Source organism: Streptomyces mangrovisoli, assembly GCF_000974985.2.
GTDB lineage: Bacteria > Actinomycetota > Actinomycetes > Streptomycetales > Streptomycetaceae > Streptomyces > Streptomyces mangrovisoli.
The window spans coordinates 1-57,027 of record NZ_LAVA02000042.1; the positions used below are offsets into that span (position 1 = coordinate 1).

The 57,027-nt window shown below is 73.4% G+C and carries 50 protein-coding genes; 24 read left to right on the forward strand and 26 right to left on the reverse strand.

Annotation, left to right across the window (positions count from 1 at the left end):
* The 3 genes from WN71_RS18905 to WN71_RS18915 all read right to left on the reverse strand — a co-directional run.
* Positions 1-1,301, reverse strand: a 1,301-nt coding sequence (locus tag WN71_RS18905; protein WP_071369862.1) for a nickel transporter, incomplete at its 3' end; no start/stop codon positions are given.
* Positions 1,298-3,160 (reverse strand): tetratricopeptide repeat protein, encoded by a 1,863-nt coding sequence (locus tag WN71_RS18910; RefSeq protein ID WP_046584144.1) that lies wholly within the window; start codon positions 3,158-3,160, stop codon positions 1,298-1,300. The genes WN71_RS18910 and WN71_RS18905, both read right to left, overlap by 4 nt.
* A gap of 107 nt (positions 3,161-3,267) precedes the next feature.
* Positions 3,268-4,809: a DUF4331 domain-containing protein gene (locus WN71_RS18915; protein ID WP_046584143.1), complete on the reverse strand. Its 1,542-nt coding sequence runs from the start codon at positions 4,807-4,809 to the stop codon at positions 3,268-3,270.
* A 208-nt stretch (positions 4,810-5,017) separates the two neighbouring features.
* On the opposite strand from WN71_RS18915, the gene WN71_RS18920 reads away from it, so the two are divergent.
* The 3 genes from WN71_RS18920 (at position 5,018) to WN71_RS18930 (ending at position 6,758) form a co-directional block, all read left to right on the forward strand.
* The gene (locus WN71_RS18920; RefSeq protein ID WP_046584142.1) at positions 5,018-5,560 is read left to right on the forward strand and encodes a sigma-70 family RNA polymerase sigma factor; all 543 of its coding nucleotides are present in this window, start codon (positions 5,018-5,020) and stop codon (positions 5,558-5,560) included.
* Positions 5,557-6,375: an anti-sigma factor gene (locus WN71_RS18925; RefSeq protein ID WP_046584141.1), complete on the forward strand. Its 819-nt coding sequence runs from the start codon at positions 5,557-5,559 to the stop codon at positions 6,373-6,375. The genes WN71_RS18920 and WN71_RS18925 overlap by 4 nt, the downstream gene beginning before the upstream one ends.
* Positions 6,376-6,491: 116 nt before the next feature.
* Positions 6,492-6,758 carry a hypothetical protein gene (locus tag WN71_RS18930; RefSeq protein WP_046584140.1) on the forward strand — a complete coding sequence of 89 codons (267 nt, stop codon included), beginning with the start codon at positions 6,492-6,494 and terminating at the stop codon, positions 6,756-6,758.
* A 49-nt stretch (positions 6,759-6,807) separates the two neighbouring features.
* Here WN71_RS18930 and WN71_RS18935 read toward each other — a convergent pair whose 3' ends face one another.
* The 4 genes from WN71_RS18935 to hmgA form a co-directional block, all read right to left on the reverse strand.
* Positions 6,808-8,004 carry a CaiB/BaiF CoA transferase family protein gene (locus tag WN71_RS18935; RefSeq protein WP_046584208.1) on the reverse strand — a complete coding sequence of 399 codons (1,197 nt, stop codon included), beginning with the start codon at positions 8,002-8,004 and terminating at the stop codon, positions 6,808-6,810.
* A 92-nt stretch (positions 8,005-8,096) separates the two neighbouring features.
* Positions 8,097-9,302 (reverse strand): type ISP restriction/modification enzyme, encoded by a 1,206-nt coding sequence (locus WN71_RS18940; RefSeq protein ID WP_046584139.1) that lies wholly within the window; start codon positions 9,300-9,302, stop codon positions 8,097-8,099.
* Between the two features lie 258 nt (positions 9,303-9,560).
* On the reverse strand, positions 9,561-10,310 hold the full coding sequence (locus WN71_RS18945; RefSeq protein ID WP_046593050.1) for a GntR family transcriptional regulator: 750 nt from the start codon (positions 10,308-10,310) through the stop codon (positions 9,561-9,563).
* An 80-nt stretch (positions 10,311-10,390) separates the two neighbouring features.
* Positions 10,391-11,731 (reverse strand): homogentisate 1,2-dioxygenase, encoded by a 1,341-nt coding sequence (gene hmgA, locus WN71_RS18950; protein WP_046590420.1) that lies wholly within the window; start codon positions 11,729-11,731, stop codon positions 10,391-10,393.
* Positions 11,732-11,901: 170 nt separating this feature from the next.
* Between hmgA and WN71_RS18955 the strand changes: the two genes are divergently transcribed.
* The 8 genes from WN71_RS18955 to WN71_RS18990 all read left to right on the forward strand — a co-directional run bounded on the left by WN71_RS18955 (position 11,902) and on the right by WN71_RS18990 (position 21,814).
* A complete protein-coding gene (locus tag WN71_RS18955) occupies positions 11,902-12,516 on the forward strand; it encodes a hypothetical protein (protein ID WP_046590419.1) in 615 nt (204 codons plus the stop codon).
* A 172-nt stretch (positions 12,517-12,688) separates the two neighbouring features.
* Positions 12,689-13,306: a TetR/AcrR family transcriptional regulator gene (locus WN71_RS18960; RefSeq protein WP_046590418.1), complete on the forward strand. Its 618-nt coding sequence runs from the start codon at positions 12,689-12,691 to the stop codon at positions 13,304-13,306.
* Positions 13,307-13,421: 115 nt separating this feature from the next.
* Positions 13,422-15,653, forward strand: a complete 2,232-nt coding sequence (locus WN71_RS18965) for a molybdopterin oxidoreductase family protein (protein ID WP_046590417.1) — start codon at positions 13,422-13,424, stop codon at positions 15,651-15,653.
* Between the two features lie 205 nt (positions 15,654-15,858).
* The gene (locus WN71_RS18970) at positions 15,859-16,539 is read left to right on the forward strand and encodes a hypothetical protein (protein ID WP_046590416.1); all 681 of its coding nucleotides are present in this window, start codon (positions 15,859-15,861) and stop codon (positions 16,537-16,539) included.
* Positions 16,526-17,401, forward strand: coding sequence for a class F sortase (locus WN71_RS18975; RefSeq protein WP_046590415.1), 876 nt, complete (start codon positions 16,526-16,528; stop codon positions 17,399-17,401). The genes WN71_RS18970 and WN71_RS18975 overlap by 14 nt, the downstream gene beginning before the upstream one ends.
* 396 nt (positions 17,402-17,797) lie before the next feature.
* Positions 17,798-19,141, forward strand: a complete 1,344-nt coding sequence (locus WN71_RS18980; protein ID WP_046590414.1) for an ABC transporter ATP-binding protein — start codon at positions 17,798-17,800, stop codon at positions 19,139-19,141.
* Between the two features lie 167 nt (positions 19,142-19,308).
* On the forward strand, positions 19,309-20,697 hold the full coding sequence (locus WN71_RS18985; RefSeq protein WP_046590413.1) for an aldehyde dehydrogenase family protein: 1,389 nt from the start codon (positions 19,309-19,311) through the stop codon (positions 20,695-20,697).
* 34 nt (positions 20,698-20,731) lie between these two features.
* The gene (locus tag WN71_RS18990) at positions 20,732-21,814 is read left to right on the forward strand and encodes a Zn-dependent alcohol dehydrogenase (protein ID WP_046590410.1); all 1,083 of its coding nucleotides are present in this window, start codon (positions 20,732-20,734) and stop codon (positions 21,812-21,814) included.
* Between the two features lie 56 nt (positions 21,815-21,870).
* Here WN71_RS18990 and WN71_RS18995 read toward each other — a convergent pair whose 3' ends face one another.
* The 3 genes from WN71_RS18995 to WN71_RS19005 form a co-directional block, all read right to left on the reverse strand.
* Positions 21,871-22,836, reverse strand: a complete 966-nt coding sequence (locus WN71_RS18995) for a DMT family transporter (protein WP_046590408.1) — start codon at positions 22,834-22,836, stop codon at positions 21,871-21,873.
* Between the two features lie 208 nt (positions 22,837-23,044).
* The gene (locus WN71_RS19000) at positions 23,045-23,764 is read right to left on the reverse strand and encodes an ArsR/SmtB family transcription factor (protein WP_046590406.1); all 720 of its coding nucleotides are present in this window, start codon (positions 23,762-23,764) and stop codon (positions 23,045-23,047) included.
* A gap of 46 nt (positions 23,765-23,810) precedes the next feature.
* A complete protein-coding gene (locus WN71_RS19005) occupies positions 23,811-24,452 on the reverse strand; it encodes a TetR/AcrR family transcriptional regulator (RefSeq protein ID WP_046590401.1) in 642 nt (213 codons plus the stop codon).
* A gap of 162 nt (positions 24,453-24,614) precedes the next feature.
* Between WN71_RS19005 and WN71_RS19010 the strand changes: the two genes are divergently transcribed.
* The 3 genes from WN71_RS19010 (at position 24,615) to WN71_RS19020 (ending at position 26,884) form a co-directional block, all read left to right on the forward strand.
* Complete coding sequence (locus tag WN71_RS19010; RefSeq protein ID WP_046590400.1) at positions 24,615-25,766, forward strand: acyl-CoA dehydrogenase family protein; 1,152 nt, start codon at positions 24,615-24,617, stop codon at positions 25,764-25,766.
* An 88-nt stretch (positions 25,767-25,854) separates the two neighbouring features.
* Positions 25,855-26,142, forward strand: coding sequence for a YiaA/YiaB family inner membrane protein (locus WN71_RS19015; RefSeq protein WP_046590399.1), 288 nt, complete (start codon positions 25,855-25,857; stop codon positions 26,140-26,142).
* 118 nt (positions 26,143-26,260) lie between these two features.
* Entirely contained in the window at positions 26,261-26,884 is a 624-nt protein-coding gene (locus tag WN71_RS19020) for a TetR/AcrR family transcriptional regulator (RefSeq protein ID WP_046590398.1), read from the forward strand.
* Between the two features lie 57 nt (positions 26,885-26,941).
* Here WN71_RS19020 and WN71_RS19025 read toward each other — a convergent pair whose 3' ends face one another.
* A complete protein-coding gene (locus tag WN71_RS19025) occupies positions 26,942-27,403 on the reverse strand; it encodes a MaoC family dehydratase (protein WP_046590397.1) in 462 nt (153 codons plus the stop codon).
* Between the two features lie 146 nt (positions 27,404-27,549).
* Here WN71_RS19025 and soxR point away from each other — a divergent pair, with 146 nt between their 5' ends.
* On the forward strand, positions 27,550-28,074 hold the full coding sequence (gene soxR / locus WN71_RS19030; protein WP_046590395.1) for a redox-sensitive transcriptional activator SoxR: 525 nt from the start codon (positions 27,550-27,552) through the stop codon (positions 28,072-28,074).
* Positions 28,075-28,241: 167 nt separating this feature from the next.
* Here the strand turns inward: soxR and WN71_RS19035 are convergent, their stop codons facing one another.
* Positions 28,242-29,309 carry an RNA ligase (ATP) gene (locus WN71_RS19035; RefSeq protein ID WP_046590393.1) on the reverse strand — a complete coding sequence of 356 codons (1,068 nt, stop codon included), beginning with the start codon at positions 29,307-29,309 and terminating at the stop codon, positions 28,242-28,244.
* A gap of 237 nt (positions 29,310-29,546) precedes the next feature.
* Positions 29,547-30,149: a hypothetical protein gene (locus WN71_RS19040; RefSeq protein WP_046590391.1), complete on the reverse strand. Its 603-nt coding sequence runs from the start codon at positions 30,147-30,149 to the stop codon at positions 29,547-29,549.
* Positions 30,150-30,395: 246 nt separating this feature from the next.
* Here WN71_RS19040 and WN71_RS19045 point away from each other — a divergent pair, with 246 nt between their 5' ends.
* Positions 30,396-33,179 carry a penicillin acylase family protein gene (locus WN71_RS19045; protein ID WP_046590389.1) on the forward strand — a complete coding sequence of 928 codons (2,784 nt, stop codon included), beginning with the start codon at positions 30,396-30,398 and terminating at the stop codon, positions 33,177-33,179.
* A gap of 24 nt (positions 33,180-33,203) precedes the next feature.
* Here WN71_RS19045 and WN71_RS19050 read toward each other — a convergent pair whose 3' ends face one another.
* Both WN71_RS19050 and WN71_RS19055 read right to left on the reverse strand, forming a co-directional pair.
* Complete coding sequence (locus WN71_RS19050) at positions 33,204-34,640, reverse strand: serine/threonine protein kinase (protein ID WP_046590387.1); 1,437 nt, start codon at positions 34,638-34,640, stop codon at positions 33,204-33,206.
* A gap of 85 nt (positions 34,641-34,725) precedes the next feature.
* Positions 34,726-35,973 (reverse strand): exo-beta-N-acetylmuramidase NamZ family protein, encoded by a 1,248-nt coding sequence (locus tag WN71_RS19055; RefSeq protein ID WP_046590381.1) that lies wholly within the window; start codon positions 35,971-35,973, stop codon positions 34,726-34,728.
* Positions 35,974-36,109: 136 nt separating this feature from the next.
* Here WN71_RS19055 and WN71_RS19060 point away from each other — a divergent pair, with 136 nt between their 5' ends.
* From WN71_RS19060 to WN71_RS19070, 3 genes are read left to right on the forward strand one after another with little or no spacing between them, the layout of a single operon-like run.
* Positions 36,110-36,874, forward strand: coding sequence for an SDR family oxidoreductase (locus tag WN71_RS19060; RefSeq protein WP_046590379.1), 765 nt, complete (start codon positions 36,110-36,112; stop codon positions 36,872-36,874).
* Positions 36,871-38,538, forward strand: coding sequence for a class I adenylate-forming enzyme family protein (locus WN71_RS19065; protein ID WP_046590377.1), 1,668 nt, complete (start codon positions 36,871-36,873; stop codon positions 38,536-38,538). The genes WN71_RS19060 and WN71_RS19065 overlap by 4 nt, the downstream gene beginning before the upstream one ends.
* Positions 38,539-38,564: 26 nt before the next feature.
* Positions 38,565-39,158 (forward strand): TetR/AcrR family transcriptional regulator, encoded by a 594-nt coding sequence (locus WN71_RS19070; protein ID WP_046590375.1) that lies wholly within the window; start codon positions 38,565-38,567, stop codon positions 39,156-39,158.
* A 54-nt stretch (positions 39,159-39,212) separates the two neighbouring features.
* On the opposite strand, the gene WN71_RS19075 is transcribed toward WN71_RS19070, so the two are convergent.
* Positions 39,213-40,463: an acyl-CoA dehydrogenase family protein gene (locus WN71_RS19075; protein WP_046590373.1), complete on the reverse strand. Its 1,251-nt coding sequence runs from the start codon at positions 40,461-40,463 to the stop codon at positions 39,213-39,215.
* Between the two features lie 5 nt (positions 40,464-40,468).
* Positions 40,469-41,491, reverse strand: coding sequence for a phosphotransferase family protein (locus WN71_RS19080; RefSeq protein WP_046590371.1), 1,023 nt, complete (start codon positions 41,489-41,491; stop codon positions 40,469-40,471).
* Positions 41,492-41,713: 222 nt separating this feature from the next.
* On the opposite strand from WN71_RS19080, the gene WN71_RS19085 reads away from it, so the two are divergent.
* Positions 41,714-42,667: an NADP-dependent oxidoreductase gene (locus WN71_RS19085; RefSeq protein WP_046590369.1), complete on the forward strand. Its 954-nt coding sequence runs from the start codon at positions 41,714-41,716 to the stop codon at positions 42,665-42,667.
* A 71-nt stretch (positions 42,668-42,738) separates the two neighbouring features.
* Here the strand turns inward: WN71_RS19085 and WN71_RS19090 are convergent, their stop codons facing one another.
* From WN71_RS19090 to WN71_RS19105, 4 genes are read right to left on the reverse strand one after another with little or no spacing between them, the layout of a single operon-like run.
* Positions 42,739-43,062, reverse strand: coding sequence for a DUF202 domain-containing protein (locus WN71_RS19090; RefSeq protein ID WP_046590367.1), 324 nt, complete (start codon positions 43,060-43,062; stop codon positions 42,739-42,741).
* Entirely contained in the window at positions 43,059-43,451 is a 393-nt protein-coding gene (locus WN71_RS19095; protein ID WP_046590365.1) for a YidH family protein, read from the reverse strand. Before WN71_RS19095 ends, WN71_RS19090 begins: the two co-directional genes overlap by 4 nt.
* 10 nt (positions 43,452-43,461) lie before the next feature.
* Complete coding sequence (locus WN71_RS19100; protein WP_046590364.1) at positions 43,462-43,983, reverse strand: NUDIX hydrolase; 522 nt, start codon at positions 43,981-43,983, stop codon at positions 43,462-43,464.
* Positions 43,984-44,029: 46 nt separating this feature from the next.
* Positions 44,030-44,923 (reverse strand): DMT family transporter, encoded by an 894-nt coding sequence (locus WN71_RS19105; protein WP_046590363.1) that lies wholly within the window; start codon positions 44,921-44,923, stop codon positions 44,030-44,032.
* A 400-nt stretch (positions 44,924-45,323) separates the two neighbouring features.
* On the opposite strand from WN71_RS19105, the gene WN71_RS19110 reads away from it, so the two are divergent.
* From WN71_RS19110 to WN71_RS19120, 3 genes are all read left to right on the forward strand, one after another.
* Positions 45,324-46,310, forward strand: coding sequence for a hypothetical protein (locus WN71_RS19110; RefSeq protein WP_046590361.1), 987 nt, complete (start codon positions 45,324-45,326; stop codon positions 46,308-46,310).
* A gap of 273 nt (positions 46,311-46,583) precedes the next feature.
* Positions 46,584-47,261 carry a molybdopterin-dependent oxidoreductase gene (locus WN71_RS19115; RefSeq protein ID WP_046590422.1) on the forward strand — a complete coding sequence of 226 codons (678 nt, stop codon included), beginning with the start codon at positions 46,584-46,586 and terminating at the stop codon, positions 47,259-47,261.
* A complete protein-coding gene (locus WN71_RS19120; protein ID WP_046590359.1) occupies positions 47,245-47,871 on the forward strand; it encodes a cytochrome b/b6 domain-containing protein in 627 nt (208 codons plus the stop codon). Before WN71_RS19115 ends, WN71_RS19120 begins: the two co-directional genes overlap by 17 nt.
* A gap of 139 nt (positions 47,872-48,010) precedes the next feature.
* On the opposite strand, the gene WN71_RS19125 is transcribed toward WN71_RS19120, so the two are convergent.
* Both WN71_RS19125 and WN71_RS19130 read right to left on the reverse strand, forming a co-directional pair.
* Positions 48,011-49,408, reverse strand: a complete 1,398-nt coding sequence (locus WN71_RS19125; protein WP_046590356.1) for a GntP family permease — start codon at positions 49,406-49,408, stop codon at positions 48,011-48,013.
* 82 nt (positions 49,409-49,490) lie between these two features.
* A complete protein-coding gene (locus WN71_RS19130; RefSeq protein ID WP_046590354.1) occupies positions 49,491-50,009 on the reverse strand; it encodes a gluconokinase in 519 nt (172 codons plus the stop codon).
* Between the two features lie 130 nt (positions 50,010-50,139).
* Here WN71_RS19130 and WN71_RS19135 point away from each other — a divergent pair, with 130 nt between their 5' ends.
* Entirely contained in the window at positions 50,140-50,841 is a 702-nt protein-coding gene (locus tag WN71_RS19135) for a FadR/GntR family transcriptional regulator (RefSeq protein WP_046590352.1), read from the forward strand.
* Positions 50,842-50,920: 79 nt separating this feature from the next.
* Here WN71_RS19135 and WN71_RS19140 read toward each other — a convergent pair whose 3' ends face one another.
* From WN71_RS19140 to WN71_RS19150, 3 genes are all read right to left on the reverse strand, one after another.
* A complete protein-coding gene (locus WN71_RS19140) occupies positions 50,921-51,295 on the reverse strand; it encodes a YchJ family protein (protein ID WP_079177956.1) in 375 nt (124 codons plus the stop codon).
* 4 nt (positions 51,296-51,299) lie between these two features.
* Positions 51,300-52,775, reverse strand: coding sequence for a M1 family metallopeptidase (locus WN71_RS19145; RefSeq protein ID WP_079177957.1), 1,476 nt, complete (start codon positions 52,773-52,775; stop codon positions 51,300-51,302).
* 70 nt (positions 52,776-52,845) lie between these two features.
* Positions 52,846-56,718 (reverse strand): Pls/PosA family non-ribosomal peptide synthetase, encoded by a 3,873-nt coding sequence (locus WN71_RS19150; RefSeq protein ID WP_046590347.1) that lies wholly within the window; start codon positions 56,716-56,718, stop codon positions 52,846-52,848.
* Positions 56,719-57,027 lie beyond the last annotated feature (309 nt).

The window sequence follows — 57,027 nt, forward strand, 5'->3', positions numbered from 1 at the left end:
CTGTGGGGGTGCGCGTGGTCGTGGTCGTGGGGGTGGTCGGCGGCGTGGCGGTGGCCGTGCTCCTGGTCGTCGGCGGCGTGGACGTGGACGTGGGCGTGGTCGTCCGCGGGGCCGTGAGCCGCGTGGGCGAGTTCGAGTTCGCGGGCGTGCGCGGGCTCGTGGTCGTGGTCGTGGTCGTGGTCGTGATGACGGTCGTGCGGGTGCGGGTGCGGGTGCGGGTGCGCGTGTGCGTGTGCGTGTGGGGCGGGCGCCGTGGGCGCGTGTGCGCGGTTGCGCAGCGCACGGCGTACGAGGCTCGCGCCCGCGAAGGTGACCAGGAGGCCGCTGCCGATGCCCAGCCAGGCGATCACCGAGGGCGCCGCGGCCGAGCCGGCGCTGACCAGCAGGCCGAGGGCGACCACCCCCAGGGTGTGGGTGACCGTCACCGAGGCGGCCAGCGGCATGACGTCACGGAGCCGGGCCCGCCCGCCCCGGGCCGCCGCCGCGGCGGCCATCAGGGTCTTGCCGTGGCCGGGCGCGAGCGCGTGCAGCGCGCCGAGACCGATCGCGATGACCAGGCTGAGCGCGGCGAAGCCGACGGTGAGGTGGTGGCGGGAGACCAGCCCGTCCAGGGCCCGGGTCCAACGGTCGGCGCCGCGCGGCAGCACGGACGCGGCGGGCGCGGCGGCGTGGTCCTCGACGAGCGCGGGCCCGCCCGGACGCGCGCGCACCGACGCGGTCACGGTGTCGGCGGGGGAGGAGAGCAACGCCTTGGGGTAGCTGGTGAGTTCGTGCGAGACGGAGGTCTTCGGCACGTTCGACCCGGTCAGCGTCATCCGGTCGCCGCGCGCGGTGATCTCGCGCCAGCCGGGGCCCGTGGTGACGCCCGCGCTGTGGAAGCTCAGGGCGACCGAGGAGCCCTTGGGCAGCGGGGCCGACAGCCCGCACTCCACACGCAGGGTGTGCAGCCCGGCCTGGCCGGGGCGCAGCTCGGCGTGGCTGCTGGTGACGGTCAGGGTGACCGGCCGCCCGTCCACGGCGACCTGGCTGCCCTCGGCGGCGGCCGCGCAGCGCCGCTCGGCCCAGCGGGCCGTGCCGAGCCGCTTCAGGTCGGGTCCGGCCTGGGTCGCCGGGATCTCGGCCAGGTCCTCGACATGGTCGACCCGCAGCCGGCCGGGGGCGGCCACCAGGCCGTCGTAGCGGTTGACGGTGAAGTTGCCGAGCGGGTGAGCGCTCGCGGCCGCGGTGGGCAGCAGGGTGAGCGCGCCGAGGGCGCCGAGTACGGCGGCGCAGCGCGCCAACAGGCGGCGGCGGGGCCTCACTTCGAGTCCTTCAGGGCCGCGCGGGCGGTGCTCGCGCCGAGCGGCGAGAAGCCGGGATTGAGCTTCAGGGCCGCCGTGAGCGAGGCCCGGCCCTCCGCGGTGTGGTGCGTGGCCAGTTCGATCATGCCGCGGTGGTAGAGGAATGAGGCGTTGTGGTAGCCGGTCGCGGTGGCGCGGCGGGCGTAGCCGAGGGCCTCGGTGTCGTGGCCGTTCACGTGCAGCGCCCAGGCGAGGGCGTCCGCGGTGTGCACGGTGTGCCGACGGGCCCACTCGGCGCGGGCGGCGCGCAGGGCCGCGGCCTTGTCGCCGTGGTCGGCCGCGGCGAGCGCGGTGTCGAGGTCGGCGTTGACGCCGTTGGCCCGGGCCAGCGCGATCCAGGCGTCGACCAGGGCGTACTGGTCGCGGGCGCGGGCCGGGTCGCCCGAGGCGTCGCGGCTCTCGTACATCTCGCCGAGTTCGACGAGCGGGCCGGGCAACGGGTAGCGGGAGACGACCAGTTCCATGCCCTTGATCCCGGCCGCGTGGTCGCCGCTCGCGAACTGGGCCCGGGCGCGGCCCTCCAGGGCGGGCAGGTAGTTGTCGTCGGCGGCGAGGGCGCGCGCGTAGTAGCTGAGCGCCGTCTTGTAGTCGCCCTGGTTCCAGGCGAGTTGACCGAGCTGCGCGGCGACGTAGGCGACGTCGCCGGTGGAGGTGGCGCTGTCGAGGGCCTGGCGCAGCACGCGGCGGGCGGTGGTGACGTCGCCGCTCAGTTCGTGGACGTAGGCGTAGCGGGTGAAGACGGGGACGCCGGGGCGCCGGGTGTCGGCGAGGTCGGCGGCCTTCGACGCCTCGGCGTACCGGCCGAGTTCGACGAGTGCGTCGACCCGGGAGGACAGGGCGCGCTCGCTGTACGGGTCCTGCGCGAGTGCCCGGTCCGCGTAGCCGAGGGCGTCCGCGAACTGGTGCCGGGCGGCGGCGAGGGCGGCCTGTCCGGCGAGCGCCTGGTCGTTGTCCGGCGCGAGCTTCAGGGACTGCTTCAGCGCCTTGGCGGCCTGCGGGTAGCGGGACGGGTCGCCCTTGGTGCGGGCCTGCTCGACGTAGGCGAGGCCGAGGGTCGCCCAGTTGCCGAAGTCCTTGGGCTGAGTGCGCAGATGGGCCTGGATCGCGGCGATGCTCGCGTCGAGGTTCCCGGCCGCGAGCAGTCCGGGCGAGACGGCGTCGGAGGAGGCGGCGACGGTGGCGGCTCCGGGGTCCTGCGCGGCCCCCACGGCGATGGCCCCGCCGGTCAGCGCGACCGCCAGCAGCAGCGCACACCCGGCCAGCTGCGCGGCCCGCCCGGCCCGCCACCGCCGCCCGGCAGCGGAGAACCGCCGCACGGCGACGACGCGTTCGTCTTGGGCCGGGGCTGGGGCTGGGTCCGGGACGACAGGTCCGTCGCCGACCGCGGGGGCGCCGACCGGTCCGCCCTCGGCGGCGACCGGTCCGCCGTCGGCGGGGGCTGCGGCGACCGGTCCGTCCTCGACCGGGGCCGCGGTGGCCGACTGGTCCTCGGCCGGGGCCGCGATGGCCGGCTGGTCCTCCGCCGGGGGCGCGATGGCCGGTCCGTCCCCTGCCGGGACGGCGGCCACCGCTTCGTCTTCGGCGGGTGTCGCGGCGACCGAACCGTCCTCGGCCGGGCTCGTGACGGCCGGTCCGCCCCCGGCCGGGGACGCCACCGTCGGCTCGTCTTCCGTCGGGGTGGCCGCGGCCGGGCCGTGATCGGTCGGGGCGTCCGAGGCCGGGCCGACCTCGGGCCGGGCGTCGGTGGGGGCCCCCTCCCCGGCCGGGGTGGGGGCGATGCGCTCGTCCTCGGGCTCGCTGTCGTTCGTACGCGGGGACATGCCCTCTCCTCGGTCGCCTTGACGGTCGTGCGGGTGGTGCGGAAGGGGTGGCGCGGCCCGCACCGTGGGGGTGGTCGTGCGGGCCGCGCCAGTCGGGTGGGCGCCCGTCAGTACGGACGCGACATGCGCCGGCGCCACCAGGCGAAGGCGACGCCGATCAGCAGGATCCCGGCCGCGCCCGAGGCCGCCGAGGCGGCGATGAGCGTGGTGTTCGAGGTGCCGGAGCCCGACCCGGCGGGCTGGAGCGCGTCGCCGAGCTGGTTGCGCACGTCGGCCCCGCTGGTCGTGCCCTTGGCGAGCGCGCCCCGCGAGCCGGACGTCGGCTCCGACACGTACGGGAAGGACTTCTCGAACGACTTGTCGTTCTTGTCGACCGCGTCACCGAGGTCGTTCTTCGACCCGACGAGCTCGCCCTCCATGACCTGGAGCGCCTCGTCGATGACGTCGTCGGTGAGCCGGCGCCCGTTCGGGAAGCCCGCGTTGTCGCCGTCCAGGACACCGAGTCGCTTGGGCTTGGCCGTCGGCTTGATGGACGTGTTCAGACGGAGCATCTCGGACGGCTTCGCCTGCGGCTGCAGCGTGTTGAGACCCTTGACGCCCGTGAGGAACGCGCTGACGAGGTCGTCGCGGGGCTCGGAGGGCGCCTTGATGTGGTAGATCGCCTCGATGAGCTTGGGCAGTTCCGGGTTGGTGACGTTCTTCAGGAACTGTGCGTCGTCCTTGGGCTGGGACGCGTTGAACTTGTCCTTGTCCTTCTGCGGGTTGACGACCTCGTTGACGAGCGGGTTGCCGAGGCGCGAGACCTGCGCGTAGTAGCCCTGGGCGTTCCTGCGCTGGGTCGTCGCGTAGATGCCGACGGTCGGACGCGAGGCCGACTGCCGGATCAGGTCGTTGGGCACCTGGAGGGCGATCGTGTTGACGTTGTAGCCCTTGAGGGTGTCCCGGCCGACCTCGGAGAGGTTGCCGCCGTACAGCAGGTCGAAGACGCGCAGGTCGGCGAAGAACGGGTCGTCGGCCTGGCCGGCGAAGGTGGTGCTGCCGCCCGCGGTCTTGTAGACGGCCTGGGAACGCAGCTTCGCGTAGTCCGGCATCGATGCCTTGCCGACGTCCGACGGGGCCGCCGGGATGTCGCTGGCGATCCTCGTCGTGTGCTGCTGCTTGCCGTTCTTCAGCTTGATCAGATCGAGGTTGTAGGACTGGGTGACGTTCAGGTCGGGGTCGGTCAGGTTGTCGACCACGCCCGTGTTGTAGAGGAACGTCTTCTTGTTCTTGATCTGGGTCTTGAAGGTGTAGCGGAAGATCAGGTCGTCCAGCGCGTCACCGTTGTTGTCGACGTGGATGTCGTACTGGGCGTCGTCCGCGAACTGGTAGAAGTTCGGGCCGCCGGCCGGTTCCTCGAAGGGGATGTAGTCCGACACGATCGTCGTGGTGTCGGGCTTGTCCGGGCTGACGAACGCGTACAGGTCGGTGTTGTCGTACTGCGGGGTGCCCGAGATGAGCGGGGCCTCCCGGTGACTGGAGGCGGACGCCGCCTCCGGCTGCAACGCGGCCACGCCGGCGGCTGTGAGCCCTCCGGCGGCCAGCGCACCACAGACGAGGGTCACGAGACTGCGCCGTCCCGCGCCGCCCTTGGAGAAGAGAGGTGTCATGCCGTCCGTCCTCAGAGCCAACTTGCTTGACGGTCGGGTCTTCGGAGCCGCCGGCCGGGGCGGATTGGTCGGACCGAAAAAAATCTTTCCGGGGCCTCGCGACCCGCGTTTCGGGTCTTCCGATCCGTAACCCCATCCGGAGGTGGGTGCGTTGCGAATGCCTGGTGTGACGGGACGAGGCCCATGCGGGCACGGAGAGGGGGACCGAGTGGAGGCGGACGAGCTGCTGGTGCTCGTGGCCGGCGGTGACCAGAAGGCTTTTGAACGGCTCTACGCACTGGTGTCCGGGCCGGTGTTCGGGCTGGTGCGGCGGGTGGTGCGCGACCCCGCGCAGACCGAGGAGGTCGCGCAGGAGGTACTGCTCGAACTCTGGCGCTCCGCACCGAGGTTCGACCCCGGCCGGGGCAGCGCCCTGTCCTGGGTGCTCACCCTCGCGCACCGCCGCGCCGTCGACCGGGTGCGCAGCGTCCGGGCCGCGGGCGAGCGCGAGCAGCGTGAGGCCCGGCGCGCCCACAACCCGGCCTTCGACCAGGTGACCGAGGAGGTCGAGGCCGGTCTGGAACGCGAGTGGGTGCGCCGCTGCCTGGACCGCCTGACCGCGCTCCAACGGCAGTCCGTCACCCTCGCCTACTACGACGGCTACACGTACCGTGAGGTGGCCGAACGGCTCTCGCTGCCGCTCGGCACCGTCAAGACCCGGATGCGCGACGGACTCACGCGGCTGCGGGAATGCCTGGGAGGTGCCGTATGAGTCTCCTCGACCGGCTGTTCGGTCGCGAGGACCTGCACTCGCTGGCCGCGCCCTATGCCCTCGACGCCCTGGAGCCGGCCGAACGCGCCCGCTTCGAGAGGCACTTGAAGGACTGCGACAGCTGCGCCGCCGAGGTGCGCGCGCTGTCCGAGGACGCCGTACGGCTCGCCTGGTCCACGGCCGCCCCGGCGCCGGCCGCGCTGCGCGACCGGGTGCTGGCCGCCGTGGCCACCACCGCGCAGGAGTCCGCCAGGACCGACCCGGCGCGCGGCCCCGCCCGCCCGCTGCCGCCGCACGTGTGGGGCGCGCAGCCGCCGCCACGCACCCGTGCCCCGCGCCGGATGCCCGTGTTCGCGCCGTTCGCCACCCTCACGGCCGCGGCCGCGCTCGTGGTCGCCGCGCTCTTCGGCGTGCAGGCCGGCCGGACCCAGGACCGGCTCGACGCCGAACGGGATCACTCCCGTGAGATCGCCCACGTTCTGGCCGCTTCGGACGCACGCGCCAGTACCGGACAGGACGCTGCGGGGCACACGATCGGAGTGATCGCCTCCGCATCGGAGGGCCGCGCCGTCGTCACGCTCAGCGGATACGACGCCCCGCCCAGCGGCCGGGTGCGCCAGTTGTGGCTCATGCGCCCCGGCGCACGACCGCGCTCACTGGGGCTCTTCAGCGACGACACGCCCTTGGTCACCTCCGGGCTTCAGAAGTCGGCCACGTCACTCGCTGTGACGGTGGAACCCGACGGGGGGTCAGCGCAGCCCACTACGCAGCCGATTGTCCAACTCGCCTTGAAATCGGTCGGATTCGGAGAGTAATCATCAACCCCCTTGCGGGGAAGGTGAATCCTGTGGTCGCGATACACGAGTGCCCCTTGGTAGCGATAGGGTTACTCTGCCCGGGGCCGGGTGGACTCGTACGGGTGGGGAGTGACATGGAACAGATAGCAGTGCGCAGGGCTAGGGTCCCTGCCATCACCTGCGGGAGCAGCGCGACCAGTTCGCGCCTCGACCGCCACCTCTCGGTACTGGCGGGCCCCGCCGTGCCGCAGCGGGAAGCGGCCGAGGCGACGTCGCTGATCGTGGAGCTCACCGCTCGGGACACCGCGCTCGACCGCAATGGACGGGTCGCACGCGTGCGCCGACTCTCGCTGTTCGCGCCGCTGCGCCGGCTGCGCCGCTCGCTGTTCGGCGGCAACTGACCCACCGCCGCCACCGGCACAAGGCAACCGACCGTCCCGAGGCCCGCGTTCAGGCAGCCACACCGTCCTGGCGCAACGCTGCGATCCCGTCGTCCGTCATCCCCACGGCACGCAGCAGCGCATCGGTGTGCTGTCCGAGCGCGGGCACGTCCCCCATCCTTGCCGTGTCCCCGCCCGGCAACGTGATCGGGGGCAGCAGTGCCCTGAGCGGCCCCACCGGCGACCCCACCTCACGCCACCGCTCCCGGGCCGCGAGCTGCGGGTGCTCCGCCACCTCCCGTACGTCCCGCAGGCGTGCGCACGCGATGCCCGCGCCCTCCAGCAGCGCCACCGCCTCGTCGCAGCCGAGCGCGCCCAGCGCCTGTGCCACCGCCGCGTCGGTGCGCTCCCGGTTCGCCACCCGCGCCGGGTTTGTGGCGAAGTCCGGATCGGTGCACAACTCCGGCCGCCCGATGACCTGTTCGGCCAGTCGGCGCCACTCCCGGTCGTTCTGCACCGACACCAGCACCCGGCCGCCGTCCGCCGTCGGATAGGCGTCGTACGGCGCGATGACGGCGTGCGCCAGACCGGTGCGCGCCGGGGGAGTGCCCCCGTGCATCGCATGGTGCAGGGGATGGCCCATCCACTCGGCGAGCGCGTCGAGGAGCGACACCTCGACCGGCCCGCCCCGCCCGGTGGCGCCCCGCCGCACCAGCGCCGCCAGCACCCCCGAGAAGGCGTACATGGCCGCCGCGATGTCCGCCGCCGGGATGCCCGCCTTGACCGGCTGTTCCTGCGTCCCGGTCACCGACACCAGGCCCGTCTCGCACTGCACGAGCATGTCGTAGGCCCGCTTGTCCGCGTACGGCCCCGACGGGCCGTATCCCGAGATGTCGACCGCGATCAGGCGCGGGTGCGCGGCGCAGAGCGTGGCCGCGTCGAGGCCGAGCCGGGCGGCCGCCCCCTGCGCGAGGTTCTGCACGAACACGTCCGCACCGGCGATCAGCGCCCGTACGGCGGCCAGGCCGCGCGGGTCCTTCAGGTCCAGGGCGAGGGACTCCTTGCCGCGGTTGCACCACACGAAGTGCGAGGCGAGCCCGGCCGCCGCGGTGTCGTAACCGCGCGCGAAGTCACCGCCGTCGGGCCGCTCGACCTTGATCACCCGGGCGCCGAGGTCGGCCAGCTGCCGGGTGGCGAAGGGCGCCGCGACCGCCTGCTCGACGGCGACGACGGTGATGCCCTCCAGCGGCAGCGGCAGTCGGTCCATGATCGGGATCATGGACCCTGGGTCAGGGCTTTGTCAGCATGTCGACACCGTGCCGTACGCCACGTTCGGATGACGCGAGCCCGCCACGCGGTTCAGAGCAGGGCGAACTGCCCGTCCGGGCCCTCCTCGTGGTGGTCCAGGACCGACGCGGGCCCGCGGCTCGCGGTCGGCGGCGGCAGTATTCCGGCCTCCCGCAGCTCGGCGGCGGTGACGGGATCCGTCGGTTCGTCGGGCGGCTCGGCGGCGGTGGCGCGGGCCGCCGGTTCCCCGTCCTCGTGTCCCTCTCCCGCCTCCGCGAGCAGCGCGAGGACGGTGATCAGTTCGAGCAGCTCCGAGGTCCACGCCTGCGGCCAGGACGCCGGGCGGATCGCCGCCAGCGTGCCCGGCTCCACCGGGCCGGTGCGGGCCGCGAACCACTGCTCCAGCACCCGGACCCCGGCCACCTCGAAGTCCCACGCCCCGGGCGGGACGGGCGAGACACGGCCCTCGTCGAGATGCAGGGCCTCCTCGTCGCGGTCGTAGCGCACGTCGACGGGGCGGGCGGGCAGCGGTGCGCGGACGTAGGGGCGGCGGCCGCCCGGCAGCTTCGGGCGCTCCCCGTCGCGGCGCATCAGCCACAGGACGCGGCGGCCCCGTTCGACCCCCCGCGCCCAGCGGGCCGGGTCCCCGGTGAGCGGCACGGTCAGGTCCGGGCGCACCGCGGCCATCGTCCAGGCCAGGAAGTCCAGCGGCTCCGGGGTGGTGCCGAGCCGGGCGCCGAGGTGGTCGAGCAGGCCCGGCGCCAGATTGGGCTCGGCGCCGCCCGGGCGGCGGAACAGCGGGCGGATGCGGCCGGGCCGCAGCACGGGCGGCAGCGAGGTCGCCAGCAGCGGCGGGCCGCCGGTGCCGGGCGCGGCCGCCGACTCCACGACGAACACCTGGTGTTCGTCCGCCACCCGCCACAACTCCGGCCGCGCGGCGTCGATCAGCCGCTGGTCCGGGATCAGCCACTGCTCGTCGAACGGCGCGTGCAGCACCCGGACCGGCTCCGGGCAGGGGCCGTCGGCGCGGATCAGCCGCTCGGTGCCGGCCGCGCGGCCGGGCAGCTGGCCCACCGCCGAGTGCAGGGTGCGCGCCCGCGTCGGCTCGAACAGGGCTGCGCGGTCCGGGCCCTCGGCCTTCACCAGGGCGTCCCAACGGGCCCTGAGCGATGCGGCGTCGGGCGCCGTCGGCCACCCCCGGCCGAGCCGCGGCGGTGCGACGGACCACGGCATGAGGTCCGCCAGCGGCGGAGCGTCGTCGGGCGTCACGCTGGGCATCGTACGACCTGCCGCCGACAGGACGGCCACGCACGCACGCGTCGGCACAGCGCGCGGGGCGCGGTCCGCACCGTCCGCGTGCGGCCCGGTGGGTGGCTTCCGCGCAGTTCCCCGCGCCCCTTGAGGGGGTGGCGGTCGGTGTCCCGTCTGGGGCGCGGGGAACCGCGCGAGCGTCCACGGCGGGCCCGCGGGAGTCATGGGCGCTCGCCGCCCGTGTGCGGGACGGGGCCCCCGGGGTCCCGGGGGCCGATGCCCGGGTCAGACCGCGTCGAGGGTGACCGTGAAGGCGAAACGGTCGCCCCGGTAGTGGATGACGGCCACGTCCAGTGGTCTGCCGTCCTCGTCGTAGGTGATCCCCGTGTAGTGCAGGATCGGGCTGAGCAGCGGGACTTCGAGCAGCCGCGCCGTCTCCGGGTCGGCGAGCCGGGCCTCCACCGTGTCCGTGATGCGGCTGATGTCCACGCCGACGACATCCCGCAGCACCTTGGTCATCGGCCACCGCACCAGGTCGTCGAGGTCGACCCGCTCGGCGACCTCGGGCCGTACGAAGTTGCGGGCGTGGTTGGTGGGTTCGCCGGTCTTCTCGTCGCTGCGCAGCCGGTGGTAGGCCGCGACCTCGGCGAGGTCCGGGAAGTGCTCGGCGAGTTCGGCCGGCACGGGCACCGGGCCGTGCTCCAGCAGCCGGGTCGTCATGCCGGACTGCTGGGCGACGATCGCGTCCACCGAGCCCAGCAGCCGCACCGGAGTGCCCCGGTGCACGCTCGGCTCGATGAACGTGCCCCGGCGGCGGTGCCGGGTGATGAGCCCCTCCTCCTCCAGCTCCTTCAGCGCCTGCCGCATGGTCAGCACGCTCACGCCGTAGTGCTCCGCGAGCCGCTCCTCGGTCGGCAGCCGCAGCGGGTCGTGCGGCGAGCGGCCCAGTATCGAGGCGCGCAGCGACTGCGAGACCTGGTACCAGAGCGGCAGCTTGCGGTTCAGGACGATCGAGTCAGGTGCGAAGGAGGTCACGGGGCAATCCGTACCTGTCGGGCTTCCATCAGTGCAAGAGGGGCGGGGCGGGGGCGCGGCGCGGGGGCGCCGGCCGCCGTTCAGGGAGCCGGGCGGAAGTGGCGCTCCAGGCCGCGCCAGACGTCGTCGTAGTGGCGCTGGAGATGGTCCGCGCCCGCCGCGTGCTGGGTGAGCGTCACCGGCCAGCGCGTCTCGAACATGAACGCCAGGCCGTCGTCGATCTTCTGCGGCCTCAGCTCCGCCGCGCTGGCCCGGTCGAACGTCTCCTGGTCCGGCCCGTGCGCCGACATCATGTTGTGGAGCGAGCCGCCGCCCGGCACGAAGCCCTCGGCCTTGGCGTCGTACGCGCCCTCGATCAGGCCCATGTACTCGCTCATCACGTTCCGGTGGAAGTACGGCGGCCGGAAGGTGTCCTCGCCCACCAGCCAGCGCGGCGCGAACACCACGAAGTCGACGCCCGCGAGGCCCGGGGTGTCGGAGGGCGCGGTGAGCACCGTGAAGATCGACGGGTCGGGGTGGTCGTACGAGATCGAGCCGATGACGTTGAAGCGGCGCAGGTCGTAGACGTAGGGCACGTGGTTGCCGTGCCAGGCGACCACGTCGAGCGGCGAGTGGTCGTACGTCGCCGTCCAGAGGTTGCCGCAGAACTTGTTCACCACCTCGACCGGTCCCTCGACGTCCTCGTAGGCGGCGACCGGCGCGCGGAAGTCGCGGGCGTTCGCGAGGCCGTTGGCGCCGATCGGGCCGAGGTCGGGGAGGCGGAACGGCGCGCCGTAGTTCTCGCAGACGTAGCCGCGGGCGCTCGGGGCGGCGGTGCCGTCCGGGGCGGCGTCGAGCAGCTCCACCCGGAACCGCACCCCGCGCGGGATCAGGGCGACCTCGCCCGGCTCCACGCCGAGCAGCCCGAACTCCGTGCGCAGCAGGAGCCCGCCGCGCTCGGGCACGATCAGCAGCTCGCCGTCCGCGTCGCTGAAGACCCGGTCCATGGAGGCGTTGGCGTGGTAGAGGTGCACGGCCATGCCGCTGCGCTGGGCGGCGTCGCCGTTGCCGCCGAGGGTCCACAGGCCGGCGAGGAAGTCGGTGCCGTCCGTGGGCTCCGGCAGCGGGTTCCAGCGCAGCCGGTTGGGGTCCGGCACGGACTCGGCGAACGGGGCCGTACGGATCCAGCCGTTGTGCGTGTGCGTGAACGCCGGGTGCGCCGCCGAGGGGCGGATCCGGTACAGCCAGGAGCGGCGGTTGTGGGCGCGCGGCTCGGTGAACGCCGAACCGCTCAGCTGCTCCGCGTAGAGCCCGAGGGGCGCGCGCTGCGGGGCGTTCCGTCCCTCGGGCAGGGCTCCGGGCACCGCCTCCGAGGCGTGCTCATTGCCGAAACCGGACAAATAGGCCAGTCCCTCGGCGGTCTTCCGTGCGTCCCCGGTCATGATCGCTCCCTTGCCATCCGATTCCTATGTATCACCGTAGGATTGCGGTTTCGCGGGCGCAAGAGGGCGATGCGGGGCGCGGCGCGGGACGCGGTACGGGCGCGGTGAGCGTGGGGGAACCCGGCCTCGGGGGGATCCCGTTGTCGGACCGTTGTTCTACGCTCCCGGGCATGTCGTGGACGCGTGGGGGTCTCGCCGCGCTCGCCGCCTGTGTCCTGCTGCTGGCCGGACCGACGGGCTGCGGCTCCGGCGAGGCGCACGGGAGGAACGAGCCGGACGGTGCCTCGCCCTCGCCGGTGGGCAGGCTCCTGGACCGCACCGACGAGGAGGGGCGGCACTACCGCGAGGTCGCCGCGAAGGGCGCGCCCGAGGTGCGGGTCGAGGTGGAGCCCGACGCGGAGGACAGCTGGGACGTCCGGCTCGCGGTGCGCAACTTCCGCTTCTCGCCCACGGGCACACCCGCGCGGGCCGTCGCCGGTCGCGGCCTCGCCTACCTCTACGTCGACGGCGCCCCGGTCGACGTACTGCGCGGGCCCGCCCACCGGCTGCCGGCCGGGCTGGTCCCGCGCGGCACCCACCACGTCACCGCCCGCCTCTACGCCGACGACGGCACGGTGTGGGCGGTGCACGGCAGGCCGATCGAGAGCACGGCGGACATCACGGAATCGCCTGCGGTGGGGCTCACGGGGCCGGCGGTCTCCCCTGCGGCGGGGCTCGGACGACTGTGCGGTTGTCCGGCTGCGGGTACGTCGTGGCTGATCGCGCAGTTCCCCGCGCCCCTTTGAGGGCGCGGGGAACTGCGCGATCAGCCCCACCGGCCCGCAGAGGTCCAGGCGCCGGCGCCGGTACGGTGGACACCATCCGTATCACGCACGTGACGGCCCGTGCGGTGAGTGTGTCGGCCCGGCTTCCCCGTACCGAAGGGCACAGTTCACCGGACGGCGCCGGAAAGGCATCATGAAGCCCGTGTCCCATGCGACCTCGCTCCGACGCGCGCCCGTGCAGCGGCGCAGCGCCGAACGACTCACCCGCATCCTCGACGCGTGCGCCGAACTCCTCGACGAGGTCGGCTACGACGCCCTGAGCACGCGGGCGGTCGCGCTGCGCGCAGGCGTGCCCATCGGATCGGTCTACCGCTTCTTCGGCAACAAGCGGGCGATGGCCGACGCCCTCGCGCAGCGCAACCTGGAGCGCTACTCCGAGCGCGTCGTACAGCGGCTCGGCGGGGCGCGGCCCGGCGACTGGCGGGCCGCGATGGCCGCCGTGCTCGACGAGTACATCGCGATGAAGCGCACCGCGCCCGGCTTCTCCCTCGTCGACTTCGGCAACCAGATCCCCGTCGGCGCCCGGGACAGCGAGCCCAACACCCGCGTCGCCGACCGGCTCACCGACCTGCTCTCCGGGCATCTCGACCGCACGCCCGACGACGATCTGCGGCGCGTGTTCCTGGTCGCCGTGGAGACCGCCGACACCCTCGTCCACCTGGCCTTCCGGATGTCACCCGAGGGCGACCCGAAGATCATCGAGGAGACGCGGGAGATCCTCCAGGCGTATCTGGCGCGCGTGCTGGACTGATCCCCCTCCGGCAGGTTCGCGACCTCACCCCCGGGAGACCTCCCCTCCCTGCATACCGGTCGGTATGCTCTCTCGCGCCAGGAGCGCCACCGCCGCCGCCCACCGTGGAGGACCCGTGTCCCGCACCGCATTGCGTATCTGCCCCTTGTGCGAGGCCACCTGCGGCCTGACCCTGACCATCGACGGCACCCGCGTCACCGGAGCGCGCGGCGACCGCGACGACGTCTTCAGCAAGGGCTTCATCTGCCCCAAGGGCGCCTCCTTCGGCGCCGTCGACGCCGACCCCGACCGGCTGCGCACCCCGCTCGTGCGCCGCGACGGCGAACTGCGCGAGGCCACCTGGGAGGATGCCTTCGACGCGGTCGCGGCCGGACTGCGGCCGGTCGTCGAGCGGCACGGCCCGCACGCCGTGGGTGTCGTGCTCGGCAACCCCACCGTGCACACCATGGCCGGCGGCCTCTACCCGCCCGTGCTGCTCGCCGGTCTCGGCACCCGCTCGGTCTTCACCGCCTCCACCGTGGACCAGATGCCCAAGCACGTCTCCAGCGGACTGCTCTTCGGCGACGCCTACGCGATCCCCGTGCCGGACCTGGACCGCACCGACCATCTGCTGCTGATCGGCGCCAACCCCCTGGAGTCCAACGGGAGTCTGTGCACCGCCCCGGACTTCCCGGGCCGACTCAAGGCGCTGCGCGCCCGCGGCGGCACCCTCACCGTCATCGACCCGCGCCGCACCCGCACCGCCAAGCTCGCCGACCGGCACATCGCGATCCGGCCCGGCGCCGACGCGCTGCTGCTCGCGGCGACCGCCCAGGTCCTGTTCGAGGAAGGGCTGGTCGCCCTGGGCGAGTTGACCCCGCACGTCGAGGGAATCGACGAACTGCGGCACGCCGTACGGGACTTCACCCCCGAAGCGGTGGCGCAGGCGTGCGACGTGGACGCCGGCACGATCCGGGCACTCGCCCGCGAGCTGGCCGCCGCCCGCACCGCCGCCGTCTACGCCCGCATCGGCACCTGCACGGTCCCGCACGGCACCCTCGCCAGCTGGCTGGTGGACGTCCTCAACGTCCTCACCGGGAACCTCGACCGGCCGGGCGGCGCGCTCTTCCCGCAGGCCGCCACCGACCGGACCCCCCGCCCGGCCGGACCCGGGCGGGGCTTCACGCTCGGCCGCTGGCACTCGCGGGTCGGCAACCACCCCGAGGCGAAGGGCGAGTTGCCGCTCTCCGCGCTCGCCGAGGAGATCGACACCGCGACGCCGGAGGGCGAACCGGTCCGCGCGCTGATCGCGATCGCCGCCAACCCCGTGCTGTCCGCGCCGGACGGCGCCCGCCTCGACAAGGCCCTGGACGGCCTGGACTTCATGGTCAGCGTCGACCCGTACCTGAACGAGACCGCGCGCCACGCGGACGTCGTACTGCCGCCGCCCCCGCCCGCCCAGTCCCCGCACCACGACTTCGCGTTCAACACCCTCGCCGTGCGCAACCAGGTCCGCTACACCCGCCCCGCGATCCCGCTGGAGCCCGGCCGGATGGCCGAGACGGAGATCCACGCCCGGCTGATCCTGGCCGCGACCGGGATGCACGGCGCCGACCCGTCGGCCGTCGACGACCTGGTGATCGGCCAGACCCTCGGCAAGGCGGTGAAGGAGGCCCACTCGCCCGTGCACGGCCGGGACCCCCGCGAGCTGGCCGCGCTCCTCACCGGCGACAACGGCCCCGAGCGGCGGCTCGACCTGATGCTGCGCCTCGGCCCCTACGGCGACGGCTTCGGCGCCCGCCCGGACGGACTGAGCCTCGCCCGCCTCCTGGACCACCCGCACGGCATCGACCTGGGACCGCTCGGCCCGCGGCTGCCGCAGCCGCTGAGGACCCCGAGCGGCAGGATCGAACTGCTGCCGGGGCCGATCGCCGACGATCTGCCGCGGCTGCGCGCGGCCCTCGCCGAGCCGCCCGCCGAACTCGTCCTGGTCGGCCGCCGCCATCTGCGCTCCAACAACAGCTGGATGCACAACGTGCCCGCCCTGACCGGCGGTTCGAACCGTTGCACCCTGCACATCCACCCGGAGGACGCCGAGCGCCTCGGGGTGAGCGACGGCGCGCCGGTGCGGGTGCGGGGCGCCGGGGGAGAGGTCACCGCGCCGGCCGAGGTCACCGACGGCGTGCGCCGGGGCGTGGTGAGCCTCCCGCACGGCTGGGGCCACGACCGGCCCGGCACCCGGCTCCGGCACGCCGGCACCGACCCGGGCGTCAACGTGAACCAACTCCTCGACGGCAGCCTGCTGGACCCGCTGTCGGGCAACGCGGTCCTCAACGGGGTGCCGGTGGACGTCGCGGCCGTCTCCTGAACGGGTTTCGGGGGAACCGTTCCTGACGGGATGGCGGGCCCGCTCCTGGGAGCGGCCCCGGTCCCGCCCCTGAGCTGCGCCGTTGGTCCGGTCGGGGGACACCGGAGGATCTTACGGCGTCGCCTGCGTGCTTCCCGGCACGGTCATGACACAGAGTCAGAGAAGTGAGATTTGTATGAAAATCATCTGACTCGGAGGGAAGCGCATGCTCATTCCATCCCGTCCACGCCGCGCCGGGGCGCGGATCGCGGCCGCGGCGGTCCTGACCGCCGCCGCGTCCAGCGCCCTGGCCGGGGCGCCCGCCGCGGTCGCCGCCCCGGGCGACAACGGGGACGTCAAGATCCACGAGGTGGGCACGCCTTTCACCGACGAGCGGAACCAGCCGAAGGTCTGTCACTTCTATCTGGACGCCTTCGCCTTCGACACCGTCCAGCGGATCACCTGGACCATCGAGACCCAGCCCACGGTCCCCGGCGGCCCCACCCGGAACGGCGGGATCACCCTCGTCGGCGGCGTGGGCCACACCGAGCCCGTCGCGGACCTGCCCGACGGCATGTACAAGCTGACCTGGCAGATCGTGGGCGGCACCGGCGCGGGCAAGCACAAGGTGTTCCAGGTGGACTGCCAGCCGTCCTCCGCCTCGCCGAGTCCGTCCGGCTCGGCCGGCTCCCCGGGCCCGAGCGCCTCCCCGGTCTCGACCGGCCGTCCCACCGGCCGCCCGACCGGCCCGGTGATCGCGCCCAACGGCGGCCCGCCGGCGGGCGGTGGCGGCCTGGCCCGCTCCGAGGCGTTCAGCCCGGTCGCCGGTGCCGCGGCCGTGGGCCTCGCGACGGTCGCGGGAGTGGTCTGGTACCGGCTCCGCCGACGCACGCATGGCGCGTCGTAGGCGCCGCAGGCCCTGGTACCGCACGCGGCTCTACCGCCTGACGAGGACGGCCGTCCTGGCCGCCTCGCTGGTGGCGGGCGGCGTCTGGTGGGCCGACGACGGGGACTCCGGCGCGGCGACAGCCGCGCCGGGCCCCGCCCGGCCCGCGGGCGCCCCCCTGGCCACCGGGTCCCGTACGGGATCGGGCGCCGCCTCCGGTACGGCACCGGATGCCGCGTCCGACGGCCGGCATCCCGGGGCCGGACCGCACGCCGACGGGCACCATGCCCGGCGCACCGGGGCCGGACCGCACGCCGAGGGGCGGGGTGCCCGGCGCGCCGGGTCCGGTGTCCGGCAGGCCCCGCCCCGCCGCACCGCGGCCCCCTCCCGGGCGCCCGCCCCGCCGCGCCCGCTGCCGCGCTCCCGGGCCGTCCGGCTGGGCGTGCCCCACCTCGGCATCGACGCCCCGGTCATCGACCTCGGCCTCGACGCGCACCACCGGATGACCGCGCCGCCGGACGACGACCCGGACTCCGTCGGCTGGTTCGCGGGCGGACCGAGCCCCGGCGAGCCGGGCACCGTCGTCCTGGTCGGCCACCGCGACACGACGACCGGGCCCGCGGTCTTCGCGGCCCTCGCGCAGTTGGGTCCCGGCCGGCTGATCGAGGCCCGGCGCGCCGACGGTCGTACCGCCGTCTACACCGTCGACGCCGTACGCACCTTCGACAAGGCGCACTTCCCGAGCGCCGAGGTCTACGGCGCCCGCACGCGGCCCGAGTTGCGGCTGATCACCTGCGGCGGCGTCTACGAGCGTCGGACGGGCTACTCCGGCAACATCGTCGTCTTCGCCCACCTCACCGCGATCCGCGGCCCACGGCATTGAGCGTCACCTGCGGGCCGGTGGTGCCCGTTCGCGCAGTTCCCCGCGCCCCTTCAGGGCGTGCGTGCCCCGGCATTGAGGTTCACCTGCGGGCCGGTGGCCCCCGCTCGCGCAGTTCCCCGCGCCCCTTCGGGGGCTGCGTCGGTAGCTTTTCAGGGGCGCGGGGAACTGCGCGAACGGCCCCCACCGGCCCGCAGCCGAGCGACGACCCCTCCCGCACCCCGGCGGACGCCGAAACGTGAGCCTCCGTTTCCGCGCGCAGCGGACCGCGCGTCCGATCCCGTCACAGGCCTTCCCCCGAGCGCACACATTCCGTTAGCTTCCGTGACTCACAGGCCCCGTGCGTCCACGGGGCATCCGCAGCGGCAAGCGCCCAGTGAGCCCCCGGGGGCACCGGTCATGACACGCGCCATCTCCCTGCACGACGTGAGCAAGACCTACACGCGAGGCGCCCGCGTGGTGGACCGGCTGTCGCTGGACATCGCGCCGGGCGAGTTCCTCGTGCTGCTCGGCCCGTCCGGATGCGGCAAGTCGACCGTGCTGCGCATGATCGCCGGACTGGAGGAGATCACCGAGGGACAGCTCCTGCTCGACGGGGAGCCGGCCAACGACTGGGCGCCGTCCGGCCGCGACATGGCGATGGTCTTCCAGAACTTCGCCCTCTACCCGACCATGACCAGCCGCGACAACATCGGCTTCCCGCTGCGCATCGAGACGCCCGGCGCCGATCCGCGCGACCGGGTCGACGCGACCGCGCGGATGCTCGGCATCGAGGACCTCCTCGACCGCTTCCCGAGCCAGCTCTCCGGCGGCGAACGGCAGCGCGTGGCCATGGGCCGGGCCATCGCCCGCCACCCGTCCGCGTTCCTGATGGACGAGCCGCTGTCCAACCTCGACGCCAAGCTCCGCAACCGGCTGCGCGCCGAAATAGCCAAGCTCACCCAGGAGTTGGGTGTCACCACGGTGTACGTCACCCACGACCAGGCCGAGGCCATGTCGCTCGGCGACCGGGTCGCCGTGCTGCGCGGCGGGCTGCTCCAGCAGATCGGCAGTCCCCGCGAGGTCTACGCCCTGCCCCGCAACGTCTTCGTCGCCGCCTTCATCGGGACCCCGCGGATCAACCTGCTGCGCGGCCTGGTACGCGCGCCGCTCGACGGGGCGATGACCATCAGCCTGGGCAAGCAGTATCTGCGGCTTCCCGAACCGCTGTCCCTGGACCACCAGTTGCTCCGCGTGCAGCAGGGGCGCGAGGTGATCGTCGGGCTGCGGTCGGAGGCGGTGCGGATCGCCAAGCCGTCCGCTGCGCGCGCCGGGGAGGTCGTGCTCACCGGGCTGGTGGAACACGTGGAGTTCCAGGGCCACGAGGTGCTGGTGCACTTCAACACCGGTTCGCGGCCGGCCGTCGTACCGGAGCTGGAGGCGCCGCGGCCGAGTGAGCGGCCGGTGCGGCGGCGGCGCCGGGAGGGGGCGGGGGTGCTCGACCGGCTGAAGGGGCGGGCGGGGGCGCTCCGCGCGGGGCCGGTGGTGGTGCTGGATCAGCCGGACGGCGACGAGGGGGGCGGTGCGGCCTCGCCCGAGCCGCGGCTGCCGGGGGATCTCGTGGTGCGGACCACGCCGGACATCCGGTTGCGGCACGGGATGCAGGTGCCGTTGCTGGTGGACATCGGGCATCTGTTCGTCTTCGACCAGCATGGGGAGCGGATCTGTCCGTCGCCGGACAGATTGCCGGACCTGGACGCGTGACGGCTCTCCGGCCGTGGCGTGCTGCCGGGGGCTGCCGCCCCCGGGACCCCCGCTCGGGCGGCGGGCGGGCCGAACGTGCCTATGGTGGCGGGAGACGTCTGGCGCCGGAAAACTATCGCCGCTAGTTTGTGTGTCCGGACGACTCGGTCCGCCCGGGAGGAACAGTGATGAAGGCACACGACGCCCTGTACGTGGACGGCGCCTGGCGCCCCGCCTCGGGGCCGGAGCTGATCGACGTGGTGAATCCGGCCGACGAGCAGGTCATCGGCCAGGTTCCCGCCGCCACCGCCGAGGACGTGGACACCGCCGTACGGGCCGCCCGCGCCGCACTCCCCGGCTGGGCCGCGACTCCGCCCGCCGAGCGGGCCGCCCGACTGACCGCCCTGCGGGACGCCCTCGCCGCCCGCAAGGATGAGATCGCCGATACGGTCACCGCGGAGCTCGGCTCGCCGCTCTCGTTCTCGAAGAACGTGCACGCGGCCGTGCCCGTCGCCGTCGCCGGTTCCTACGCGGAGCTGGCCGCGTCGTACGCCTTCGAGGAGCGGATCGGCAACTCGGTCGTGCACCACGAGCCGGTCGGCGTGGTCGGCGCCATCACGCCCTGGAACTACCCGCTCCACCAGATCGTCGCCAAGGTCGCCCCGGCGCTCGCCGCGGGCTGCACCGTCGTGCTGAAGCCCGCCGAGGACACCCCGCTGGTGGCGCAGCTGTTCGCCGAGGCGGTGCACGAAGCCGGCGTCCCCGCGGGTGTGTTCAACCTCGTCACCGGCCTCGGGCCGGTCGCCGGGCAGGCGCTGGCGGAGCACCCCGGCGTCGACCTGGTCTCCTTCACCGGGTCCACCGCGGTGGGCCGCCGTATCGGCGCGATCGCGGGCGCCGCGGTCAAGCGGGTCGCCCTGGAGCTCGGCGGCAAGTCCGCCAACGTCATCCTGCCCAGCGCCGACCTGGCCAAGGCGGTCAACGTCGGCGTCGCCAACGTGATGTCCAACTCCGGTCAGACGTGCAGCGCGTGGACCCGGATGCTGGTGCACGAGGACCAGTACGACGAGGCCGTCGCGCTGGCCGCGGCCGCCGCCGCCAAGTACGGCGACCGCATCGGCCCGGTCGTCAACGCCAAGCAGCGCGAGCGGGTGGCCGGTTACATCGACCAGGGCGTCACCGAGGGCGCCAGGCTGGTCGCCGGCGGCTCCGAACCGCCGCGCGAGAAGGGCTACTTCGTCAGCCCGACCGTGTTCGCGGACGTCACGCCCGAGATGACGATCGCGCAGGAGGAGATCTTCGGCCCGGTGCTGAGCCTGCTGCGCTACCGCGACGAGGAGGACGCCCTGCGCATCGCCAACGGCACGGTGTACGGCCTCGCGGGCGCGGTGTGGGCGGGCGACGAGGCCGAGGCGGTCGCCTTCGCCCGCCGGATGGACACCGGTCAGGTCGACATCAACGGCGGCCGCTTCAACCCCCTTGCCCCGTTCGGGGGTTACAAGCAGTCGGGCGTCGGCCGGGAACTCGGCCCGCACGGCCTCACCGAGTACCTCCAGACGAAGTCCTTCCAGTTCTGATCCCCGTTCCTGATCCAGGTTGGAGTCGCGCCCCATGACCGTACGTGCCGCCGTCCTGCCCGCCGTCGGTGCCCCGCTGGAGATCACCGCGATCGAGCTGCCCGCACCCGGCCCCGGCCAGGTCCGGGTGCGCCTCGCCGCCGCGGGGGTCTGCCACTCCGACCTGTCCCTGACGAACGGCACCATGCGGGTGCCGGTCCCGGCGGTCCTCGGCCACGAGGGCGCGGGCACGGTCGTCGCGGTCGGCGAGGGCGTCACCCACCTGGCGCCCGGCGCCGAGGTCGTCCTCAACTGGGCTCCCTCCTGCGGCCGTTGTCACGCCTGCTCGCTCGGGGAGGTCTGGCTGTGCGCCAACGCCCTGAACGGCGCCGCCGAGGTGTACGCCCGCACCGCCGACGGCACCGACCTGCACCCCGGCCTGAACGTCGCCGCGTTCGCCGAGGAGACGGTCGTCCCCGCGCACTGCGCCCTGCCGCTGCCCGCCGGGGTGCCGCTCACCGACGCGGCGCTGCTCGGCTGCGCGGTCCTCACCGGCTACGGCGCCGTCCACCACTCCGCCCAGGTCCGCCCCGGTGAGACGGTCGCCGTGTTCGGCGTGGGCGGGGTGGGGCTCGCGACCCTCCAGGCCGCCCGGATCGCCGGAGCGGAGAAGATCGTGGCGGTCGACGTCTCCCCGGCCAAGGAGGAACTTGCTCGCGCGGCCGGGGCGACGGAGTTCCTCGTCGCCTCCGACGACACCCCGCGCACGATCCGCGGCCTCACCGGCAAGCAGGGCGTCGACGTCGCCGTCGAGTGTGTGGGCCGCGCGGTCAGCATTCGCGCGGCCTGGGACTCCACGCGGCGGGGCGGCCGTACGACGGTGGTCGGCATCGGCGGCAAGAGCGAACAGGTCACCTTCAACGCCCTGGAGATCTTCCACTGGGGTCGCACCCTCGCGGGCTGCGTCTACGGCAACTCCGACCCGGCCGCCGACCTGCCGGTGCTCGCGGAACACGTGCGCGCGGGCCGGCTCGACCTCGGGGCGCTGGTGACCGAGCGGATCGGTCTGGAGGGGATCCCGGCGGCGTTCGCGAACATGGAGGCGGGCAAGGGCGGACGGGCACTGGTGGTGTTCTGACGGGTCCGCGCGAACCCCGGCCCGTGTTCCGCGGGTCCGGGCCGACCCCGGCCCGCTCAGCCGACCTCCTCCGGCTCCCGTCGCGCGGCCGGTGTCGCGGACCCGTTCCCGTCGCCCCCGCCGGCCCGGCGCCGGGAGCGCGACACCGCCACGCCCGCCAGGCACAGCACACCGCCGCCGAGCGTGAGCGCCCCCGGCACCTCGCCCAGCGCCAGCCACGACATCAGCACCACCAGCGCGGGCACGGCGTACGTCGTCGCGCCCATGCGGCTGGCCGTCGTACGGGCCAGGGCGTACGCCCAGGTGGTGAACGCCAGCGCGGTCGGGAAGACGCCCAGGTACACCATGTTGAGGGTGGCCGGCAGCGGGGCGCGGGCCGCCTCGTGCGCCAGCTGCCCCGCGAACGGCAGGCACGCGACCGCGCCGGTGAGGCAGCCGAACGTCGTCACCTGCAAGGCGCTGCCGTGCGCGAGGGCCGGCTTCTGGGCGACGACCCCGCAGGCGTACGCGACCGCCGCGAGCAGGCAGAGCGCCACCCCAAGAACTGAAGAACCGCCCCCGCCGGACATCGACAGACCCACGGTCACCGCCCCGGCGAACGACACCGCCATCCCCGCGAGCAGCCGCGGCGGCATCGGGTCGCCCAGCAGCCGGGCCCCGAGCAGGGCGATCAGGAGCGGGCCGACGTTCACGACGAGCGCCGCGGTACCGGCGTCCACCTGCTGCTCGCCCCAGTTCAGGACCACCATGTAGAAGCCGAACCAGAGCAGGCCGGACAGCGCGATGCCGCGCCACGCCGCGCGCGGCGGCCACCCGCCGCGCCGCAGCAGCCAGAGCAGCCCGAGCGTGAGGGAGCCCGCGAGCAGCCGTCCGAGCGCGAGCGCGCCCGGCGAGTACGCGGAGCCCGCGCTGCGGATCGACACGAAGGCCGAGGCCCACAGCACGACGGTCACCGCGGCCGCGGCGGCCGCGAGCGGCGCCGCGGGGCGGGCCGCCGCGGCGGGCGAGGAGGCGTTCATCATGCTCCCGAGGTTAGGAGTGGGAAGGACAAGGATCCGGCGAATTTCGGACACCAGGACACCGGGACGGCGGGAGGCCAGGTGGGTGGTGGCGTGCCGCTCAGCACTTCGGGCGCGGCCCCGTCGTGGCTGCTCGCGCAGTTCCCCGCGCCCCTCAGGGGCGCGGGGAACTGCGCGATCAAGCCCCACCGGGCCGCGGCCGAACGCCGACTCAGCGCAGCGCCGTCGCCGTCAAACCCAGCAGGCGCGCCAGGGCGCTCTCGCCCGCCGGGGTCACCCGGACCGCGCGCCCGGAGCCGACGCGTTCGCACCAGCCGGTGTCCAGGGCGTGCCGGCACAGGGCCGCGCCCGCGGTCCCCGCGAGATGCGGCCGGCGCTCGGTCCAGTCGAGGCAGCCGCGGGCGAGCGGGCGCCGGCCGCGGCGCTCCAGGGCGATCCCGGCCGAGCCGAACCACGCCAGCCCCGCGTCCGTCAGCGCGAACCCCGTGTCCTGGCGCAGCAGCCCGCGCTCGGTCAGCGCGTCGGTGACCGCGATGCCGAGCCGTCCGGCGAGGTGGTCGTAGCAGGTGCGGCCGCGGGCCATCGCGGCGGAGGCGGACGACTCGCGCAGGGTGCGCGGCCGCGCGCGGGCGCCGGGCCCCGCCTGGGCGGCCAGCTCCTCCAGCAGTTCGGCGACGCGTGCGTCCGCGAGGCGTACGTACCGGTGCCTGCCCTGGCGTTCCTCGGCGAGCAGTCCGCCCGCGACCAGCTTGGCCAGATGCCCGCTGAGCGTGGACGGCGCGACACCCGCGTGCCGGGCCAGCTCGCCCGCCGTCCACGCCCGGCCGTCGAGCAGCGCCAGCAGGCAGGCCGCGCGCGTCTCGTCGGCGAGCAGCCCGGCGAGCGCGGCGAGACCGGGAGCCTGGGGGTCCTTGGGGGGCGTGCGCGTCATACGCCCAGGATGCGCCCGGCACGGTTCGGCGGACGCCGAAGTGTGCTCAGTCCGCGTCCGCGACCCGTGTGAACTGCTGCGAGAGCCCGTCCAGCAGGGCGGTCAGGCCGGTCTCGAAGGCGCGCTCGTCGATCTTCTCCTGCTGCTCGGCGAGGAGGTGCGCCTGCCCGAGATGGGGGTAGTCGGCAGGGTCGTAGGCAGTGGCGTCGTCGACGAAGCCGCCGGCGAACGAACCGAGCGCGGAGCCCATGATGAAGTACCGCATCAGCGCGCCGATCGAGGTCGCCTGCGAGGGCGGCCAGCCCGCGCGGACCATCCCGCCGTAGACGGCGTCGGCGAGCCGGAGCGCGGCCGGGCGCCGGCCGGGTCCGCGGGCGAGCACGGGGACGATGTTCGGGTGGTCGCGCAGCGCGGCGCGGTAGGAGACGGCCCAGTCGTGCAGCGCGGTCCGCCACTCCCGCCCGCCCTCGAACATCGACAGGTCGACCTGGGCGCTCACCGAGTCGGCGACCGCCTCCAGGATCTCGTCCTTGGTGCGGAAGTGGTTGTAGAGGGAGGGGCCGCTGACGCCCAGCTCGGCGGCGAGCCGGCGGGTGGAGACGGCGGCGAGGCCCTCCGCGTCCACGAGTTCCCTAGCCGTGGTGATGATCCGGTCGGTGCTGAGGAGGGGCTTGCGCGGTCGGGCCATGGCGCACATAGTAGGGCTGCACCCTGAAACTAGCAGTGCTAATTTAAATGTACGGATTTCAATGTACGGATTTCGAGGTACGGCGCCGAGGGCGGTGCCGTACGGATCCGCACCGAGCCCCGCCCCGCCGTCCGTGAACGCCGTCCGTGAGGTGATCCCGTCGTGAACCTGGAGCTCAGCGAGGAGCAGGCCGATGTCCGCCGGCTCGCCCGGGACTTCGTCGAGCGCGAGGTCGCGCCCTACGCCACCGCCTGGGACCGGGCCGAGGAGGTCGACCGTTCGATCGTGAAGAAGCTCGGCGAGGTCGGCTTCCTGGGCCTGACCATCGACGAGTCCCACGGCGGCAGCGGCGGCGACCATCTCGCGTACTGCCTGGTCACGGAGGAGCTGGGGCGTGGCGACTCCGCGGTCCGCGGCATCGTGTCCGTCTCCCTCGGGCTGGTCGCCAAGACGATCGCGGCCTGGGGCGACGACGAGCAGAAGCGGCGCTGGCTGCCCGGCCTCACCTCGGGCGCGTACGTCGGCTGCTTTGGCCTGACCGAGCCCGGCACCGGGTCCGACGCGGGCAGCCTGGCCACCCGCGCCGTACGCGACGGCGGCGACTACGTCATCAACGGCACCAAGATGTTCATCACCAACGGCACCTGGGCCGACGTGGTGCTGCTCTTCGCCCGCTCCACCGACGCCCCCGGCCACAAGGGCGTCTCCGCGTTCCTCGTGCCGGCCGACAGCCCCGGCCTGACCCGCCGCCCGGTCCACGGCAAGCTCGGCCTGCGCGGCCAGGCCACCGCCGAACTGGTCCTGGAGGACGTCCGGGTGCCCGCCTCCGCGCTGCTGGGCGAGGAGGGCAAGGGCTTCTCGGTCGCGATGTCGGCCCTCGCCAAGGGCCGGATGTCGGTCGCCGCGGGCTGTGTCGGCATAGCCCAGGCGGCGCTGGACGCGGCGGTGCGGTACGCGGGGGAGCGGGAGCAGTTCGGCAAGACCATCGCCCACCACCAGCTGGTGCAGGAGCTGATCAGCGACATCGCCGTCGACGTGGACGCGGCCCGGCTGCTGACCTGGCGGGTGGCCGATCTCATCGACCGCGGGCGGCCGTTCGCCGTCGAGTCGTCCAAGGCGAAGCTGTTCGCCTCCGAGGCCGCGGTGCGCGCGGCGAACAACGCGCTCCAGGTCCACGGCGGTTACGGCTACATCGACGAGTACCCGGCGGGCAAGCTCCTGCGCGACGCCCGGGTGATGACCCTCTACGAGGGCACCAGCCAGATCCAGAAGCTGGTCATCGGCCGCGCGCTCACGGGGGTCTCCGCGTTCTGACCACGGCGGAGCCGGGGCGTACTTCTGAGTACGCGTCTGAGTACGGCGACGGATGTCCCCGCGGGCCGCGCGGGGCCACGCTTCTGCCATGAGTGACACACCAGTCAAGCAGCAGACCACGGCCGCGTACCACGGGCAGGCCATCGCCTCCTTCGCGATCGCCATGGCGGCCACGGCCATCGGCATCTACCGGCTGGACACCGACGCCTGGGTCCGTGCCTTCCTGGCCGTCTCGGTCCTCTACCTCGTCACCTCCGCGTTCACCCTGGCCAAGGTGGTCCGGGACCGCCAGGAGGCCGGGCAGATCGTCAGCCGCGTGGACCAGGCGCGCCTGGAGAAGCTGCTGGCCGACCACGACCCCTTCGAGAAGCTCTGAGCGACCACGCAGGCTGAGCGCCCGCTCGTCCTCGGCGGTGTGCGGGCACGCACGCTAAGCGCCCGCTCACCTTGGGCGGTATGGTGTAGCTCCTGTCACCGAGAGGGGCGAGCGAGCGATGAGTACGGCGGAGGAGACGTCCGGCGGCGAGATGGAGCCGTGGGACGAGGTGACCCCCGACGCGGCCCGGCGGCTGCTCGTGGCCGCGGTGGAGGCCTTCGCCGAGCGGGGCTACCACGCGACCACCACCCGGGACATCGCGAGCCGCGCCGGCATGAGCCCCGCCGCGCTCTACATCCACTACAAGACCAAGGAAGAGCTGCTCCACCGCATCAGCCGGATCGGCCACGACAAGGCGCTGGACATCCTGCGCACCGCGGCCCGGCGCGAGGGCAGCCCCGCCGAGCGGCTCGCCGACGCGGTCGGCTCCTTCGTCCGCTGGCACGCCGGTCGGCGCACCACCGCCCGGGTCGTGCAGTACGAGCTCGACGCCCTCGGTCCCGATGCCCGCGCCGAGATCCTCGGGCTGCGCCGCCAGGTGGACGCCGAGGTCCGCGGGATCATCCAGGACGGCGTCGCGAGCGGCGAGTTCGACGTGCTGGACGTGCACGGCACCACGCTCGCGGTGCTCTCCCTGTGCATCGACGTGGCCCGCTGGTTCAACATCGACGGCCCGCGCACGCCCGACGAGGTCGGCGCGCTCTACGCCGACCTCGTGCTGCGGATGGTCGGGGCGAAGTAGACCCGCGCCCCGGTGGTGCCGAGGGCGGGCCGGACCGGCCCGCCCCGTCCGCCGGCGTCAGACGTAGTAGCGCGACACCGACTCCGCCACGCAGACCGGCTTGTCGGCGCCCTCGCGCTCCACGACGAACGCCACGGTCACCTGGACGCCGCCCGTGACGTCCTCGACGCCCGTGATCGTGGCGGTGGCGCGCAGCCGCGAGCCGACCGGTACGGGGGAGGGGAAGCGGACCTTGTTGGTGCCGTAGTTGACGCCCATCTTCACGCCCTCGACCCCGAGCAGCTGCGGCCCGAACAGCGGCAGCAGCGACAGGGTCAGATAGCCGTGCGCGATGGTCGTCCCGAACGGTCCGGTGGCGGCCCGCTCCGGATCCACGTGGATCCACTGGTGGTCGCCCGTGGCGTCCGCGAAGAGGTCGATCCGCTTCTGGTCGATCTCCAGCCAGTCGGTGTACCCCAGTTGCTCGCCCGCCGCCGCCTTGAGCTCGTCGACGGAAGTGAAGATCCTCGGCTCTGCCATCTACCCGGCCTCTCGCGTCACTCGTGTTCACCCGCGCCTCGGTCAGCCGGCCGCTGACCCGCAGACTCTAAGCAACTGCTTAGCATGGTCGGGCGGGCCGTCCCTGTCAACGGACCCGCGGGTGCCGGGTGGGTAGGCTTCGCGGAGTGCCGCAGATTCCCTGGAAGATCCACGAGCTCACCGTCGGCCAGCTCGCCGCGCGCAGCGGGGCCGCGGTCTCCGCGCTGCACTTCTACGAGGCCAAGGGTCTGATCAGCAGTCGCCGTACGCCGGGCAACCAGCGTCGCTACAGCCGGGACACGCTGCGGCGGGTGGCCTTCGTGCGGGCCGCCCAGCGGGTGGGCATTCCGCTGGCGACGATCCGCGAGGCGCTGGCGCGGCTGCCGGAGGAGCGGACGCCCACGCGGGAGGACTGGGCGCGGCTGTCCGAGGCGTGGCGATCCGAGCTCGACGAGCGGATCAGGCAGCTGAACCGGCTGCGGGATCACCTGACCGACTGCATCGGGTGCGGGTGTCTTTCGCTGGAGAGCTGCGTGCTGTCCAATCCGGACGACACGGTGGGGGAGCGGCGGGCCGGGTCGAGTCTCATGGTCGAGCGACCCGGACCCGGACCCGGACGCGGACCCCGACCCCGACCCGGGGCCGCCGGCCCCGACCCGGAATCAGGCTGACGCGGTGGCCCTCCGGGCGGGGGCGCGGGGGAAGGTGCGGGTGTGTCGTGGTTGCTCGCGCAGTTCCCCGCGCCCCTGTCGGGGCTGCCTCCTCTGCGGGTGCGTTTGTCCGTGCGGGTGTGTCGTGGTTGCTCGCGCAGTTCCCCGCGCCCCTTTCGGGGCCGGGGTTACTCGTATTCCGTTCCGCCCTTGCGGGTCAGGTAGGACGGGCTGATGGCCTTGGCTATCGCTCGGCCGCCCAGCACCGGGCTGTGGCGTTCCGGGGCCGGGCGGATCACGACGCCCTCGCGCAGGTGCAGGGCGCGGCCGGAGACCGTCTCGCGGCCCTGCGCGACCTCCAGCACCGTGTCGATGTCGTACGGCCCCTCGTACAGGCGGGGGACCAACGGCAGCTCCCCGGTGAGCAGTTCGGCCGCGTCCAGCCAGTGGACGGTGCCGTCGATCTCCGCCGACACGTCGAAGACGGCGTATCCGAGGCTCTCCCGGCGCCCGTCCGCGCCGTAGGCCAGATCCTGCACGCCCGCGCCGTACACCTCGCCGACGACGCCGACCCGGCGCGCGCCGAGCCGTTCGGCGAGCCGGGCCGCGGCCTCGGCCACACCGTGCCCGCGCACCGCGCGCCAGTACAGGTTGCGCGGATCCTCGCGCAGCGCGAGCGACCTCGCGCCGAAGCCCTTGGAGGAGACGAACACGCGCTCCTGGTCCGCGACATACGTGAGCAGGCAGGCGGACCCGTGCAGCTTCTCGGTCAGCACCACGGGCTCACCGGCGGTGAAGATGTCCGGGTAGCGCTGGATGTTCTCGATGTCGACCCACGGCAGCAGCTCGGGCGCCGACTCCACGTCGCCGCTCATCGTGGGCGGTACCGGCGGCACCCATTTGACGATGCCCAGCCGCTCCGCGAAGTCGGTCCCGTCCGCCGCGGCCCGCGCCAGGTCGACGCCGTCGAGCGCGGCCGGCCGGCACACGATGCCCTGCGACAGCTCGCCCCGCAGCCGGACCGCCCTGACCCGGTCGTGCTCCGGCCCGGCCAGCCGTCCGGTCAGCCCCAGCTCCTCGATGAGGCCGGCGGGGAGCACGGACTGCTCCGGGATGTAGAGCGCCGCCTCACCGGTGCGGTAGGCGCCCTTGGCGACGACGGCGCGGTACAGGCCGACCTGGGCCAGTTCCAGCGCGTCGGCATCGGGGTGGTCGTGGACGGTCAGCACTTCGGCGGTGACGCGCAGCGTCGACATCGGGGCTCCTCAGGGTGCACGGTCGGGTTTCATCGCCCCAACTGTCCGCGCCCGAATAGAGATTGAGCCACCGGAATACGTCCTGCTACCGTCACCGCCCGACCCGCGGGGGCTGGTCGCGCAGTTCCCCGCGCCCCTTTCAGGGACTCTTCGCGACCGTGCACCGACAGGGGCGCGGGGAACTGCGCGAAGGAGTCCCACTCGGCCGCGGACACCCTGCGGGCGCAGCCCCCTGTCTCACGCCGACACCAGCAGCCGCACGCGCCGGGCCTGCGCCAGCGCCTCCGGTGTGAGCACGGGCCGCGGGACCAGGATGCCGCAGTCCGTGCAGACCGGACCCGAGGACGGCTCGTGGTCCAGGTCGTACCTCCACACGAGACGGTGCCTGCCGCACACCGGGCAGTCCGAGCCCGGCGCCCGCTCCAGCGCGGCGATCAGCCGGCGCAGCACCTCGGCCAGCGGTTCACGGGGATGGACCGCCGGGTCGTCGCACCAGGCCACTCCGAAGCCGCCCCAGGTCAGCCGGTGCCAGTCGTCCACGCTTCCCGGACGGCGCAGCCCGTCGTGCTTCTCCTTCCTGCGGCGCTCGGCGAACCCGTCCTCGTAGGCGAGCCAGACGGCCCGCGCCTCCTCCAGCTCCTCCAGTGCGGCCACGAGCCGCGCCGGGTCGGGGGACCGGTCCTCGGGGCCGAACCCGGCCCGCGAGCAGAGATGGTCCCAGGTCGCCCGATGCCCATAGGGGGCGAACCGCTCAAGGCACTTGCGCAGCGAGTACCGCCGCAGCGCGAGATCGCACCGAGGATCTCGCACCTGTCTCGCCAGACTCCGGAAACCGGCCATCGCCCTGCACCTCCGTCACACCTGCACCTGTACTTCGGTCACTTCGGCGTCGTCGTTCGGACGTCGCCGAATAGACGTATCGACAGACGAATCGGCTCCATCCGATGTGTGATGCCGTCCATAAGACGGCCCCTGTTGACCTCCTGACCCGTTGCGGCGACTTCGAAAAGTGACGCATGTTCATCTTCAATCTCGGGGATACCGGCGGTAACGTCCCGCCCCCACACCCCGTCGGGAGGAGCTGCCATGCCACGGCGCACCCCACGAAGCACTCTTGACAGACTGAGAACTCCCCGCAGGTTCTTCGGGTTCCTGAAGACGGCATCCGTATGCGTACTGATCGCCGCTCTTCTCTCGCCGCTCACGCAGACGGGTGTCGCCACCGCCGCGACCTCGAACGACTACTGCGGCGGCCAGTGCTCGGACATTCTGCCGCCGGGTGAGAACGGCAACGCCACCCTCGCGCAGATCCTGCTCAACCAGGCCTTCGGCACCCAGCCCTCGCACGCCGAGGACCAGCTCGGGCCGTACGCCAACCTCGCGACCGGCTCCTCGAGCCTCACGGACGCGAAGATAAACACCTTCTTCAACGACGCGTCGTTCGGCGTCGCGTCCGACCAGGTCGCGTCCACCGAGAAGCCCGGCGGCCGCACGGACGTCACGATCGTCCGCGACAAGAAGACGGGCGTGCCGCACATCACCGGCACCACCCGCTACGGCACCGAGTACGGCGCGGGCTACGCGGCCGGCGAGGACCGGCTGTGGCTCATGGACGTGTTCCGGCACGTCGGCCGCGGCGAGCTGACCTCCTTCGCCGGCGGCGCCGCCTCCAACCAGGGCCTGGAGCAGGAGTTCTACCGCAACGCCCCCTACACCGAGGCCGACCTCCAGGCGCAGATCGACCGCGCCGTCGCGAACAACGGCGCCCGCGGGCAGCAGGCCCTCGCCGACGCCAACGCCTACCTCGACGGCATCAACGCCTACATCGACGCCTCCGACAGCGGCCGTTACTTCCCCGGCGAGTACGTCCTGACCGGCCACAAGGACTCCATCACCAACGCCGGCACCATCGACCACTTCAAGATCACCGACCTGGTCGCGCTCGCCTCCGTGATCGGCTCGCTGTTCGGCTCGGGCGGCGGCGGCGAGGTCAACAACGCCCTCTCCCTGATCGCGGCGCAGTCCAAGTACGGCGTCGAGCAGGGCACCGAGGTCTGGGAGTCCTTCCGCGAGCGCAACGACGCCGAGGCCGTCACCACGGTCCACGACGGCACGAGCTTCCCGTACGCCACCAAGCCCGACGACCCGCAGGGCGAGGCGCTGCCGGACGCCGGCTCGGTGACCCAGGAACCGCTTGTCTACGACCGCACCGGCAGCGCGGCCACCGCGACCGCCACCAAGGCCAGCGCCACCGCGGCCGCGACCACGCTCAGCTCCGCCAAGCGCGGCATGTCCAACGCCCTCGTGGTCAGCGGCAAGTACACCGCCAGCGGCCACCCGGTCGCCGTGTTCGGACCGCAGACCGGGTACTTCGCGCCCCAGCTGCTGATGCTCCAGGAGATCCAGGGACCCGGCATCAGCGCCCGCGGCGCCTCCTTCGCGGGCCTGAGCATGTACGTCGAACTGGGCCGCGGCCAGGACTACTCCTGGAGCGCCACCACCTCCGGCCAGGACATCATCGACACGTACGCCGTCGAACTGTGCCAGGACGACTACCACTACCTCTACCACGGCACCTGCACGGCCATGGACGAGGTCCAGCAGGCCAACTCCTGGAAGCCGACGACCGCCGACGGCACGGCGGCGGGGTCGTACACCATGAAGGTCTGGCGCACCAAGTACGGTCCCGTCGAGTACCGGGCGACCGTCGGCGGCAAGAAGGTCGCCTACACCACCCTGCGCTCGTCCTACATGCACGAGGCCGACTCGATCATCGGCTTCCAGATGCTGAACGACCCCGACTACATCAAGGGCCCGTCCGACTTCCAGAGCGCGGCCCAGCACATCAACTACACCTTCAACTGGTTCTACGCCGACTCCCAGCACACGGCGTACTACAACAGCGGCGACAACCCGGTGCGCGCGAGCGGCGTCGACGCCGAGTTCCCGGTGTGGGCGCAGGCGGCCTACGAGTGGCAGGGCTGGAACCCGGACACCAACACGGCCACCTACACCCCGGCCTCCGCCCACCCCCACTCCACCGACCAGGACTACTACATCTCCTGGAACAACAAACAGGCGGCCGACTACACCACCGCGTCCTGGGGCGACGGCTCGGTGCACCGCGGCAACCTGCTGGAGGACCGGGTGAAGAAGCTGGTCGCGGCCGGCGGCGTGACCCGGTCGTCGCTGGTGAAGGCGATGTCCGACGCGTCGCTCGCGGACCTGCGGGCCGAGGACGTGCTGCCGAAGCTGCTGAAGGTCGTCAACAGTTCCACGGTGACCGACTCCACGGCCGCGGCGGCCGTCACCAAGCTCCAGGCCTGGGTGACCGCGGGCGCCAAACGCACAGAGACCTCGTCGGGTTCCAAGACGTACGCCAACGCCGACGCGATCCGCATCCTCGACGCCTGGTGGCCGCTGCTGGTGAAGGCCGAGTTCGAACCCGGGCTCGGCACCGACCTCTACAACGCCTTCACCGCCAACCTGACCATCGACGAGTCCCCGTCGGCGGCGCACGGCCCGACCGGTTCCCATGCCGGCAGCTCCTTCCAGTTCGGCTGGTGGAGTTATGTCGACAAGGACATCCGGTCCGTGCTGGGCGAGTCCGTCAAGGGCGGCCTCGCCCAGACGTACTGCGGCGGCGGCAGCCTCAGCTCCTGCCGGGACATCCTGATCAGCACCCTGAAGACGGCGGCGGGCGAGTCCGCGTCGACCGTCTACCCGGGTGACGATCTCTGCTCGGCCGGCGACCAGTGGTGTGCCGACTCGATCGTCCAGCGCACGCTGGGCGGCATCAAGCACGGCAACATCAGCTGGCAGAACCGCCCGACCTTCCAGCAGGTCGTCGAGTACACCTCGCACCGCTAGGGCGCACCAGGTGCCGGCGGCGGGTCAGGTGATCCGGCCCGCCGCCAGCACCACCCGGGCCAGCTCGGGGTGGACGATGTCGCTGTGCGCGCCGGTCGGCGGGCCGCCCCGGCGCACCACCTCGGCGGCGTCCACGTTCACGCAGCCCGTCGTGGGCAGCGGGGCGGCCAGCGCGCGGGCGAGGGTCAGCGCCCGCGTGCCGGGCACCGCCTGCACCCCGTCGTGCCCCATCGCGCCCCACTCGGCCCCGAGCAGATCCCCGAGCGCCTCCGCGGCCGCCCCGGCCGGGGCGGTCAGCGAGGCGGCGTCGTCCGCCATCCGCGAGGCCAGCGGGTACAGCGTCCCGAGCGCCGAGTCGAAGTGGGAGTAGCAGCACACCAGCGGCCCGTCGATCCGCTTGTGCCGGTCCCGCAGCGCGCCCGCCGCGTGCGGGTCGTGCGGCAGACTCGCCGCGAAGGCGTAGTGCGAGAAGGCGCCCTGCAGCAGCGTCACCGACTTCACCGTGCGCACCCCGTCGGGCAGCCCGCGCAGCGCGAACGCCACCAGGCGCCCGCCGAAGCTGTGCCCGACCAGGTGCACCCGCAGCCCCGGCGCCGCCTCGGCGAGTCTGCCGAGCACGGGCCCGAGTCCGCGCTCGCCGACCGCGCCCGCCCGCCGCTTCATCTCGTAGTACGTCGCCTGCCGCAGGAACTCGCGGGCCCCCGCCCACGGGTCGGGCAGGGTGAACGAGGCGAGCGCCCCGCCGGTCTCCAGCCGCCCCAGCGCCCGCGCGAAGTCCGCGCAGACGTCGGCCACGGGCGCCCGGAACATCAGCGGCTGCCCGGCGGCGGCGCGCCCGACCGCGTCCGCCCAGTCCGCGTCCGCACCGTCCGCACCGTCCGCGTCCGCACCGTCCGCGTCCGCACCGTGCGCGTCCGCCCCGTCCGCGTCGGCCCCGTCCGGTTCGGTGTCCGCCGCGCACCCGGCCCGGGGCGCGTCCGGCGCGACGTCCACCAGGATCCGCACCAACTGCCCGAACCGCTCCAGCTCCGCCTCCCCGGCCGGCCGTTCCTCCAGCAGGGCGGCGATCTGCTCGATCACGGTCGCCCGGTTCGGGAAGACGGACAGCAGCGCCTGTCTGCTGTCCTTGTCCAGTGCCGGAGGTGGCGGCGCCGGGGCGGCCACCGTGCGCGGGAAGTCCGGGATCGGCTCGTCGGAGTACCGCATCGACGGCCACACCACCCCGGCGTAGCCGAGTCTGGCTCGCGGCACCAGACGCGGGATCGGCGCGAAGAAGTGGCTGTAGAGCCGGGTCGCGCCGGAGCGGTCGCTGTTCCAGCCGTGGGCGAACACGATCAGGTCGTGGACGCCGCGTGCGACGGCCCCGGCGAGCAGCCGGTCCCGTTCCGCGGTGTCCACGTCGCCGTCCGCGTCGAAAGTCAACTCCCAGTACGGGGTCACACTCATGCCCGTATCCGCCATGACAGACCTCTTTCGTCCTCCGAGGTGATGGATTGTGCGGGCATCGTCCTGCTCGCCACGGAGGTTGGCCATACGTCACGACTCGTCAGTACAGGAGATATTCCTTCCTGATCTTCCGGAATGCGGTGAGTTCGCTCTGCCAGGCCGCCACGACGTCGTCGGTGTCCGCCCCGGCGTCGATCAGGGTGCGCACCCGGTCGGATCCGGTGAGCTTGTCGATCCACAGATCGGAGCGCCACGCGAAGCCGCTCCACACCCGCTTCGCGGTCACCAGCAGCGCGATCCCCGTGCGCACGGGCTCGAAGGCGGCCCGGTCGTGCACGTGGAGCTGCACGCCGCCGATCGTCGTGCCCTGGAACTTGGAGAAGGTCGGGGCGAAGTACGCCTCCCGGAAGTGCACCCCGGGCAGGGCGAGCCGCTCCGCCGCGGCGGCCCAGCGCCCGTCGACGCCGTCGGCGCCGAGCAGTTCGAAGGGCCGGGTGGTGCCCCGCCCCTCGGACAGGTTCGTGCCCTCGAACAGGCAGGTGCCGGAGTACACGAGCGCGGTGTCCGCGGTCGGCATGTTGGGGCTCGGCGGCACCCACGGCAGCCCAAAGGCGTCGTGGAACAGCGAGCGTTCCCAGCCGGACATGCGCACCGTCGTGAGCGGCACCGGGTCGGTGAGGAACTCCCCGTTGAACAGCCGGGCCAGCTCGGCGACGGTCATCCCGTGCGCCTGCGCGATCGGCTGCCGGCCCACGAAGGTCGCGAACTCCTTGTGCAGCACCGGCCCTTCGGCCCGCCGTCCGCTCACCGGGTTGGGCCGGTCGAGCACCACGAACCGCTTGCCCGCGAGGGCGGCCGCCTCCATGCAGTCGTACAGCGTCCAGATGTAGGTGTAGAAGCGGGCGCCGACGTCCTGGATGTCGAAGACGACGGTGTCCACGCCGGCGGCCGTGAACACGTCCGCGAGCGCCTGCCCGCTCTTCAGGTAGGTGTCGTAGACGGGCAGGCCGGTGGCGGGGTCGTCGTAGCGGCCCTCGGAGCCGCCGGCCTGTGCGGTGCCGCGGAAGCCGTGCTCCGGGCCGAACACCGCGACCAGCCGCACCCGCGGGTCGGCGTGCATCACGTCCACGATGTGCCGCACGTCGCGGGTGACGCCGGTGGGGTTGGTGACGACGCCGACGCGGGCGCCGTCGAGCGGCGCGTACCCGTCCGCGGCCAGCCGGTCGAAGCCGGTCCTGAGCGGCCGGCCCGGAGCGGCCGACGCCGGGGCGGGGGACAGGGCCGAGACGGTGGCGGCGGTGGCCGTGGCGGTCGCGTCGACGAGCAGACTCCGTCGGGACAGACGCATGAGGGACCCTTCGTGTGGGGGAGGTCTCGAGCGTGCGCGTGGTCTTGAACGTGTGACGGCGGCCCTGGTCTGAAACATACCGACCGGTTAGTGTGTCGCAGCGGAGCCGTTCTCGTCGTGTCGAAGGAGACCGAGGGTGGAAGCTGTTCAGGATGCCGGAGTCGTCGTCACGGGGGCCGGAGGAGGGATCGGAGCCGCCCTCGCGCGCCGCTTCGCCGCCGAAGGGGCCCGGGTCGTGGTGAACGACCTCGACGCGTCGAGAGCCGAGGCCGTGGCCGCCGAGATCGGCGCGACCGCCGTCCCCGGCGACGCCTCGGGGATCGTGGACGCCGCCCGCGAGGCACTCGGCGGCGGCATCGACATCTGGTGCGCCAACGCGGGCGTCGCCTTCGAGGACGGCGGCACCGACCTCGACGAGAGGACCTGGGCGACCTCCTGGGACGTCAACGTCATGGCCCACGTCCGGGCCGCCCAGGCCCTGCTGCCCGACTGGCTCGAACGCGGCACCGGGCGCTTCGTGTCGACCGTCTCCGCGGCCGGGCTGCTGACCATGGTCGGCGCGCCCTCCTACAGCGTCACCAAGCACGGCGCGCTCGCCTTCGCCGAGTGGCTGTCGCTGACGTACCGCCACCGCGGCGTGAAGGTCCACGCGATCTGTCCGCAGGGTGTGCGCACCGCGATGCTTGAGGCCACCGGCGCCGCCGGCGACCTCGTGCTGCGGCCCACCGCGATCGAACCCGACGACGTCGCGGACGCCCTCTTCAAGGGCATCGCGGAGGACCGCTTCCTGATCCTTCCGCACCCCGAGGTCGCCGACTACTACCGGGCGAGGGCCGACCAGCCCGATCGCTGGCTGGCCGGCATGAACCACATCCAGCGCAAGTGGGAGGCCAACCGGTGACCGATTCCCGCTACGCCACCCGCCCCTGGCTGGCCCTCCTCAGCGACGCCCAGCGCGCCCCCGTCGAGCCCGCCGACTCCCTGGTGCACGCGCTGCGCCGGTCGGCCGCCGAGGCCCCGGACCGCGCCTGCCTCGCCTACTTCGACGGCCGGCTCACCTACCGCGAGGTGGACGAGCTGAGCGACTCGGTCGCCGCCCACCTCGCCGCCCGCGGCCTGGAACGCGGCGACCGGGTCGCGGTGCTGCTCCAGAACTCCCCGCACTTCGTGCTCGCCGTCCTCGGCGCCTGGAAGGCGGGCGCGACCGTCGTCCCCGTCAACCCCATGTACAAGTCGGGCGAGGTCGGCCACGTCCTGCGGGACGGCGAGGTGGCCGCGCTGATCTGCTCCGACCGCGCGTGGGAGACGTATCTGCGCGAGGCGGCCGCCGACTCGCCGGTGCGCATCGCGCTCACCGCGTGCGAACTGGACTTCCAGACCGGCAACGACCCGCGCGTCCTCGCCTTCGAGCGGCTGCCCGAGGCCCCCGACGCGGACGACCTCACCACCGTCGCCCGCCAGGGCGGCACGGCACCCGAGGGCCGCGACCCGGCGCCCGGCGACATCGCCCTGATCAGCTACACCTCGGGTACCAGCGGCACCCCCAAGGGCGCCACCAACACGCACGCCAACATCATGTACAACGCCGAACGCCAGCGCACCGGGATGCCCCTGCCCGACGCGCCGGTCTACTTCGCGATGGCGCCGCTGTTCCACATCACCGGCATGGTCTGCCAGTTGGGCGCCTGTCTGAACAGCGCGGGCACGCTCGTGCTGGCGTACCGCTTCGAGGCGGGCGCCGTCCTCGACGCGTTCGCCGCGCACCGTCCGCACTACACGGTCGGCCCCTCCACCGCGTTCATGGCGCTCGCCGCCCACCCGGCGGTCACCCCGGACCACTTCGCGTCCTTCGTGAACATCTCCTCCGGCGGCGCGCCGCTGCCGCCCGCCCTGGTGGAGAAGTTCCGGGCGGGCTTCGGGCCGTACATCCGCAACGGCTACGGCCTCACCGAGTGCACCGCGCCCTGCGCCTCCGTGCCCCCGGCCCTGGAGGCCCCCGTCGACCCCGCATCCGGCACCCTCGCGGTCGGCGTGCCGGGCCCCGACACGGTCGTACGGATACTCGACGACCGGGGCGAGGAGGTGCCGTTCGGCGAGCAGGGCGAGATCGTGGTCAGCGGACCGCAGGTCGTGCCCGGCTACTGGCGGCGGCCCGAGGCCACCGCGGAGACCTTCCCCGGCGGTGAACTGCGCACCGGCGACATCGGTTTCATGGACGAGCAGGGCTGGCTGTACGTCGTCGACCGCAAGAAGGACATGATCAACGCGTCCGGCTTCAAGGTCTGGCCGCGCGAGGTCGAGGACGTCCTCTACACCCACCCGGCGGTCCGCGAAGCGGCCGTGGTCGGGGTCCCCGACGGGTACCGTGGCGAGACCGTCAAGGCGTACATCAGCCTGCGGCCGGACGCGGAGACCGACCCGGCGGCGCTGGCCGCGTACTGCAAGGAGAGACTGGCCGCCTACAAATACCCGCGGCTGGTGGAGATCCTGCCGGACCTGCCGAAGACGGCGAGTGGGAAGATCCTCCGACGGGAACTGCGTTCCCGTACCGCGAACAGCGAGTAGACATCAGGGAAAGGCAGGTGGCGGCAGTGCCCAGGACGACGGACGGCGACGGGACCCCCGTCCCGCAACGGCTGCTGGCCGCCGCCACCCGGCTCTTCGCCGAGCAGGGTTACGACCGCACGTCGGTGCAGGAGATCGTCGAGGCGGCGGGCGTCACCAAGGGGGCGCTCTACCACTACTTCGGCTCCAAGGACGACCTGCTGCACGAGGTGTACGCGCGCGTGCTGCGGGTCCAGCAGGAGCGCCTCGACGCCTTCGCGGACGCCGACGAGCCGATCGAGAAGCGGCTGCGCGGCGCGGCGGCGGACGTGGTCGTCACGACGATCGAGAACCTCGACGACGCGTCGATCTTCTTCCGGTCGATGCAGCATCTCAGCCCGGAGAAGAACAAGCAGGTGCGCGCCGAGCGCCGGCGCTACCACGAACGCTTCCGCGCGCTGGTCGAGGAGGGCCAGCGGGCGGGCGTGTTCTCCACGGCGACCCCCGCCGACCTCGTGGTCGACTACCACTTCGGCTCGGTGCACCACCTGTCGACGTGGTACCGGCCCGACGGGCCGATGACCCCGCAGCAGGTCGCCGACCATCTGGCGGACCTGCTGCTGCGGGCGCTGCGGCCCTGACACCCGGCAGCGGAAGGGGCCCGGAGGCGATCGCCTCCGGGCCCCTTCCCGTGCTCACAGGTACTTCTTCAGCTCCCGCCGCGCCAGCGACCGCTGGTGGACCTCGTCCGGCCCGTCCGCGATCATCAGCGTACGCGCGCTCGCGTACAGCTCCGCCAGCGGGAAGTCCTGGCTGACGCCGCCCGCGCCGTGCAGCTGGATCGCCCGGTCGATGATGTCCACGACCGCGCGCGGGGTGGCGATCTTGATCGCCTGGATCTCGGTGTGGGCGCCCTTGTTGCCGACCGTGTCCATCAGCCAGGCCGTCTTCAGCACCAGCAGCCGCAGCGACTCGACCGTCACCCGGGCGTCCGCGATCCAGTTGTGGACCACGCCCTGCTGGGCCAGCGCCTTGCCGAACGCGTTCCGGGCGACCGCCCGGCGGCACATCAGCTCGATCGCCCGCTCGGCCATGCCGATCAGCCGCATGCAGTGGTGGATACGGCCCGGACCGAGCCGCGCCTGCGCGATGGCGAAGCCGCCGCCCTCCTCGCCGATCAGGTTCGCGACCGGCACGCGCGCGTGGTCGAAGACCACCTCGGCGTGGCCGCCGTGCGAGTGGTCCTCGTAGCCGAAGACCTGCATGGCGCGCTTCACGGTGACGCCCGGGGTGTCGCGCGGGACCAGCACCATGGACTGCTGGCGGCGGATGTCCGCGCCGTCCGGGTCGGTCTTGCCCATCACGATGAAGATCTTGCAGTCCGGGTTCATCGCCCCGGAGATGTACCACTTGCGACCCGTGATGACGTACTCTCCCCCACTCTCGGCTCCGCTCGAGCGGGAGGTGCCCCCACCGTCACGCTCGATCAGCGTGGTGATGTTGGTGGCGTCGGAGGAGGCCACGTCCGGCTCGGTCATCGCGAAGGCGGAGCGGATCTCGCCCGCGAGCAGCGGCTCCAGCCACTGCTTGCGCTGGTGCTCGTCGGCGAACTGCGCGAGCACCTCCATGTTGCCGGTGTCGGGCGCCGCGCAGTTCAGCGCGGTGGGCGCGAGGTGCGGGGAGCGGCCGGTGATCTCGGCCAGCGGCGCGTACTGGAGGTTGGTCAGACCGGCGCCGTACTCGGCGTCCGGCAGGAAGAGGTTCCACAGGCCCTGCCTGCGCGCCTCCGCCTTCAGCTCCTCCACCACGGCGGGCTGGTCCCAGGGCGAGGCGAGCAGCGCCCGCTGCTCCTCGGCGACCGCCTCGGCCGGGTAGACGTACTCGTCCATGAAGGCGAGGAGCCGGGCCCGCAGTTCCTCGGTGCGCGCGTCGAACGCGAAGTCCATGGCGGTCAGCCTTCCTGGAGGGTGGTGAGTCCGTGGTCGATGAAGACGGGCACGAGGTCGCCGATGCGGTCGAAGCCGCGTCCGACGGTCTGGCCCAGGGTGTAGCGGTAGTGGATGCCCTCCAGGATCACCGCGAGCTTGAACCAGGCGAACGCGGTGTACCAGGAGACCGCGGAGACGTCCCGGCCGGAGCGCTCGGCGTAGCGCTCGATCAACTCGGCGGGGGAGGGGTGGCCGGGGGCCTCGGCGGTGGTCGAGACGGGGGAGTCGGCCATGCCGAGCGGCATGGAGTACATGACCAGCAGGCCGAGGTCGGTCAGCGGGTCGCCGAGCGTCGACATCTCCCAGTCGAGGATCGCGTTGATCCGGTCGTCCGCGCCGATGAGGACGTTGTCCAGGCGGTAGTCGCCGTGCACGACGGTCGCGGCGGGCGAGACGGGCAGCCTGCGCCCGAGCGCCGCGTGCAGCTCCTCGATGCCGGCCAGCTCGCGGTTGCGGGAGGCGTCCAGCTGCTTGCCCCAGCGGCGCAGCTGCCGGTCGAGGAAGCCCTCGGGGCGGCCGAAGTCGGCGAGGCCGACCTCCGCGGGGTCCACCGCGTGCAGCTCGACGAGGGTGTCGACCAGGGACAGCACCGCGCTGCGGGTGCGCTCGGGGCCGAGCGGGAGCAGCTGGTCCGCGGTGCGGTACGGCGTGCCCTCGACGAACTCCATCACGTAGAACGGCGCCCCGAGCACCTCCTCGTCCTCGCACAGCAGGACCGGGCGCGGGACCGGCACGTCGGTCGGGTGCAGCGCGCTGATCACCCGGTGCTCGCGCTTCATGTCGTGCGCGGTGGCGAGCACATGCCCGAGCGGGGGCCGGCGCACGACCCAGCGGGACGTGCCGTCGCCGACGGCGTAGGTGAGGTTGGAGCGTCCGCCCTCGATCAGCCGGCCGGTCAGCGGACCGCTCACCAGACCGGGCCGCTCGCGGTCGAGCAGTCCGCGCAGCCGGTCGAGATCGAGTCCGGGCGGGTGGTCGGGGCTCATACGTCGCTCCTACGTACGGGTGAACAGGACGCGACTCATGATGCCGACCGGTCGGTATGTCGTCCAGTGGGTCGGCCGAACGTGATCGGTGCCACGATAGGCCGCTGTCCTGTGGCGCGGCTCTTCCGGCGGCGCGACTCGGCCGTTCCGCGCGCCACGCGAACGCCGCATATCCGGGCATACCGCTTGCGTGGCGCCGGGCTTCCCCCGAGGGTCGGACGCATGAAGGCCATCAGCTACAGCCGGTACGGCGGACCCGAGGTGCTGGAGTACGGCGAGGTCCGCGAGCCCACGGTGGGGCCGGACACGGTGCTGGTGGAGGTGCGCGCGGCGGCCGTCAACCCGGTGGACTGGAAGTGCCGCCAGGGGTATCTCCAGGGGGCGCTGGACGCCGTCTTCCCCGTCGTGCCGGGCTGGGACGTCTCCGGCGTCGTGCTCCGGCCCGGTCCCGCCGTCACCGAGTTCGCGGCCGGCGACGAGGTCATCGGCTACGTCCGCGAGGACTTCCTCTCCCGCGGCACCTTCGCCGAACGCGTGGCGGCCCCGGTGCGCACCCTCGCCCGCAAGCCGCGCAACCTCTCCTTCGCGGAGGCGGCCGGACTGCCGCTGACCGGGCTCACGGCCTACCAGGTCCTGAACCGGGCGCTCGCCGTCAAGCGCGGCGAGACCGTCCTCGTGCACGCGGCCGCGGGCGGCGTCGGCTCGTTCGCCGTCCAGCTCGCCCGGCACACCGGCGCCCGCGTCATCGGCACGGCGAGCCCGCCGCACCACGACTACGTCCGCTCCCTCGGCGGCGAGCCCGTCGAGTACGGCGAGGGCCTCGCCGAACGCGTCCGCGGCCTTGCGCCCGAAGGAGTGGACGCGGCCTTCGACACCGTCGGCGGCGACACCCTCAAGGTCTCCGCGAACCTGCTCACCCAGGGCGGCCGCCTCGCCTCCATCGCGGACCCCGAGGTGGTGGCGTACGGCGGCCGGTACTGCTTCGTCCGCCCCGACGCCGACGACCTGCTGCGCCTGACCGAACTGGCCGAACAGGGCGTGCTCTCGGTGCACGTCAGCGAGGTCTTCCCGCTGGAGCGCGCGGCGGAGGCGCATCGCCTGAGCCAGACGGGCCGGACCCGCGGGAAGATCGTGGTGACGGTGAGCCGTGAGACGGACACGCCGCTTCCGACGTGAGACGGACACGCCGCTCCGACGTGACCGACGTCCCCCTCGCCCCTTCGGCCCTGTGTCACCAGGCTTCGGCCCTACGTCACCAGTGCCGCCGCGCACACCGCCATGGCCACCGCGCACAGCACCGCCGCCGTCGCGAGCCGCGGGGCCAGCGTCGGGGGGCGGCCGGCGGCGAGGGCCCGGATGCGGCCGTGGGCCACCAGCAGGAAGCCCAGCCACAGCGCGCAGCACACGGCGCCCACCACGATCGAGTCGGCGGTCGCCCCGCCGTGCAGCGCCGACTTCACCGCGAGCACCGCGGCCACGGTCACCGAGAGCGTCGTACGCCGCCAGGCCAGCCGGGTCCGCTCCGGCTGGAGCCCCGGGTCGCGCGACGGCCCGGCGGCGTCCGTGCTCACCCCTCCCACCCGGCCAGCACGACGACGACCATGGCCACCGCCACGACCGCGACCAGCACGCCGAGCAGTGCCGGGAACCGGGAGGCGGGCAGGTCCTCGCCGCGGCGCATGGCGCGCTCGCAGCGCACCCAGTGGTCGATGGCCCGCAGGGAGCACAGCACGCCGGACGCCAGCAGCGCGAGCGCCAGGCCCACCCGCCAGCCCCAGCGCAGGTCGGGCAGGAACTGGTCGACGGCGAAGCCGCCGCCGATCAGCGCGAGCGCGGTGCGCAGCCAGGCCAGGAACGTGCGCTCGTTCGCCAGCGAGAACCGGTAGTCGGGCGTGCTGCCCTCGTCCCGCACCTCCTCGGGGGCGAACCACAGGCGGACGTTGCGCACGAACTCGATCACGCTCAGGACCCTACCCGGGGGTGTTCGACCTGTGCTCCCGGAGCCTGTGCCAGGCCGCCACACCGTCCGGCACCCACTCCCACTCCCCGAGCCGGCGTTCCACCTCCTCCTCGGGCAGGAAGTCGTGCCAGGCGACCTCCTCCACCTGGGGGCTGACCGGCAGGTCGCAGCGCACCTCGTACACCGCCGACCACCAGCTCTGCCCGGCGCCGTCGTCGTAGAGGAACTTGAAGAGGAAGGCCGGCTGCGGCAGCCCGCTCACGCCGAGCTCCTCCTCCGCCTCGCGCAGGGCCGCGTCGTCGTAGGACTCGCCCGCGCCGACCACACCGCCGACGAACATGTCGTACAGCGAGGGGAAGACCAGCTTGACGGGGGTGCGGCGGTGCACGAAGAGCCGTCCGGCCGCGTCCCGGGCCTGGACGAAGACGGCCCGGTGCCGCAGCCCCTGGGCGTAGGCCTCACCGCGGGGGGATCGGCCGACCACCCGGTCGTGCTCGTCGACGATGTCGAGGATCTCGTCAGCAGCGCTCATGGGGACCATCCAAGCACCGCGGTCCGTGGCCCCGAGGGGGCCCGGGTCAGCTGGGCTGGAGGTCCCGCGCCGGGCGCGGCCTGACCAGGCCGGCCGGCATCGCCGGGTGCAGGCCCAGCAGCACGATGCCCAGCACGATCGCCGCGAGCCCCGCCGCCTCCCAGGCCAGCGCTCCGGTGTCGGCGCGCAGCCGGTCGCCGAGGAAGCCCACACCGCAGAGGATCCCGGCGAGCGGCTGGGCCGCGGTCAGGGCGGGCAGGGACATGCGCAGCGGCGCCGTCTCGAAGGCGCTCTGCACCAGGATCAGCCCGGTCACGCCGATCACCAGCACACCGTACGGCTGCCAGCCGGTCAGCAGCTCGCCGAGGCCGCCCGCGGAGAAGCGCTGGCCGCTGACCCTGGTCAGGGCGTCCTGGACGCCGTAGAGCAGGCCCGCGGCGAGCGAGAGGAGCACGGGGGCGGCGCTGAGCCGCGAGCGCTTGGCGTACGTGACCAGCACCACCGCGACGCCGGCGACGAGGCCGATGATCAGCCAGTGCCGCACCGGGTCCGCGACCGCGCTGCCGCCGCGCGGCTGACCGGCGACGATGAAGGCGGTCACGCCGCCCGCGAGCAGCCCGAGCCCGGTCCAGCCCTGGCGGCCGAGGCGGTTTCCGGTCTGTCTGCGCGAGAGGGCCAGCGCGAACAGCAGGTTCGTCGCGAGCAGCGGCTCCACCAGGGAGATCTCGCCGTTGCTCAGCGCGATCGCGCCGAGCACCATGCCCGCCACCATCAGGGCGATGCCGCCGAGCCAGCGCGGCACCCGCATGAGGTCGAGCAGCAGGCGCGGGGACAGGAAGTCGCCCAGCGGGGCGTGCGCCGCCGCGTTCTGCTGGAGCACGAAGCCGAAGCCGAGACAGCAGGCCGCGCTCACGGCGAGAGTGAGAACCAGAACCGACACGCGCGTACCTCATCGTCCGCCGGGCCACCGGGTCGTAGTGGCGCCGACTGTAGCGTCTGTGGGCGCGGCCCGCCCCGGGAGAGCCGGGAACCGGGCAGTGGACGCGGCCGCGACGCCGGGTGAACCCCGGGCGACGGGCGCGGCCGCGCATCCATCGTGCGTCGCCCCGTACGACCGCGCTATGGCGTACGCCACAGTCGTGACCTGCGGGACCCCCGTGAGGGGCGGCGCAGGGGGGATCGTACGGGGTTCAAGTTCCCCAGGAGAAACGGTAGTTGACGGGTTCAACTCCGGGCCGGAGCTTGACGCGAACTGATGGCTGGGGATTTGCTGTGCGTGATCAGTTGACCACGACCTGACGCGAACCGGCCACGCGCCGTGTCGCACGAGGAAGACCGCGTTGCCCCCACCCCCGTCCCCCGCAGGCCGCCGGACGGGCTCGCCGAGCCTCGGCCGCGAGCTCCGCGCCCGGCCCTGCGAGGCCGCCCTGGACGACGACGAACTGGTCGCCGCCCGCTCCGCCGCGGCCCAGGGGCGCTGGACGGCGCTGCGCTCGCTGCTCGCCCGCACCGGCGACGACTGGGACCGGCGGGCCCACCGGGTGACCGTCCTCGCCCGGGAGTCCTACGCCACCGCCTGGGCCTCGGAGTGGCTGCTGGCCGAGCCCGGATCGGCCGACGCCTCCGTGCTGCTCGCCGTCGCCCTGGTCGCGCGGGCGCTGCGCGGCAAGGAGGAGCCCGACGCCGTGCGGGCCGGCTGCCTGGGCGCCGCCGCGCTCGCCCCGGCCGACCCCACGCCCTGGCTGGGCCTGCTCATGCTGGAGCGGGGGCTCGGCACCGACGAGGACACGGTCCGCGCCTACGAGGAGGTGCGCCGCCGCCACGCCGACCACCATCACGCCCATCACCTGATGGTCGCCCGGCTCGCCGAGCGGCACGCGGACGCCGGGCACGACCCGGATCACGAGGTGTACGCGTTCGCGGAGCGGGCCGCCGCCGCGGCGCCCGCGGACTCGCCGCTGGCGCTGCTCCCGGTCGTCGCCCTCACCGAGCGCTACCGGGTGCTCGCGGCGGCGGACCGGGAGCCCGCGGACCCGGCCGCCTCCGGCCACTGGACCGGGGCGCGGGCCCGGCAGATCCTCAAATGCGCGTTCGACTGGTGGCTGGAATGGGAGCAGGACGGCCATCCGCGGCGCCATGTCGACCTGAACTATCTCGCCCACGCGACCTTCTGCGAGGGCCGCGCCGCCGAGGCGGCCGCCCTCTTCCACCGCATCGGGCCGCATGTCACCGAGAGTCCCTGGTCGTATCCGGACCGGGACGCCCACCAGGCCTTCCGGGCGGCCCGGGAGGCCGTCACCCGGGGCGTGCGTGACCCCGTTGTCTGAGGAGAACGTAAGAAGTGCTTACGGATCGCTGACGGACTTCCGGGATTCCTGGCCCCGCCCGGCCCCGAGTGTTCGAATGAATGGGTGAACTCCGAACCACCCGAGGACCGTGAGCCCTCGAAGGACCGGCCGGCCTCGCAGAGCTGGGTGCCTTCGCAGGACCAGGTGCCGCCCAAGGGCCGTGACGCAGACCGTGACGCAGACCGTGGGGCAGACCGTGGGGCGCGGCGCGCGGCCTCCGCGGACGGCGGGGGCACTCCCGTCGGCCGGCGGGTGCTGCTCGGCACGCTGGGCCTGGGCGCCCTCGGTCTCTTCACGGCGCCGACCCTGCAACGCGCCCTGGAGGCGTTCCTCGGGGCCGCCTCCGGCGACGACCCGACCGGCCTGACCGGTCTGCTGCCGAACGGCGGCGGCTTCCGCTACTACTCGGTGACCGGTTCCGTCCCGCACAAGAACGCCTCGAACTACCGTCTGACGATCGACGGACTGGTCGACAAGCCGGGCACCTACACGCTGTCCGACCTGCGGTCCCTGCCGCAGACCCGGCTCGTCAAGGACGTCCAGTGCGTCACCGGCTGGCGGGTGCCGCACACCCCGTTCGAGGGCGTGCAGCTGTCGCGGCTGCTGGACGCGGCGGGGGTGCGCTCCTCCGCCCGCGCCGTGCGCTTCACCTGCTTCGACGGCGCGTACAGCGAGAGCCTCACCCTCGACCAGGCCCGCCGCTCCGACGTCCTGGTGGCGCTGCGGATGCAGAACAAGGACATCGGCCACGACCACGGCGGCCCGGTCCGCCTGTACGTCGCCCCCATGTACTTCTACAAGTCCGCCAAGTGGCTCTCCGGCATCACCGTCACCGACGAGGTGAAGCCCGGCTACTGGGAGGAGCGCGGCTACGACGTCGACGCCTGGGTCGGCCGTTCGAACGGACGTGACGATGACCCTACGAGCTGACGCCCCCGCCCCCGCCGGCACCCGGGTCCGCCGCTTCGGGCACTCCCAGCGTTGGGTGCACCGCACCACGGCCGCGCTGATGGGCGTGTGCGTGGCGACCGCGGCCTGCCTCTACATCCCCGAGTTCGCCGTGCTGGTCGGCCGGCGTGAACTGGTCGTACGCATCCACGAGTGCGCGGGCCTCGCCCTGCCGGTCCCGGTCCTGGTGGGCCTGGCCTCCCGGGCCTTCCGCGCGGACCTCGGCTTCCTGAACCGGTTCGGGCCGCACGACAAGGTCTGGCTGCGTGCCGCCGTGGCCCGCGACAAGCGGCGCTCCTCCCGCCCGGCGGGCAAGTTCAACGCCGGGCAGAAGATCTACGCGTCCTGGATCGCCGGGGCCACGCTGGTGATGCTGGGCACCGGTCTCATGATGTGGTTCACCCATCTCACGCCGCTGGTGTGGCGCACGTCGGCCACGTTCGTGCACGACTGGCTGGCGCTGACCGTCGGCATCGTGCTGGCCGGCCACATCGGGATGGCCCTCGGCGACCCCGAGGCCCGGCGCGGGCTGCGCACCGGCTGGGTCTCCAAGGACTGGGCGCGGCGCGAACACCCGCTCTGGCGGCCCTGACACACCGGCCGCGGTCGTACGACGACGTCCGCCGTGGTCGTACTACACCGGCCGTGGACGTGCGACGACGTCCGCCGGGGACGTACGACACCGGCCGCGGACGTGCGACGACGTCCGCGGCCGGGAGACCGGACCGGCGCTAGACGATCAGCGACAACAGCATCACCAGACCGCCGGCCACCACCGAGATGATGGTCTCCATCACCGACCAGGTCTTGATCGTCTGGCCGACGCTGAGCCCGAAGTACTCCTTCACCAGCCAGAAGCCGGCGTCGTTGACATGGCTGAAGAACAGTGAGCCGGCGCCGATCGCGAGGACCAGCAGGGCGGCGTGCGCGGTCGACATGTCCGCCGCGAGCGGGGCCACCAGACCCGCCGCCGACACGGTCGCGACCGTCGCCGAGCCGGTGGCCAGCCGGATCGCGACCGCGATCAGCCAGGCGAGCAGCACCGCCGGGATCGACCAGCTCTTGGAGACGTCCAGGATCATCTGGCCCACGCCGCTGTCGATCAGCGTCTGCTTGAAGCCGCCGCCCGCGCCGACGATCAGCAGGATGCCCGCGATGGGCATCAGGCCCTTGTCGACGGTCTCCTGGAGGCGCTCCCTGCTGAATCCGGCGGGCCGGCCCAGCGTGAAGAAGCCGACGAGCACGGCGGCGAGCAGCGCGATCAGCGGGGTGCCGATGACGTCGAAGACCCGCTGGGTCGTGTCGGTGGTGTCGTCCACGACGATGTCCACCAGCGCCTTGAGCAGCATCAGCGCGACCGGCAGCAGCACGGTCGCGAGCGTCGCGCCGAAGCTGGGACGCCGCTCCAGGTCGTCGGAGGCGCGCTGCGGCACCATCCGGTCGGGGGCCGGGACGTCCACCCAGCGGGCGGCGACCCGGGAGAACAACGGACCCGCGACGATCACCGTGGGGACGGCCACGAGCAGCCCGAAGGCGAGCGTCACGCCCAGGTTGGCGTGGAGCGCGTCGATCGCGACGAGCGGGCCGGGGTGCGGCGGGATCAGGCCGTGCATGACGGAGAGGCCGGCCAGCGCCGGGATGCCGATGCGCATCAGCGAGTAGTTGCCGCGCTTGGCGACCATCAGCACGACCGGGATCAGCAGCACGATGCCGACCTCGAAGAACAGCGGCAGCCCGACGACGGAGGCGATCAGCACCATCGCCCAGGGCATCGCCCGGCCGCCCGCCTTCGCCAGGATCGTGTCGACGATTCTGTCGGCGCCGCCGGAGTCGGCGAGCAGCCTGCCCATGATCGCCCCGAGCGCGATCAGGACGCCCACGCTCGCCACGGTGGTGCCGAGTCCGGTGGAGAAGCTGGTGATGGCCTTGTCGAGGGGCGCCCCGGCGACCGCGGCCAGCGCCAGCGAGCCGACGGTCAGCGCCAGGAAGGCGTGGAGCTTGAACTTGGTGATGAGCAGGACGATCACCGCGAAGGCGATCAGCACGGCTATGCCCAGCTGGGCGTGGCCCGCGGACGTGATCGGCGGAGGCGTGTCCGCTGCCAGCAACTCGACGCTGAGTCTGGTCACGGGGGATTCCCTTTACGGTTATGGGGACTTGGGGGGATGGAGCGGGATCGGCGGGGGCAGGTGGCCGGGTCGGACGGCCGGGTCAGCCGGCCGGTTCGCGGAGCCGCGCGAGCGCGCGCACGGCCCGCTCGGTGATCTCCTCGGGGCTGCCGCCCACGTCCACGGCGACGCCCGCCTCGTCCGCCTGGAGCGGCTGGAGGGTGGCGAACTGGGAGTCCAGCAGCGCCGTGGGCATGAAGTGCCCGTGGCGGTGGGCCATGCGGTCCTCGATGAGGTGCCGGTCGCCCGTGAGGTGCACGAAGACGATGCCGGGCGCGGCCGCCCGCAGCCGGTCGCGGTACGACCGCTTCAGCGCCGAGCTGCTGACCACCCCGCCGAGCCCGGCCCGTCCGTGGGCCCAGGAGCCGATGGCGTCGAGCCAGGGCCACCGGTCCGCGTCGTCGAGCGGGGTCCCGGCCGTCATCTTGGCGATGTTGGCCGGGGGGTGGAAGCCGTCGCCCTCGGCGTAGGGGACGCCGAGGCGCGCGGCGAGCAGGGCGCCCACCGTGGTCTTCCCGGTGCCCGCGACGCCCATCACGACGACGACTTGGGGGGTGCTCATCGCTGCCTCGCTGTCTTCCTCGACACCTCGTGTAGACGCCACTGAAACCGATTAGGTACGACTAATTCAAGTGTCTGTGACAAATAAGTCTGACTTTTTGGCTCGGTGATGCGGTCGGTACGCTGAGTGCATGAGCACACCGGGCAGAGGGCTGCACGGCCATGTACTGGACACCCTCGGCCCCGCGATCACGGCCGGCGCGTACCCGCCGGGCAGCGTTCTACGCACGGACGAACTCGCGCAGCGCTTCGAGGTGTCACGCTCGGTCATGCGCGAGGCGGTCCGGGTGCTGGAGTCGATGCACCTCGTGGAGTCGCGCCGCCGCGTCGGCGTGACCGTGCTGCCCAAGGCCGCCTGGAACGTCTACGACCCCCAGGTCATCCGCTGGCGCCTGGCCGGCGCCGACCGCCCGCACCAGCTCCGTTCGCTGACCGTGCTGCGCTCGGCGATCGAACCGGTCGCGGCCGGACTCGCGGCCCGCCACGCCACGCCGGAGCAGTGTTCCCAACTCACCGAACGCGCCCTCGGCATGGTCGAGAACTCGCGCGGTCACCGCCTGGAGCAGTACCTGTTCCACGACGTCGCCTTCCACCGGATCGTCCTCACGGCGTCCGGCAACGAGATGTTCGCCCGCCTCGGCGACGTCGTCGCGGAGGTGCTGACCGGCCGTACCCACCACGAGGTGATGTTCGCCGATCCCGACCCCGCGGCCGTCACCCTGCACGTGGAACTCGCGGCGGCGATCCGCGAGGGCGACGCCGCCCGCGCCGAGGCGCTGACCAGGGAGATCACCGCGGGCGCCCTCCAGGAACTGGACATCCTGGCGCCCTGAGCACGGCGCCTCGCGGGCAAGCGGCGCCTCGCGGGGGAGCAGAGCCTCGCGGGGTGGCGGAGCCTCGAAGAAAGAGACGTCAGTCGTCCAGGAAGTCCCCGTCCACGTACACCCACGCCCCGCCGACCCGCTCGAACCGGCTGCGCTCGTGCAGCGACCCGCCCCGCCAGGACGCCCGGAACGTCACCGTGCCGGCGTCGTGGAACGCGGAGCCCGCCTCCGCGGCGAGGATCGCGAGCCCCGTCCAGCGCGTGCCCGCATCCAGCTCCAGCCGCTCCGGCCGGGTCCGCGGATGCCAGGTCCGCAGCAGATAACCCGCGTCCCGCTTCACGAACGCGCTGTACCGCGACCGCATCAACGCCTCGGCGGTCGGCGCGGCCGCCGCCCCGGAGTGATAGCGGCCGCAGCACGCCTCGTACGCAGCGGGAAGACCACAGGGACACGTCACAGCCATGCCCCTATTCTGCTTCGGCGCCGGGATCCCTTCGCGCCCGGCCCCGCGCGGTACCGAGCCGCGCCCGCCCCAGCAGGCCCGGCCGGGCCTGCGGCTCCGGCGGCGCCACCGGCTCCGGCTCCGCCACGGGAGCGGGGGCAGGAGCAGGGGCAGGGGCAGGAGTGGGCAGCGGAGGCAGGGCCGCGGAGTACACCCACGCCGCGAACAGGTCCTCCACCGAGTCGTTCGCGAAGCGGGCCACATGGGAGACGAACGTCGGGGTGGTGACCGTGCCGCCCCGGTGCAGCCGGGTCCAGCTCTGCAGCATGCGGAAGAACGCCTCGTCGCCCAGCGCGCAGCGGATCGCGTGGACCGTCACCCCGCCGCGCTCGTAGAGCCGGTCGTCGAACATCGACTTGCGGCCCGGGTCCGCGAGGCGCAGATCCTGCGGCTGCGACGACAGCTTCCGGTGCGCCAGCGCCGCGCGCTGCTGCGCCGTGGCGCCGCCGGACCGCTCCGACCACAGCCACTCGGCGTACTTCGCCAGCCCCTCGTTCAGCCAGATGTGCCGCCAGTCCGCCACCGACACGCTGTTGCCGAACCACTGGTGCGCCAGCTCGTGCGCCACCAGCCGCTCCGAACCCCGCACCCCGTCCACGTGGTTGGCGCCGAACACCGACAACCCCTGTGCCTCCACCGGCACATCGAGCTCCTCCTCCGTCACGAGCACCGCGTACTCGTCGAACGGATAGGGCCCGAACAGCTCCTGGAACAGGTCCATCATCGCCGGCTGACGCGCGAAGTCCGCCGAGAACCGCGGCAGCAGATGCGCCGGGATGTGCCCGTGCTGCACCACCCCGCCCGGACCCGGATCGCCCAGCAGCACCGTCTGGTACTTGCCGACCGACAGCCCCACCAGATAGCTCGACGTCGGCGCCGACTGCTCGTACACGTACGTCGTCGTCGACGCCTTCGTGGTCCGGGTCAGCAGCCTGCCGCCCGCCACCACCTGGTACGCCGACGGCGTCGTCACCGACAGCAGATACGCCGCCTTGTCCGACGGGCGGTCGTTGCACGGGTACCACGACGGCGCACCGACCGGCTGGCTCGCCACCAGCGCCCCGTCCGCCAGCTCCTCCCAGCCGAGGCCGCCCCAGGGGCTCGCCACCGGTTTGGGATTGCCCGACCAGTGCACCTCCACCGTGAACGCCGCCCCCGCCCGCAGCGCCTTCGCCGGGGTGATGCGCAGCCGGCCCCCGCGATGCGTGTAGCGCGGCTGACGGCCGTCCACCCGCACCCGGCCGATCTTGAAGTCGGCCAGGTTCAGCTGGAACTCCGTCAGCGCCGCCCGCCCCGCTATGGCGAAGATCCGTGCCGTCCCCGACAGCCGGTTGGGACCGGGGCGGTAGTCCAGCGCGAGCTCATAGCGGTGCACCCGGTAGCGGGTGTCGCCGTTGGCCGGGAAGTACGGGTCCAGCCCCGCCGACTGCTGAACGGTCACTGCTGCGTCTGCTCCCTGCGCTGGGCTCGTACGGGTGCCACACCGCCCTCCCGCACCGGCTGCCCCGCGTTCAGCGGCGCCACGCCTCGATCGGGTTGCCCAGCCAGCGGGTGTCGTCGGGGACGGACTCCGCCGCCATGACGAGCGACGCGGGACCCAGGGTCGCACGCGCCCCGACCGTGCTGCCGGGAAGGACGATCCCGCCAGGACCCAGGGTGGCGCCCTCACGGAGGACCACAGTATCTGTCCGCAAGATCCGGTCGTGGAAGAGGTGGGTCTGCAGGACGCACCCCCGGTTGACGGTGGCCCCGTCCTCCAGTGTCACCAGATCCGTCTCCGGCAGCCAGTAGCTTTCCACCCACACACCCCGGCCGATCCGCGCGCCCAGCCCGCGCAGCCACGCCGTCAGGACCGGAGTGCCCGGCACCGAGCCCACCAGCCACGGCACCGCGAGCACCTCCACGAAGGTGTCCGCCAGCTCGTTGCGCCACACGTACCCGCACCACAGCGGGTGCTCGCCCCGGTGATGCCTTCCCACCAGCAGCCACTTCGCGGCCACCGACACCGCACCCGCCAGCACGCCCGCCGCCAGCAGCACCGGACCGCCCAGCAGCGGGGCCCACGGGCCGGCCGCGCACAGCACCGCCACCACACCGCCCGCCAGCGCCGCCGAGCACACCACCGGCACCAGCCGGGCGAACTCCACCAGACCGCGCGCCACCTTGAGCCGCGCCGGCGGATCGTACGTCCGGCTGCCGTCCCCGTCCGAGGCGCTGCGCGGCAGCTTCACCGGCGGCAGCCCCAGGTACGACGTGCCCTTCTTCGCCTTCTTCGGCGTCGCCGACAACACGCCGACCAGACCGCCGTCCGGCACCCGGCGCCCCGGCGCGGTCATCCCCGAGTTCCCGAGGAACGCCCGCCGCCCGATCTGCGCCTTCCCGATCCGCAGCCAGCCGCCACCCAGCTCGTACGGCGCCGTCAGCGTGTCGTCCGCGAGGAACGCGCCCTCGCCCACCGTCGTCAGGCTGGGCAGCGCCAGCACCGTCGACACCTCCGCGCCCCGCCCGATCCGCATCCCGAGCAGCCGCAGCCACACCGGCGTCACCAGTCCGGCGTACAGCGGGAACAGCGTCTCGCGGGAGCGGTCCATCAGCTGCGTGACCGTCCACGCCTGCCAGCCGACCCGCCCGTGCGTGGGATGCACACCCTCGCGCAGCCCGACGCTCAGCAGCCGCACCGCCACCACGATCAGCAGCGCGTACACCAGCCCGTACGCCAGCGCCGCCGGCACCAGCGCGACCGCCGCACCCGACACCGCGGCGCCGAGCCCGTCCCCGGGCCGCACGAACCGCCCGGCCACCAGCAGCGCCGCCGCGCCCGCGAGCACCGGCAGCAGACTCAGGCCGAGCCCGCTCGTCCCGTACATCCCGCGCCAGAACGCGCTCCGCCGCGGCCGCCGCCCCGGCCAGTTCCGCTTGGCCCGGCCCAGCTTCACCGCGGGCGCGCCCGCCCAGCGCTGGCCGGTCGGGACCGTCCCGGTCACCGCCGAGCCCGGCGCCACCTCGGCCCGCTTGCCGACCCGCGCCCCCGGCAGCAGGGTGCTGCGCGTGCCGACCACGGCACGGGCGCCCACCTTCACCGCGCCGATCTCCAGCCGGTCACCGTCCAGCCAGTACCCGGACAGGTCCACCTCCGACTCCACGGCCGCGCCCCGCCCGATCTTCAGCAGGCCGGTCACCGGCGGCAGCGAGTGCAGATCCACGTCCGCGCCCACCTTGGCGCCCAGCGCCCGCGCGTACCGCTCCAGCCACGACCCGGTCAGCGAGGTCGCTCCGCTGAACTCCGCGAGCCGCTCCGCCGTCCACAGCCGCAGATGCACGCTCCCGCCCCGCGGATGGCGGCCCGGTCGCACCCCGCGCAGCAGCAGCCGCGCCCCGCCCGCGGCGAGCGCGAGCCGCCCCGGCGGCGAGAAGAACACCAGCGCACCCGCGCCGACCAGCCACCAGGGCGCCGTGGGAAGCCAGCCGTACCCCGGCAGCAGGTTCCCCGCCGCCGCGAGCACGACGCTCCAGCGCAGCCCGAGCAGCGCGAACAGCGGCACCAGCACCAGCAGCTGCACCAGCTGCGCCCGCCGCGGCACCGGCGCCACCGTGCGGCGCGCGCCGTCGTCCTGCGCCGACTCCTCCAGGCGGCGCGCCAGCTTGCGCAGCGTCGGCTGCTGATACACGTCCAGTACGGCCGCGCTCGGATAGCGGGTGCGCAGCCGCGAGGTCAGCTGGGCCGCGGCCAGGCTGTTGCCGCCGATCGCGAAGAAGTCGTCCGTCGCCGAACCGACGGGGGTGCCCAGCACCTCCGCCCACTGCTCGGCCAGCCACGCCTCCGTGCCGTACAGCACGGCCGCGGGGCCCTCCACACCCTCCAGCGGCCACGGCAGCGCGTTCCGGTCCACCTTGCCGGACGTCCGCGTCGGCAGGTCGGCCACCGGCGCGAGCAGCGGCACCAGGGCGGCCGGCAGCTCCGCGCGCAGCCGCTCCACGGCCGCCGCCCGGTCCCAGTCCTCCTGCACGACCACATAGCCGACCAGCAGCTGGTTGCCGCTGCGCGCGGTGCGCACCGCGGCCGCCGCGCCCGCGACGCCCGGCAGCGCCTGGAGCGCCGCGTCCACCTCGCCCAGCTCGATCCGCCGGCCGCCCAGCTTGATCTGCTCGTCCGCCCGGCCGAGGAAGATCAGCCCCTCGGGCTCCGCGCGGACCAGGTCACCGCTGCGATAGGCCCGCTCCCAGCCCAGCGAGGGCAGCGGCGCGTACTTCTCCGCGTCCTTCTCGGCGTCGAGATACCGGGCGAGCCCGACGCCCCCGATCACCAGCTGCCCGCTCTCGCCCATCGGCACGGGCTCGCCGGCCTCGTCGACGACGGCCAGCTCCCAGCCGTTCAGCGGCAGCCCGATCCGGATCGGCTCCGCCCCGGTCAGCAGCGCCGCGCAGGCCACCACGGTCGCCTCGGTCGGCCCGTAGGTGTTCCACACCTCGCGGCCCTCGGTGACCAGGCGCTGCGTCAGCTCCGGCGGGCACGCCTCACCGCCGAAGATCAGCAGCCGCACCTCGGCGAGCGTCTCCGGCTCCCACAGCGCCGCCAGCGTCGGCACCGTCGACACCACGGTGATCTCCTGCTCGACCAGCCAGGGCCCGAGGTCGGCGCCGCTGCGCACCCGCGAGCGCGGCACCGGCACCAGACAGGCGCCGTACCGCCAGGCCAGCCACATCTCCTCGCAGGACGCGTCGAAGGCGACCGAGAGACCCGCCATCACCCGGTCGCCGGGCCCGATCGGGTCCTCGGTCAGGAACAGCGCGGCCTCCGCGTCCACGAACGCGGCGGCGCTGCGGTGGCTGACCGCCACACCCTTGGGCCTGCCGGTGGAACCGGAGGTGAAGATGATCCACGCGTCGTGCTCGACGCCGGGGCGCCCGGCGGGCACCGTCGAGGGCTCCTCGACGGTGAGCGCGTGCTCCGCGCCGATGACCGCGCGGACCCGGGCCTCCCCGAACACCAGGGCGGCCCGCTCGTCGGGGTCCTCGGCGTCGACGGGGACATAGGCCGCGCCCGCGGCGAGCACCGCGAGGATCGCGACATAGAGGTCGGTGGTCCCGGACGGCACGCGCACCCCGACCCGGTCGCCGAGGCCCACGCCCGCGCCGGCCAGCCGCCGCCGCAGCCGCTCGACCTCCGCGGCCAGCGCCCGGTAGGTCAGGCGGGTGGTGCCGTCGTCGAGGGCCAGTTCGTTCGGGTACGACCGTACGGTCGCGTCGAAGACGTCGACGAGGGTGCGCGGCGAGGCCGCGGGACCCGCGCGGAAGCAGGCGGAAAGGGCGGACTGCGCAATGGGCTGGGTAGCGAACTCGTCGTCGAGCAGGCCGAGAGCACCGCTCTCCTGAATGGCTGCCATCAGGTCCTCGCGTCTCGTTCCCGGTGCCCCGGGGCGCTGGCGGGCCCGCAGGTCTGCCTGGGGTTGTCCGGCGTCAGCTCCGTAACAAGCCGGAAATTTTATACGACGCTAGCCTCGGCCCCTTCTGTCGGCGATGCGAGGAACCCGTCCGGGGGACCGCCGGACGAGGGGGCGGGCCGCGCTGACCTCGGCACGGCTGCGGGAGACGAGAGATGGGCCACAGATGGCCGTACGGCGACCGGAGGACGGCGACCCGGCGGAACCGCACGGTGGCACACCGCGACGAAGCACCGCGACGAAAGAGGGCCG

What these genes read in the sequence shown, in the direction of transcription:
- WN71_RS19025 (WP_046590397.1), bottom strand. Translation starts at nt 27,403, where the DNA reads ATGGCAGAGCCGAGGATCTTCACTTCCGTCGACGAGCTCAAGGCGGCG.
- WN71_RS19055 (WP_046590381.1), bottom strand. Translation starts at nt 35,973, where the DNA reads ATGCGTCTGTCCCGACGGAGTCTGCTCGTCGACGCGACCGCCACGGCC.
- WN71_RS18990 (WP_046590410.1), top strand. Translation starts at nt 20,732, where the DNA reads ATGACCGTACGTGCCGCCGTCCTGCCCGCCGTCGGTGCCCCGCTGGAG.
- WN71_RS18930 (WP_046584140.1), top strand. Translation starts at nt 6,492, where the DNA reads ATGGAACAGATAGCAGTGCGCAGGGCTAGGGTCCCTGCCATCACCTGC.
- WN71_RS19100 (WP_046590364.1), bottom strand. Translation starts at nt 43,983, where the DNA reads ATGAGCGCTGCTGACGAGATCCTCGACATCGTCGACGAGCACGACCGG.
- WN71_RS18960 (WP_046590418.1), top strand. Translation starts at nt 12,689, where the DNA reads ATGAAGCCCGTGTCCCATGCGACCTCGCTCCGACGCGCGCCCGTGCAG.
- WN71_RS19140 (WP_079177956.1), bottom strand. Translation starts at nt 51,295, where the DNA reads ATGGCTGTGACGTGTCCCTGTGGTCTTCCCGCTGCGTACGAGGCGTGC.
- WN71_RS19000 (WP_046590406.1), bottom strand. Translation starts at nt 23,764, where the DNA reads ATGACGCGCACGCCCCCCAAGGACCCCCAGGCTCCCGGTCTCGCCGCG.
- WN71_RS18910 (WP_046584144.1), bottom strand. Translation starts at nt 3,160, where the DNA reads ATGTCCCCGCGTACGAACGACAGCGAGCCCGAGGACGAGCGCATCGCC.
- WN71_RS19085 (WP_046590369.1), top strand. Translation starts at nt 41,714, where the DNA reads ATGAAGGCCATCAGCTACAGCCGGTACGGCGGACCCGAGGTGCTGGAG.
- WN71_RS19035 (WP_046590393.1), bottom strand. Translation starts at nt 29,309, where the DNA reads ATGTCGACGCTGCGCGTCACCGCCGAAGTGCTGACCGTCCACGACCAC.
- WN71_RS19130 (WP_046590354.1), bottom strand. Translation starts at nt 50,009, where the DNA reads ATGAGCACCCCCCAAGTCGTCGTCGTGATGGGCGTCGCGGGCACCGGG.
- WN71_RS18925 (WP_046584141.1), top strand. Translation starts at nt 5,557, where the DNA reads ATGAGTCTCCTCGACCGGCTGTTCGGTCGCGAGGACCTGCACTCGCTG.
- WN71_RS19120 (WP_046590359.1), top strand. Translation starts at nt 47,245, where the DNA reads ATGACCCTACGAGCTGACGCCCCCGCCCCCGCCGGCACCCGGGTCCGC.
- WN71_RS18940 (WP_046584139.1), bottom strand. Translation starts at nt 9,302, where the DNA reads ATGCCCAGCGTGACGCCCGACGACGCTCCGCCGCTGGCGGACCTCATG.
- WN71_RS18970 (WP_046590416.1), top strand. Translation starts at nt 15,859, where the DNA reads ATGCTCATTCCATCCCGTCCACGCCGCGCCGGGGCGCGGATCGCGGCC.
- WN71_RS19045 (WP_046590389.1), top strand. Translation starts at nt 30,396, where the DNA reads ATGCCACGGCGCACCCCACGAAGCACTCTTGACAGACTGAGAACTCCC.
- WN71_RS18980 (WP_046590414.1), top strand. Translation starts at nt 17,798, where the DNA reads ATGACACGCGCCATCTCCCTGCACGACGTGAGCAAGACCTACACGCGA.
- WN71_RS19040 (WP_046590391.1), bottom strand. Translation starts at nt 30,149, where the DNA reads ATGGCCGGTTTCCGGAGTCTGGCGAGACAGGTGCGAGATCCTCGGTGC.
- WN71_RS19020 (WP_046590398.1), top strand. Translation starts at nt 26,261, where the DNA reads ATGAGTACGGCGGAGGAGACGTCCGGCGGCGAGATGGAGCCGTGGGAC.
- WN71_RS18985 (WP_046590413.1), top strand. Translation starts at nt 19,309, where the DNA reads ATGAAGGCACACGACGCCCTGTACGTGGACGGCGCCTGGCGCCCCGCC.
- WN71_RS18995 (WP_046590408.1), bottom strand. Translation starts at nt 22,836, where the DNA reads ATGATGAACGCCTCCTCGCCCGCCGCGGCGGCCCGCCCCGCGGCGCCG.
- WN71_RS18935 (WP_046584208.1), bottom strand. Translation starts at nt 8,004, where the DNA reads ATGGACCGACTGCCGCTGCCGCTGGAGGGCATCACCGTCGTCGCCGTC.
- WN71_RS19015 (WP_046590399.1), top strand. Translation starts at nt 25,855, where the DNA reads ATGAGTGACACACCAGTCAAGCAGCAGACCACGGCCGCGTACCACGGG.
- WN71_RS19005 (WP_046590401.1), bottom strand. Translation starts at nt 24,452, where the DNA reads ATGGCCCGACCGCGCAAGCCCCTCCTCAGCACCGACCGGATCATCACC.
- WN71_RS19080 (WP_046590371.1), bottom strand. Translation starts at nt 41,491, where the DNA reads ATGAGCCCCGACCACCCGCCCGGACTCGATCTCGACCGGCTGCGCGGA.
- WN71_RS19150 (WP_046590347.1), bottom strand. Translation starts at nt 56,718, where the DNA reads ATGGCAGCCATTCAGGAGAGCGGTGCTCTCGGCCTGCTCGACGACGAG.
- WN71_RS19075 (WP_046590373.1), bottom strand. Translation starts at nt 40,463, where the DNA reads ATGGACTTCGCGTTCGACGCGCGCACCGAGGAACTGCGGGCCCGGCTC.
- WN71_RS19050 (WP_046590387.1), bottom strand. Translation starts at nt 34,640, where the DNA reads ATGGCGGATACGGGCATGAGTGTGACCCCGTACTGGGAGTTGACTTTC.
- hmgA (WP_046590420.1), bottom strand. Translation starts at nt 11,731, where the DNA reads ATGACCGGGGACGCACGGAAGACCGCCGAGGGACTGGCCTATTTGTCC.
- WN71_RS18955 (WP_046590419.1), top strand. Translation starts at nt 11,902, where the DNA reads ATGTCGTGGACGCGTGGGGGTCTCGCCGCGCTCGCCGCCTGTGTCCTG.
- WN71_RS18975 (WP_046590415.1), top strand. Translation starts at nt 16,526, where the DNA reads ATGGCGCGTCGTAGGCGCCGCAGGCCCTGGTACCGCACGCGGCTCTAC.
- WN71_RS18915 (WP_046584143.1), bottom strand. Translation starts at nt 4,809, where the DNA reads ATGACACCTCTCTTCTCCAAGGGCGGCGCGGGACGGCGCAGTCTCGTG.
- WN71_RS19135 (WP_046590352.1), top strand. Translation starts at nt 50,140, where the DNA reads ATGAGCACACCGGGCAGAGGGCTGCACGGCCATGTACTGGACACCCTC.